Consider the following 42,166-nt stretch of genomic DNA (forward strand, 5'->3'; position numbering starts at 1 on the left):
TGGCCAGGTACGACTCGTGCGCCGCAACATAGGCCTGTGCCAGCTGCGGGTCTTCGCCCAGGTTCTCATTCATCTCGTTCATCAAGCCCGCTGCTTCCAAACGAGAAACAGCGGCAGTGATTACCGGGTGAGTCAGGTAGTAAGTGGTGGGGAAAGGAATTCCCGAAGACAAGCGTGGAGCTGTGGTTGCTACCAGCGGGTTGCCGCAAACACAGCGCGCACCGATTTCAACTACGTCGCGCACTGGGCGGTTCAGCTGGCGCGAGAGGGTATCCAGATCGGCTTCGCTAGGTACTCGTCCGGCGGCGTCAAGGGCTTCGCGGATTGGCTGTTCAGTCACGGTTATAAGTCTCTTCGGGTTTAAAAGTAGTTAGTCAGTGGCAGAACGTCGGACAGAGTCGAGCAGTGCATCAACCCATGGAAGTTCCTGGCGCACCTCGAAGGTGCTCCCGTTGCCTTCGGTGGAAGTCTCTTCATCCTGTGGGCGTTCGCCGACCACCATGTAGAGCTTTTCACCGGGCATTACCAAGTTTATCCGCTCGCGTGCTTGCTGCTTGATGTACAAGGGATCATCCCAGCGCGCAATCTCGGCTTTGAGCTCGTCGCGTTGGGTCTCCAGCGCTTCAATCGACGCATGCAATTCGTTCAGCTCAGCCATTTGCGTGCGGTAGAAGTTCACGGTAGGCACAAGCATCACGGCGAAGAACGCGAGAACCACGATCAGCGCTGCGATCCGACCGGAAAAACGGTGCGCAGCAATGGGTTCGCCTTCGGGAACCTGTTTGTTGTCAACCGGCTTCTGCCCCGGTTTGCGGCGTACCGCGGCGGAGAATTTGACCCGGTCATCGCGTCGGCGTTCGTTCTGTTTTTCCTTGGCCCTTTCACGCAGCGGAGCCTTGGGCTTCTGCGCGTAATTGCCTTCAAACTTTTTCGGTCCGCGTGACGCATCTGACGTTGAGCGTGTCGTGGTTTTCGGCTTCACGCTGGCACTTCGTGGCTTCGGCGCACCAGCAGCAGGAGTCTCTGGACGTGCTGTTCTCGGAGCTTTCTTTACCGGTTTCTGCGGATCAACAATATGCAGGGCATCGGTAGCCGGTTCAGCTTCATTCCCTGCGTTAACAGGTTTCGCCTGATCAACCGGGGTTACTGCGCTTTGTTCTGCCGGATCCGGAGTATTACGGCGAGGCATTCGCGGTGGACGCTGAGCCATACTCCCCCAATTCCCGTGGTGCTTCTCGTGCGGTGTTGCCGTGGATTAGGCAAGATAATTCCATTAAATAACGAAAAGCTCGCCGGTATCCACTACCGACGAGCTTATTCGCTACAACTGAAAATTAGCTGTTGAAACGCGGGAAAGCGCTACGGCCAGCGTAGAGTGCCGAAGCACCCAGGTCTTCTTCGATGCGCAGCAGCTGGTTGTACTTGGCTACGCGCTCGGAGCGAGCTGGTGCACCGGTCTTGATCTGGCCGGCGTTGGTTGCCACGCAGATGTCAGCGATGGTCACATCTTCGGTTTCACCCGAACGATGCGAGGTGATGGTGGTGTAACCGGCGCGCTGCGCCATGGTCACTGCATCGATGGTCTCGGTCAGGGTACCGATCTGGTTGACCTTCACCAGCAGCGAGTTAGCGGTGCCCTTGGCGATGCCGTCGGCCAGACGCTGCGGGTTGGTGACGAACAGGTCGTCGCCCACCAGCTGCACCTTGTCGCCGATGGCGTCGGTCAGGGTCTTCCAGCCATCCCAGTCGTCTTCATCCAGTGGATCCTCGATGGAAACCAATGGGAAGTCAGCGACCAGGCCTGCGTAGTAGTCGCTCATTTCCTGAGCGGACAGCGCCTTGCCTTCGAACTGGTAAGCGCCGTTCTCGTAGAACTCGGAAGAAGCAACGTCCAAGGCAAGAGCAATGTCTTCACCCGGGGTGTAGCCGGCGCGCTTGATGGCCTCGGTGATCAGTTCCAGTGCCGCACGGTTGCTTGGCAGGTTCGGAGCGAAACCGCCCTCATCGCCCAGGCCGGTGGACAGGTTCTTTTCCTTCAGTACGGACTTGAGGTTGTGGTAAACCTCAACGCCCCAGCGCAGGCCCTCGGAGAAGGACGGTGCGCCGATAGGGGCGATCATGAATTCCTGGATGTCCACGTCGGAGTCGGCGTGGGAACCGCCGTTGAGGATGTTCATCAGTGGCACTGGCAGTACGTGTGCGTTCGGGCCGCCCAGGTACTTGTACAGTGGCAGGTTGGCGCTCACAGCGGCAGCATTTGCTACTGCCAGGGAGACGCCGAGGATGGCGTTGGCGCCCAGCTTGGACTTGTTGGCGGTGCCGTCCAGTTCAATCATGGCGGCGTCGATGGCGCGCTGGTCAGTGGCGTCAAGGCCCTCCAGCTCATCAGCGATTTCCTCAATCACGGACTCTACAGCGCCCAAAACGCCCTTGCCGAGGTAACGGTCCTGGTCGCCGTCGCGACGCTCAGCGGCTTCGAATGCACCGGTGGATGCACCCGAAGGAACAGCTGCGCGGCCGTGCGAGCCGTCAGATAGCAGGACCTCGACCTCAACGGTCGGATTGCCGCGGGAATCGAGGATTTCGCGCGCGTGAATGGCGTCAATCAATGCCATGAGTATGGACTCCTTGTAGAAAAGGGGTGGTCTAAGGGCTGGTCAACCAGCGGTCGCTGATAAGACCGTCGGCGCCATTGCCTGTCTCTAGCCTAGCGCTTCAAAGGTGATTTGCGCGATGTTGTTGCGTCGGTTTCCGCGCCGTACTGCTGGCCCAGGGCTGCACGAAGCACCGATTCAGCGTCCAATCCCAGTTCTTCAGCCCTCGCCGACAGGGCCATGAGTTCGGCCGCAAGCGAGCGTTCATCGGTAACCCGCTCGCGCAGCTGCTGGCTAACCAGCCCCGTTGCAGTCTGCTCGGATCCCGCTCTGGCATGGCGATCGAGCAGTTTCTGCGCCAGTGCCAGGGCCGGCAACCCTGCAGGCAGACCGGCATTCTTCCGCTTGCGCGGCTGGCCGGCGCGTTCGGCCTGCTTGGCAGCATCCCATACGCGGATAATCTCATCTACATCCGTAATGATCTCTTGGCGGACCTGTCCCTGCTCATCAAAAATATGCCGGTTGCGGCGCAATAATTTCGCATTCAGCGTTTCGGCCACATCTTCCAAGCCGAATTGGCCGTGTTCTTCGGCGATCAGGGAGTGCAACAGGATCTGGAAGTACAGGTCGCCCAGTTCTTCCTTCAAGAGGGAAGGATTCTGTTCAGCGATGGCGTCAAGAACCTCATAGCTTTCCTCAATGAGATAGGTGCGCAGCGACTCATGGGTCAGTGCATTGGTCCAGGCGCATTTGTTGCGAAGCGTCCGTACGGTGGCGTTGAGCTGCTCTAGCTGCGTTCTGTTCTCCTGCATAGGAACATGCTACCGAAACAAGGTATTCAGCCAGCGGCCGATTAGTCCCCACCACCGATCCTTTCGGGCTAGCATTGCCGTAATTCATCCCGACGAAGTGAGGAATGCCAATGACTGTCCAAAGCACCGCCAAACTCCGGTTCCTAGAGCAGCTTCCGGCCACGCTCTTCATTGGCGGCCAGTGGGTTGAAGGCCGCTCTGATGCCACGCTGCGCACCACCAACCCTTTCGATGATTCGCTTTTAGCCGAGATCCGCCAAGCCTCAACCGAGGATGTCGATGCGGCCTACCAAGCGGCCGCCACGTCCCAGCCCGGGTGGGCCTCGCTCTCCCCCGCCAAGCGTTCCAAGGTCCTGAATCAGGCTGCCGATTACCTGCAGGGCAACTTCGATGGCATCCTCGCGCTGCTGATCGCCGAGTCCGGTTCTACCCACTTGAAGGCGAATATTGAACTGGGCGGCACCATCGCGGCGATTCGCGAAGCGGCCACCTTCCCCACCCGCGTCCACGGAAAGATCCTGCCCTCGAATGCCGAAGGCAAGGAGAACCGGGTCTACCGCGAACCGGTCGGTGTCGTGGCGGTGATCAGCCCGTGGAACTTCCCGATGCTGCTTTCAGCTCGGTCCGTGGCACCAGCTTTGGCCCTGGGCAATGCGGTCGTGCTCAAACCGGCTTCGGATACCCCGTTGGTCGGCGCCCTGGTCTTGGCCAAGGCCTTCGCCGAGGCTGGCCTGCCCGAAGGCGTGCTCAACGCGCTGGTTGGCTCCGGTTCGGAGATCGGCGATTACTTCGTTGCCCATCAGACCCCGTCGCTGGTCTCTTTCACCGGCTCCACCCCGGTGGGCAAGAACGTCGGAAAAATTGCTGTCAGTGGCGAGCACATGAAGCGTGTGGCCTTGGAGCTTGGCGGCAATGCACCATTTGTCGTTCTGGAAGATGCCGATCTGGAGGAAGCTGCCAAGGCCGCGACTCTGGGAAAGTTCCTGCATCAAGGACAGATCTGCATGGCTATCAACCGCATCATCGTCCAGGCACCTGTCTACGAGGAATTCATCGAGAAGTTCATCGAGCAGGTCAATAAGCTCGGCTATGGCGATGCCGCAGATCCAGCAAACCTTGTGGGTCCCATCATCAACGACGCCCAGTTGGAATCGGTCAGCACCAAGATCAAAACGGCCCGCAGCCAGGGCGCACGAGAAGTGCTTGCTGGGTCCATCAACGGCCGCGTGGTCTCGCCGCATGTCTTCGCAGATGTCACCAGCCAGATGGAGCTCTTCCGCGAGGAGATCTTCGGACCGGTGGTGGGCATTGCCAAGGCCGAGAGCCAGGCACATGCCTTGGAACTGGCCAACGACACCGAGTTCGGCTTGTCCTCCGCGGTGTTCACCCAGAATCTGGAACAAGGCGTTGCCTTTGCCCGTGGCATCAAGGCAGGAATGACCCATATCAACGACATCACGGTCAACGATGAACCGCACGTGATGTTCGGCGGGGAGAAGAATTCGGGTCTGGGCCGTTTCAACGGCGAATGGGCCATCGAGGAGTTCACCACCGACCACTGGATCGGTGTGCAGTCCACCAAGAAGCAGTACCCGTTCTAGGATTCGCGTTCGAAAAATAGCGAAGCCGCCTCTTGCCATTGCATGGCAAGAGGCGGCTTCGCTAGTTTTTACAGCAACTGGGAACTAGTCGGCGACGTTTTCGTATTCGTCCTCGTCGTAGTCCTCGTCATCAAGCAAGTTGTCGTAGTAGTCGTTGATGTACTCGACGAGCAGTTCACGCATTTCCAGCGGGACAAATGCAGCTTCAGCAGCGTTCAAGGTCAGATCCAGCAGATCTTCCAAGTCGTAGTCGAAAGCTTCGACGAGCAACTCGAATTCATCCGAGATCGTGGTCTGCGACATCAGGCGGTTATCCGGCGAGATGGTGACGTTGAAACCGGTCTGCACCAGCAGGTCGATCGGGTGGTTCGTAATGCCCTCGCCGAACTTGGCGGTGGCACCGGTCTGCAGATTGGAGGAAGGGCAGACTTCCAATGGGATGCCGCGTTCGCGGACCCAGTTGGCCACCGGGCCAAGCGATACCAGGCCGGTGTCGTCGCTGAGCTCTTCGCCGTTCTCGTCGATGGCACCGAATTCAATTTCGATGTCCTCGGCAACCCGAACGCCGTGGCCCAGGCGCTGGGCGCGGCCGATCAGGATGGCTTCCTTGATGGATTCCAGGCCTGCTGCTTCGCCAGCGTGCACGGTGGTCGGGAAGAGGTTTTCAGCCAGCAGGTCGAAGGCTTCCTTCATTTTCGATGGCGGGAAGCCATCTTCGGCACCGGCGATGTCAAAACCGACGACGCCGCGGCCGCGGTGGCGCAAGGCCAGCTTCGCGATTTCCACGCTCTGGTCGCTGTGGCGCATGGCGGACACAATCTGGCCGATCTGCATTGGATGGCCCTCGGCATTGAGCTTCTCGCAGGCCTGGTCCAGGCCCTCCTGGATGGCGTCAACGACGTCGTCCAGGCTCAGGCCTTCGCGGCGGTGCTGTTCAGGTGCGTAGCGCACTTCACCGTAGATCACGCCGTCTTCGGCAAGATCTTCAACGAATTCGCGTGCAACGCGGATCAGCGCATCGCGGGTCTGCATGACCGCTACGGTGTGCTCGAAGGTTTCCAGGTAGCGTGTTAGCGACCCGGAGTCGGCCGATTCACGGAACCATTCACCCAAAGCTTCAGCTTCGGTCTCTGGTAACTCATGGCCAATCTCAGCGGCCAAATCAATGATCGTCTGAGGGCGCAGGCCACCGTCAAGGTGGTCGTGTAGCGAAACTTTAGGCAGATCCCGGAAGTCGAATTCGGGATCGTAGGCAGTATGAATCATTTCTTCAGTCACACCACTGAGCCTAGTCGCATTTCCGCTGAACTGACAGCTCCCACAGGTAAAGATCTGCCGGCTGTGGTGTGAGCCTGATCAACACGGCAGGTTAACGCTCTTGCGGGGCCGGTGGCACCGTCTGCCGAAGCAGTTCTCCGGTGTGTTCCTTGCGCGCATCGGCATGGCGATGCATGCGTCCAAGCACCCAGCTGACGATCCGGTCGATGATGAATCCCAGCACCACAGCGATGACGATGGAGACGATGATTCCCAGCAGCTTGTTGTCGTGCATCCAGTTTCCAGCCATCGCGCCGATGCTGATGGAATAGGCCGCCCAGGTGAGCACACCAATGGTGTCGAAGATGGTGAAGCGCTTGTGGCTGAAACCGGTGGCGCCTGCCGTCAGGTTCACGGCAACACGGCCAATAGGGATATACCGGGCGGTGAAAATGAGCAGTGCTCCGGAGGTTGCAAGTTTTTTCTCAGCGTATTTGAGCACCCGCTGCGCACGTTTACCGCGCATCCACTTGAATCCCCGGGAACCGATCTTGCGACCGATCGCGAAGGTGATCTGGTCGCCGAGCAAGGCACCACCGGCTCCCAGCAAGCCAATGAGAACCAGGTTGGGAACTCCGGTGTGAACCCCTACTGCAGCGAGGGAAACCAAGAATGATTCGCTCGGTACGACAGGGAATATCGCATCGATCATGCAAAACAGAAACAACAGCGGCAAGATCCACCATGCGCTGGCGGCCTGCGTAATTGCTTCATTGACTAATTCCATGCGTGCTTACATCTACTTTCCCGAAGCGTCCGTTGCGCTCAGTGTTCATCCATCTTCGCTCGAGAACTACCTCACGCGCATCCTACTTTCGTAGCCATGTGGACAGTTCTCATCCACGACCGCAGTAGGAGATAACTAACTAACGATTGACTACGGCATTATGGTTCCCGGGAACTTGCTGTGAACTTCTAGTTCCGGCAGCGGCCTCGGTGGCATGCGGGCAAAAAGAAACTGGGAGACACAACGAAGTGTCTCCCAGCTCCAAAATTCAAGCAGCAATTGCCTACTTGGCCGCGATGCGCTCCAAGATCAGGCGGGTGTCCGGACGGTCATCGGCCGAACCGACCATGATGGCTCGCTGGACCAGTTCAATGGCGCGCTCCATCTTTTCCGGGGTATCGGTCAGCAACGTGGCAATAGGCTCGCCACGGCGCACCAAGGCTCCTGGCTTCACATGCATGCGCACGCCCGCGCCCGCCTGGACGCTGTCTTCCTTGCGGGCACGGCCCGCGCCCAAGGTCCAGGCGGCCAAGCCGATGTCCATGGCATCCAGCTTGAGCAGCACACCCTCGGCAGGTGCCACCACGGTGTGCGATTCCTTGGCCACCGGCAACTTGGCATTCGGGTCGCCGCCCTGGGCAGCGATCATCTTGCGCCACACGTCCATGGCCTGGCCGTTCTTCAGCGCAGCGGCAACATCGACATCCTTGATTCCGGCACCAGCCAGCATCTCGGTAGCCAGCGCCACGGTCAGCTCGATGACGTCCTGCGGCCCGCCGCCGGCCAGGACCTCGACGGATTCCTCGACCTCGATCGCGTTGCCTGCGGTTAGGCCCAGCGGGGTTTCCATGTTGGTCAGCAGCGCCACGGTGTTCACCCCGGCATCGGTGCCCAGGTTCACCATGGTCTCGGCCAGCTCGCGGGCCATGGCCTCGTCCTTCATGAACGCGCCGGAACCGACCTTCACATCCAGCACCAGGGTGCCGGTGCCTTCGGCGATCTTCTTGCTCATGATCGAGGAGGCGATCAGCGGGATCGCTTCCACGGTGGCGGTGACATCGCGCAGCGCGTACAGCTTCTTATCCGCCGGGGCCAGTCCGGTGCCAGCTGCGCAAATGACCGCGCCGACGGTGGAGAGCTGGTCGAACAGCGCTTCGTTGGACAGATCAGCCTTCCAGCCCGGGATGGCTTCGAGCTTGTCCAAAGTGCCGCCGGTGTGGCCCAGTCCGCGGCCCGAGAGCTGCGGGACGGCCACGCCGAAGCTGGCGACCAGCGGTGCCAGCGGCAAGGTGATCTTGTCCCCCACGCCACCGGTGGAGTGCTTGTCGGTGGTGGCCAGGTGCTTGCCCGAAGGGTCTGCAAGGGTGGAGAAGTCCATGCGTTCTCCGGAGTTGATCATCGCGTTGGTCCAGCGCGAGATCTCGCTGCGGTTCATGCCCTGGAAGTAGATGGCCATGTTCAAGGCGGACATCTGCTCTTCGGCGATGGCCCCGCGGGTGTAGGCGTCGATGGTCCAGTCGATCATCTCGTTGCCCAGTACTTGGCCATCGCGCTTGGCGCGGATGACCTCGACGGCACTGAATTGCTCGGTAGCCATGTGCGGCACCTTCCGTTCTGCTGTTGGCCGGTGTGCTCCGGCGCTAGGCGTTGAGGTTCTGCGGCCCGAAAGCATCGGGAAGCAAGTCGTTGATGCCCACGATCCCGCGGGCGGTCTTGATCTGCAGGGCTGCACCACGGTGCTCGAAGAGCAGCTGGCGGCAGCGGCCGCACGGGGTGATCAGCTCCAGTGCCCCGTCTTCAAGCTGGCCGAAGCACACGAAGTTCTCCAAGGTGCCCCCGCCGGTGGCGAACAGCTGGCCGATCATGGCGCATTCGGCGCACAGGGTGACCCCGTAGGCGGCGTTTTCTACATTGCAGCCGGATATCAGGCGGCCGTCGCTGGTCAGTGCCGCGGACCCCACCCGGAACTTCGAGTAGGGCGCGTAGGCCTGAGACAGCGCGGCCGCAGCCGCAGCTTCAAGCTGTGGCCACGGCGCGTTGTTGGCATTCATCGTTTTACGCTATTCCTTCACATACGGTTCGCCCGCAGCCGCTGGTCCGCGTGAGCGTCCCACCAGGCCGGCCACCGCGAAGATCGTGACGAGGTAAGGCATCATCGCCATGAACTGGCTTGGCACCGGGGTGCCGATGATGGTGAGGATGACCTGCAGGTTATCTGCAAAGCCGAAGAGCAGGGCAGCCAAGAAGGCGCCGATCGGGTTCCAGCGTCCGAAGATCACCGCGGCCAGCGCGATGAAGCCGCGTCCGCCGGAGATCTCCTTGGTGAAGGAATCGATGGCCACCAGGGTGAAGAAGGACCCGCCGATACCGGCCACGATGCCGCCGAGAGTCACATTCCAGAAGCGGATTGAGTTGACCTTGATGCCCAGGGTGTCCGCTGCCTTCGGGTGCTCGCCCACGGCGCGTACGCGCAGGCCCCACTTGGTCTTGAACAATCCGAACCAGACCAGGAAGACGGCCAGGTACATCAGGTAGCCGATGACCGACTGCTTGAAGAGGATCGGGCCGATGACCGGGATCGAGGAGAGCAGCGGGATGTCAATCACTGGCAGGTGCGCTGGCGAGTTGAACCGCTCCGGGTCTTCCTGCATCACGGTGGTGAACAGGAAGCCGGTGATGCCCGATACCAGCACGTTCAAGACCACGCCGACGATGATCTGGTTGACCAGGTACTTGATCGAGAAGATCGCCAGCACCAGCGAGACCAGCGCACCGGCCAGGCCAGCGGCGATCAGCCCTGCGAAGGCGTTCTTGGTCAGCGAGGCCACCAGGGCGGCAGTGAAGGCGCCGCCAAGCAGCTGTCCTTCGATGGCGATGTTGACCACGCCAGCACGTTCGCACAGCACGCCCGAAAGCGAACCGAAGACCAGCGGCACTGCCAGCACCACGCCACCGGCCAGCAAGCTGGCCAGCGAGATGCTGTTGATGTTCGCCCCGGAGACTACCCAGATCAGGAAGCCCAGCACGAACAGGACTGCGGCTACGGCCACCATCCAGGTGGCCAGCATCTTGCCCTGCTTGCGCTGCATCCATGAGTAGGCGGCCAAGGCCAGCAGCAGTACGCCGAACACGATGTTGGTGATGCGGCCTGGGAAGACCAGTTCCGGCAACGTGAAGGCGTCGCCGGCGCTATCCAGCGTGAAGTGCGCGCTCTGGTCGTTGCCCAGCAAGCCGAAGCTGAAGAAGACGATGACTGCGATCACCGAAAGGATGATCGGGGTCTTCTTGGACGGCAAGACGTTAATTGCCGGTTGCAAGGTCGAAGTGGTCACTTGGCACCTGCCTTAGTTGGTTCGATCTTGGAGCTGCGCTTCTTCTTGCGATTCATGCCAAAGAGGGCCTTGACCAATGGCGGTGCGGCGATGAACAGCACGATCAGCGACTGCACCACCGAAACAATGTCGATCGGCGTGCCCGTGGTGATCTGCATGTTCACGGCACCGGCCTGGAATGCACCGAAGAGCAAGCCGGCGAAGAAGGTGCCCCATGGGGTGGAGCGGCCCAGCAGGGCTACGGTGATCGCATCGAAGCCCAGCGAACCGGCGATGCCGGCGGTGAGCACCTTTTCGGTACCGGCAACCTGCGCCACACCGGCGGCGCCAGCCAGCGCGCCGGCCAGGGCCATCGCGAGGATGGTGGTGCGGGCGACGTTGATGCCGGCGGTTTGCGCGGCTTCAGGGTTATGCCCCACTGCGCGGAATTCGAAGCCGACGGTGGAGCGCTTGAACATCCAGGAAATCAGGATGACCAGCAGCACTGCCATGACGAAGCCCAGGTGCAGGCGCGAGCCCGGGATGGCCGGGAACACTGCCGAGGGGTCCAGGATCGGGGAGATCGGGTTGGTTTCCCCTGGGCGGCGGAATGCCTGGGTGTTCATCAAGAAGTCGATGAGGTACACGGCCACGTAGTTGAACATGATCGTCAGGATCACTTCGTGGGCGCCGGTCTTGGCCTTGAGCAGGCCTACCAGGCCGCCCCAGATCGCACCGCCAAGCAGGCCGAAGACGATCACCAGCAGCAGGTGCAGGACCAGCGGCAGGTGCCAGGCGAAGCCGATGTAGGCGGCCAGTACCGAGCCGATGATGATCTGGCCCTGGGCACCGATGTTGAACAGGCCGGCACGGAAGGCCACGGCCACGCCCAGGCCGGCGCAAATCAGCGGGGTGGAAACGGTCAGGGTCTCCAAGAACGGCTTGAAGCCCTGGGAGGAGTTGTAGATCGAGCCGTTGAACAGGGCCACGTAGCTTTCGGTGGCCGCACGCCAGAACTCGCTGAAGAAGGCCGAAGGCTGGGCGAAGAGGTAGCCGGCGGTTTCGCCGACCTTCTCATCGGTCACTGCAATCAGCAGGCCGCCGATGACCAGGGCGACGATGACGCCGAGGATCGAGACCAGGCCCGGTCCCTGGGTGATCTGGCGCAGCAGGTCATTGCCCTGCTTGCCGGATTCGGGAACCACAGGTGCTTTCTCGCTCACTGCGCTTCTCCTTCCTGGTTGTCCTGCTCGCTAACTGGCTTGGCTTCAACCGGCTCATTGTCCGCCTTGGTGAAGTCGGCCTGGGCCAGAGCTTCTTCCTGCGAAACGCCGGCCATCATCAGGCCCAATACTTCACGGGAGGTATCCCCCGGCACAATGCCGTTGATCTTGCCCTTGTAGAGCACCGCGATGCGGTCGGCCAGTTCCATGACTTCGTCCAGCTCGGTGGACACGATCATCACCGGGGTGCCCTTGTCGCGTTCGGCGACAATGCGGCGGTGCAGGAATTCGATGGATCCCACATCCACGCCACGGGTTGGCTGCGAAGCGATGAACAGCTTCAAATCACGGCTCAGCTCGCGGGCCATGACGACCTTCTGCTGGTTGCCGCCCGAGAGGCTGGAAGCCGGGTTCAAGGGGTTGTCCGTACGCACGTCGAAGCCCTCGATCTGCTGCGTGGCGTTCTTCTTGATCGCCGCCAGGTTCATCGAGATGCCCTTGCCGAAGGGCGGGCGGTCGTAGAGGTCCAGCACCAGGTTCTCCTCAATGGAGAACTGGGTGACCAGTCCGTGCACCGAACGGTCTTCGGGAACGAAGCCGAGGCCCGAACGCAGGATCTGCTTGACCGACTTGCCGACCAGTTCCTTGCCAGCGAGCTTGACCGAACCACCGGTTACCGGCTGGGTGCCCAGAATGGCTTCGGTCAATTCGGTCTGGCCGTTGCCCTGCACGCCTGCCACGGCAAGGATTTCGCTTTCGTGGATGGTGAAGGAAACCGAGTCCAAGGTGGTGGATCCCGCTGCGTTGACCACGCTGAGGTTGCTGACCTCAAGTGCGGCGGCGCCCGGGGTCGCCGCTTCCTTGTGCAGGTTCAGCTCCACCGCGCGGCCCACCATCAGGTTGGCCAGCTCGGTGGTGGAAGATTCCGGGGAAACCGAGTCGATGACTTCGCCGCGGCGGATCACGGTAATCACATCGGAGACGGCTCGCACTTCGCGCAGCTTGTGCGAAATGAAGACGATGGAGGTGCCGTTGGCCTTGAGCTGGCGCATGATGTCCAGCAGCTCGTCGGTTTCCTGCGGGGTCAGCACCGCAGTTGGCTCATCCAGGATCAGGATGCGCGCATCGCGCACCAGGGCCTTGATGATTTCCACGCGCTGCTGCACGCCGACGGGCAAATCTTCAACTACTGCGTCGGGGTCTACGTCAAAGCCGTAGCGATCCGAGATTTCGCGGATCTTCTTGCGCGTGACCTGCAAATCCAGCATGCCGCCGGCTTTGGTGGTCTCTGCGCCCAAGGCAATGTTCTCGGCCACGGTGAATACCGGAACCAGCATGAAGTGCTGGTGCACCATGCCGATGCCAGCGGCCATGGCGTCGCCTGGTCCGGAGAACTCGACGGGCTTGCCGTCCAGCAGAATTTGGCCCTCGGTCGGTTGGTACAGACCGTAGAGCACGTTCATAAGCGTGGACTTTCCAGCACCGTTTTCGCCGAGCAGACAGTGAATCTGGGCGTCATCGACTACGAGGTCGATATCTTTATTGGCGTAGAAAGAACCGAAGGCTTTCGAGATTCCTCGTAGTTCGAGTTTCACGATTCCACCATCTTCATTGTTCGTTTGGCGAGGTTCTTGCGTGCAGGTTTGGCCCTCAGGCAGGCATAAAGCGCGTCACCTGCCCACCGCTGTAGTGCGGCGAGCGGTGACGCGCTCCATGGCTAGTTTGCCTAGACCTACTTAGGGCTGGAAGCCGAATCGATCTTCAGCTCGCCGGAGACGATCTGCTGCTTCAAAGCTTCGATCTCACTCTTGGTTTCTTCGCCGATTTCCTCGTCGAAGTTGTGGAACGGTGCCAGTGCAACGCCCTCATTTTCCAAGGTGCCTACGTATGGGGTCGAGTCGAAGTTGCCTTCGGCGTCGGTGCGGAGAACGTCCTCAACCGCGGTGTCCATGGTCTTGATGACCGAAGTCAGCATGACGTCCTTGTAGTCAGGAGCGGTCAGGAAGCCATCAGAGTCAACCCAAACAAGCTTGGCTTCCTTGCCGGACTTGTTGGCTTCAACTACTGCAGCGCCAGCGCCCTTGCCCACTGGGCCGGCTACAGGCATGATCACGTCAGCGCCGGAAGCGATGAAGTTCTTGGTGATCTGCTTGCCCTTATCCTGCTTCTCGAAGTCGCCGGAGAAGGTACCGTTCTGCTTGTCCTTGTTCCAACCCAGCAGCTTGACGTCTTCGCCCTTGTCTTCGTTGAACTTGTCAACGCCGTCTGCAAAGCCGTCCATGAAGATGGTCACGGTTGGGATCTGGATGCCGCCGAAGGTCGCAACAGTGCCGGTCTTCGAGGCAGCAGCTGCTGCGTAGCCTGCCAGGTAAGCAGCCTGAGCCGTGTCATAGATGATCGGCTTGACGTTTTCGATGGACTTCTCGTACTGGAAGTCGACGATCGCGAAGTTCTTGTCCGGGTTGGCAGCGGCCGCTTCAGCAGTCGCGTCACCGAGCAGGAAGCCGATGGTTACGGTCAGGTCGCAGCCTGCGGTGACCATGCCGTTGAGGTTGGTCGTGAAGTCCGCGTTGGACTTGGATTCTGCGGTCTTGACCTGGATGCCCAGATCTTCCTTGGCGTTCATCAGGCCGCGGTGCGAGGACTCGTTGAAGGACTGGTCATCGAAGCCGCCGGAGTCCGAAACGATGCAGCCGACGAAGTCCTTGAACTGGCCATCAGAGCTGGACTCTTCCGGTGCAGCGCCGCAGGCGCTCAAAGCCAATGCTGAGATGCCGAGCATGGCAGCTGCCACGCCGGTCTTGCGCGATACGAAGCGCATCTGTTCCTCCAAAAAATCGTGCGAGATAATGCGGGAGGCAAGACACCTGACTCCCGTGCAAGGCTTCATTGCCTAGGCCTCACGCGAGCACACCAAAAGTCATAGCATTCCCATCGTTTCCATAGCCTATCGGAGATATCTCACAGGTAAAGACGATACAGATTACAAACAGATAACTAAGCGGTCGCAAAACGGCAAGCGCTTAACGCCAATGCCCAAGTCACTGCCCGAATCGTTAAAGCGTCAAAGAAATGTTAAAATATTTTGAGTTTCATGTGGCCAACGCCCTATTTGGCGTTCGCCTCACTCACAGCCTGCAGCGCTGCCGCGGTCATGATTCGAACTCCCACGCCAATGCATGATTCGTCGGGGATGTAATCCCCCCGATGCAGGTCGTAGGTCTTGCCGCCGGGGGTGCGCGTTCCCAGCCGAAGCATGGCCCCTGAAACCTTCTGCGTCATCCAGGCGAAGTCCTCCCCGCCCATCGACTGCGGGGTCAGCTCGATGGCTTCGGCACCGAATTCACGACGTGCCGCATCTTCGATCAGCGCAGTTTCAGCCGGGGCATTGACGACCGGCGGCACTCCGCGGGTGTGCTGAAGCTTGATTTCCACGCCGTACGGAGCGGCAATCTGGCGCACCGCGCTATCCAGTAATTCGCCTGCCTCATACCAGATGTCCCCGTCCAGGCAGCGCATGGTGCCTGCGAGGTAGCCGGTGGCAGGAATGGCATTGGGCACGCTGCCAGCGTGGATCTGCCCCCACACGACCGAGACGGCCGAACGCACATCGACCTTGCGTCCCAGCACGGCAGGGACCTGGGTGGCGATCTGGCTCATGGCGAAAACGATGTCCTCGGTCAAATGCGGACGGGAGGTATGCCCGCCGCGGCCGTTGACCTCGATGCGGATGGTATCGCTGGCCGAGGTGATCGCACCAATGCGGGTACCGATGTGCCCGGCGTCGATCCGCGGGTCGCAGTGCAGCGCCAGCACGCGCGGCACGCCATCAAGCAATCCCTGCTCGATCACCGACAGCGCTCCGCCAGGAAGCTTTTCTTCGGCAGGCTGGAAGATCACCCGCACGCGCCCTTCGAGCTTGCCAGCGGCATCCAGCTGGCCCAAGGCCAGGGCCACGCCGAGCATGACGGTGGTGTGGATGTCGTGGCCGCAGGCGTGCGCTACGCCCGGAGTCATCGAGACGAATTCCAGGTTTGTTTCTTCCACCACCGGCAACGCGTCGATGTCGGCGCGGAAAGCAATGCGGATTGGCCCTTGGCCGATATCCACGAAGGCTCCGGTCTCCGCCATCTTCTGCGGGGACAGGCCCGCGGCGCGCAAAGTTTCAAGAATGCGCTCGGTGGTTTGGTGCTCCGCAAAGGACAGTTCCGGGTTGCGGTGCAGTTCCCGGCGGAAGCCGATAAGTTGCTCGGCTAGCGGCTCGGTGACCTCGGCGACGGAAGCGACATTGCCATTTTCATTCACGGTAGACACCTTTTGAAGATACTCGGCACGGTGCGGAGAATGACAGTTTTCCGTAATGATTCGGGCGAATTGCGCAACACTCGGGGATGCAAAACGGGGCGCGCCGGCCCGTTACCAGCCAACCCGCCCCGTTCGCAATCCAGCTGCGCTAGAGCACCTCTGTCGCGCCGTCTGCTTTCAGCGCCTCCACCGTCTGCTTCACCTTCTGCGCATGCTCCTTGGTGGTCACCAGCAACGCATCAGCGGTATCCACCACCACCACGTCTTCGATACCCACCAGGGCCACCACGCGTGGGCGGTCCGAATAGACCACACCGGTCGCGCTGTCCGCGTACACGCGCACCGATTCGCCACCCAGGTTGATGATGCCCTCTTCGGCACTGGCCTTGTTCAAGCGGCCGATCGCAGCGAAATCGCCCACGTCATCCCAGTTGAACACCCCTGGAATCACCGCGACATCTCCAGCTTCAGCAGCCGGCTCGGCCACCGCATAGTCAATGGCGATCTTCGGCAGATCGGCCCAGACTTCGCGCATCACGGTTTCGCGCTGATCGGTTTCCCAGGCATCGGCGATCTTCATCAGGCCGGCGTACAGTGCCGGCTCATTGGCTTCCAGGTGCTTGAGCATCAGGCTCACCGGCGCGACGAACATGCCGGCATTCCACAGGAACCCGCCCGAGGCCAGGTACTTGCGCGCGGTGTCCTCATCGGGCTTCTCCACGAACTGCACCACCCCGCGCGCCGAAGGCGCATTGGGCACATCCAGCGGCTGGCCGGTCTGGATGTAGCCGAAACCGGTCGACGGGTGGGTGGGGTGGATGCCGATGGTCACGATCTTGCCGGTCGCAGCGGTGTGGATCGCTTCGCTCAGCGCGGCCTGGAAAACCTCGACCGGCTCGATGACCTGGTCAGCGGCAAAAGAACCCATGATGATATTCGGGTCGCGGCGGTACAGGATCGCGGCGGCCAGGCCGATCGCGGCGGCCGAATCGCGCGGCTCCGGCTCAAGGACCAGATCCTCGTCGCACAGCTCGGGCAGCTGCGAAACAACTGCTCCGCGGTGCGCGCGACCGGTGACCACCATGATGCGTTCACCGGCCAGCGGCACCAGGCGATCATAGGTGGCACGGATCAGCGTGGATCCGGAACCGGTCAGATCGTGCAAAAACTTCGGAGCGGAAGCCCGCGAGAGGGGCCACAATCGGGTACCGACACCACCGGCGGGGATCACGCCGTGGAATCGGGCTAATAGGTCTGCATTCACGCCTTCCAGACTAATTCATTCGGTGGATAATCCGGTCCATTGAAACCTGTGCAACAAATTAAATACGAAAACATCTCATGCGGTATTACCTCCGGATTTTCGGCCTTTTAGCGCATAATTAGTGCTTTTCGGTGAACATGCTCACAGGAACGAGACACGAAATAGATTGGAGCTGGCTTAGTGGTTTAGACTCGCACAAGGAACGCTCGCACAAGTGCGTCAAATCTCATTGTGTGCAATATACACATGCGCCGTTGCGAGCCTTGGAGGTTTAGTTCAGTGTCGAAGACTTCGTCAGGCACCCTATACCGCGGCCATGAAGGCATGTGGTCCTGGGTGGGACACCGAGTCACCGGTGTCGTTATTTTTCTTTATTTGCTGGTGCACGTGCTTGATACGGCCATGGTCCGTGTCGATGCCGGCGCCTACGACGCAATCATTAGCACCTATCAGACCCCGTGGATGGCACTTGGTGAAACCGGTCTGGTTGCAGCAATCCTCTTCCACGCATTCAACGGCCTGCGCTTGATCCTGGTCGACTTCTGGAAGCAGGGCACCAAGTACCAGCGCCAGATGCTCTGGGGCGTTCTGATCCTCTGGGTCATCGTCTTCGCAGGCTTCGCTATCCGTCACCTGTCGATCGCATTCGGAGGCCACTAAGCCATGAGCGTTTCTATTCCTGCTCCCCGCAGCCAGCGCATTGATCCAAAGTACAAGCGTGGACCGAAATCCCGCGGCAGCTTCGAGATGCTGGCATGGCTGTTCATGCGCCTCTCCGGCGTAGTACTGGTCATCTTGATCTTCGGCCACCTGTTCTCCAACCTGATGGTCGGCGAAGGCATCTCCGGCATCGGCTTCGGCTTCGTCGCTGGCAAGTGGGCTTCGCCGCTGTGGCAGTTCTGGGACCTGGCCATGCTGTGGCTTGCAATGCTGCACGGCACCAACGGCGTGCGCACCATCATCAACGACTACGCAGAGAAGCACGCAACCCGTGCTTGGCTCAAGGGCATCCTGTACGTCGCAACGATCTTCATCATCGTTCTTGGTTCCCTGGTGATCTTCACCTTCGACCCATGCGTCGCCGGCAGCACCCTGCCGCAGTGCTAATTGGAACTCCCCAGTTCACCAGCCACAAAGATTTTTGTAGAAAAGAGAGCATCTAGAATGCAGGTACATAAGTACGACGTAGTCATCGTCGGTGCCGGCGGCGCAGGCATGCGCGCAGCGATCGAATCCGGTCAGCGCGCACGCACCGCAGTGCTAACCAAGCTTTACCCGACCCGCTCGCACACCGGTGCAGCCCAGGGCGGCATGTGCGCAGCACTTGCCAACGTCGAGGAAGACAACTGGGAATGGCACACCTTCGACACCATCAAGGGTGGCGACTACCTGGTTGACCAGGACGCAGCCGAGGTCATGGCCAAGGAAGCCATCGACGCCGTGCTCGACCTGGAAAAGATGGGTCTACCATTCAACCGCACCCCAGAGGGCAAGATCGACCAGCGTCGTTTCGGTGGCCACACCCGCGACCACGGCAAGGCTGCCGTGCGCCGCGCCTGCTACGCAGCTGACCGTACCGGCCACATGATCTTGCAGACCCTGTACCAAAACTGCGTCAAGCACAACGTCGAGTTCTACAACGAGTACTACGTGCTGGACCTGCTGATGGTCGAAGAGGATGCCTACCGCGAGGACGGCACCGCCTACAAGCAGAAGCGCGTTGCCGGCGTCGTGTCCTACGACCTGGCTACCGGCGAACTGCACGTCTTCCAGGCCAAGTCGGTCATCTTCGCTTCGGGCGGCGCGGGCAAGGTCTTCAAGACCACCTCGAACGCTCACACCCTGACCGGTGACGGCATGTCCATCGCTTTCCGCTCGGGTCTGCCACTGGAAGACATGGAGTTCTTCCAGTTCCACCCAACAGGCCTTGCCGGCTTGGGCATCCTGCTCACCGAGGGTGCACGTGGCGAAGGCGCAATTCTGCGTAACTCGGATGGCGAACGCTTCATGGAGCGCTACGCACCGACCATCAAGGACCTGGCACCACGTGACATCGTGGCCCGCGCCATGGCCAACGAAGTGCGCGAAGGCCGCGGCTGCGGTCCTAACAAGGACTACGTGCTGCTGGATTTGACCCACTTGGAACCAGAGCACATCGAATCCAAGCTGCCTGACATCACCGAATTCGCCCGCACCTACCTGGGTGTCGAGCCATTCACCGATCCAGTGCCTGTGTACCCAACCGCGCACTACGCCATGGGCGGCGTGCCAACCAACATCAACACCGAAGTGCTGCAGGACAATGACACCGTCATTCCCGGCCTGTACGCTGCCGGCGAGGTCGCTTGTGTATCGGTCCACGGTTCGAACCGCCTGGGCACCAACTCGCTGCTGGACATCAACGTGTTCGGCAAGCGCGCCGGCGTGGCCGCTGCCGAGTACTCCAAGACCGCCGACTTCGTCGAGCTGCCTCAGAACCCGGAAGCATTCGTCACCGCACAGATCGAAGGCGTGCTCTCGGGCAACGGCACCGAGCGCGTCTCGGACCTGCGTTCGACCCTGCAGGAGACCATGGACGCCAACGTCCAGGTATTCCGCGACGAGCGTTCGCTGAAGGAAGCGCGCGACGTGATCGAAGATCTGCGCATCCGCTACAAGAACATCAGCATCCAGGACAAGGGCAAGCGCTTCAACCTGGATCTGCTCGAAGCCATCGAGCTGGGCTTCCTGCTCGACTTGGCCGAGGTCATCACCGTTGCTGCATTGCACCGCAAGGAATCCCGCGGCGGCCACTACCGCGAGGACTTCCCAGACCGCGACGATGAGAACTTCATGAAGCACTCGATGTCCTACCGTGACGCAGACGCTGTCACCGAGGACATCAAGGGCATCCGCATGGAGACCAAGCCTGTGGTCTTTACCCGTTACCAGCCAATGGAGCGTAAGTACTAATGAGCACCGAACTGCCAGAACCACCGTCAAAGATCGAGCTGAAGCCAGGCGTTGGCGGCGGCGGAGAAATCCCTAGCTTCGACATCACCCTGCGCGTTCGTCGTTACCTCCCAGAGGCCACTGCGGATGCTTACTGGGAAGACTTCAAGCTGACCATGTACGGCACCGACCGTGTGCTGGACGCCCTGCACAAGGTCAAGTGGGAGCAGGACGGCACCCTGTCGTTCCGCCGCTCCTGCGCCCACGGCGTGTGCGGTTCCGATGCCATGCGCATCAACGGCCGCAACCGCCTGGCTTGCAAGACCCTGCTCAAGGACCTGGACACCTCCAAGCCGATCACCGTTGAAGCCATCAAGGGCCTGCCCCTTGAGAAGGACCTCATCGTCGACATGGAACCGTTCTTCCAGTCCTACCGCGAGATCATGCCATTCCTGATCTCCAAGGGCCACGAGCCAACCAAGGAACGCTACCAGTCCGCCGAGGATCGCGAGATCTTCGACGACACCACCAAGTGCATCCTGTGTGCTGCTTGCACCAGCTCCTGCCCGGTGTTCTGGACCGATGGCCAGTACTTCGGCCCGGCCGCGATCGTCAACGCCCACCGCTTCATCTTCGACTCGCGCGATGATGCAGGCGACATGCGCTTGGAGATCCTGAACGACAAGGAAGGCGTGTGGCGCTGCCGCACCACCTTCAACTGCACCGAAGCATGCCCACGCGGCATCCAGGTGACCAAGGCTATCGCCGAGGTCAAGCAGGCAATTCTGGCGCGCACCGTCTAAGGACGCGCCAAGAGGCCCGAACCATTGATGGTTCGGGCCTTTTTGCATCCCTTCAACTCCTCCGCCTCGCGTGGCATGATGGGCAGTACTCGCCCTTTTCCCAATGCACCACAGAACTGAGGAGCAAACATGGCCAGTGAAGAACCCACCTCGACAACCCAAGCAGGAATCCCGGTAGCCAGCGACCGCAACTCGCTGACGGTGGGTGCCAACGGCCCCATCGTGCTGCACGATCATCATCTGGTCGAGACCCTGCAGCATTTCAACCGGATGAATGTTCCCGAGCGCCGCCCGCATGCCAAGGGCTCCGGAGCCTTCGGCGAATTCGAAACCACCGAGGACGTATCCCGGTACACCAAGGCGGCCCTGTTCCAGCCTGGCGTGAAAACCGAAACGCTGATGCGTTTCTCCACCGTTGCCGGCGAGCTAGGCTCTCCCGACACCTGGCGCGATGTGCGCGGCTTCTCGATGAAGTTCTACACTTCCGAGGGCAATTTCGATCTGGTTGGGAACAACACGCCGGTGTTCTTCGTGCGCGACCCGATGAAGTTCCCGCACTTCATCCGCTCCCAGAAGCGGCTGCCCGATTCGGGGCTGCGCGATGGCACCATGCAGTGGGACTTCTGGACGCAGAATCCGGAATCCGCCCACCAGGTCACCTACATCATGGGCCAGCGCGGCCTGCCCAAGACCTGGCGCGAGATGAACGGCTACGGCTCGCACACCTACATGTGGGTCAATGCGGCCGGGGAGAAATTCTGGGTCAAGTACCATTTCTTGAACAAGCAGTCCGAGAAGTTCGAGACCATCCGCGGGGCGCAGGCCGAGGCACTGGCCGGATCCGACGCCGACTTCCACCGTCGCGACCTGTTCGAAGCCATCAGGGCCGGCAATTTCCCCCAGTGGGACCTGTACGTGCAGATCATGCCCTACGAGGAAGCCAAGACCTACCGGTTCAACCCCTTCGACCTGACCAAGGTCTGGTCCAAGAAGGACTATCCGCGCATCAAGGTCGGCACCATGACGCTGAACCGGAACCCGGAGAACTTCTTCGCGCAAATCGAGCAGGCCGCATTCTCCCCCGGGAACATGGTCCCGGGCATGGGGATGAGTCCGGACAAGATGCTGCTGGGACGCAATTTCGCGTACGCGGACGCGCAACGTTATCGCATCGGCACCAACTTCCAGCAGCTGCCGGTGAACAAGCCCAAGTGCCCGGTGAACTCGTATAACTTCGAGGGGAGCATGACCTACGATCACACCGGTGATCGCAGCGTCTACGCGCCGAACTCCTTCGGGGATTCATGGAGCGATGAAACCGGACCGGCGGAGAATTCCTTCGAGTCCGACGGCGAACTGGTCCGCGAGGCCTACACCCTGCGCAAGGACGACGGGGACTTCGTCCAGCCCGGCATCCTGGTCCGAGAGGTGATGGATGATGCCCAGCGCGCCGAACTGGTGGACACCGTCACCGGGGCGCTGGATGGCGTCATCGAGCCGGTGCTGTCCAACGCGATCGCGTACTGGAAGAACATCGATGCCGATACCGGAGCGAAGATCGAGGCCAACGTCCGCCAAAAGTAATTCGCTAGCCGACACGGAAAACGCCAGCCGCGAGGCTGGCGTTTTCTGCAGGGCGAACCAGGCAAGCTAGGAACCCAGCGGGATCTGCTCGCTGAAGTTCCAATCCCCGCCACGGGTATCGAACAAATGGATATGATCCGCTGCGAAGGACAGGTGCGCCTCGCCCAATGCTGCCTGCGCGGCGTCCAGTTGCCGCGCAGGCACGTTCTGCGCGATGGTCAGGTGCGGATGGTAGGCGAAAGCCGATTCGTGCCTCAGTGCGTCGCCGAGCAGCGCGCGGTGCAGCTGCCAGCATTCATCGGCGCCGGTTTCCAGCGGCAGGAAAACCACGTCACTGGCTGGCCGGAAGGTTCGAGCCGGACCCAGCTGGATGCTGAAGGGCTCCACCGTGGCTGCCACCCGGCGCACCTGCGCGGCGGCCTTCTCCCAGGAATTCAGGTACGATCCGGACACCAAGGTGATATGCGGGGCAATTGGCCCGGTGGCCTCTCCCCCGTATTCCTGGCGCCACGCGCGCAGGGTCTCCCGGTGCGGCTGCGGCACCGGGATCACTACGCCCAGGGTGTACTCGAAAGCCATCAGATTCCCAGCGGTGGCAGGAAGCCGACCTTCTGGTAGACATCGGCAACGGTCTTCGATGCGACCTCGCGCGCCTTGGTCGCTCCAACCAGCAGCAGGCGATCCAGCTCGGCGGGATCATCCAGCAGTTCCAAGGTGCGGGTACGGATCGGGGTCAGGCGCTCCACGACAGCTTCTGCCACAGCCACCTTCAAATGCCCGTACATCTTGCCCTCGAACTCGTTGACCAGCTCCGGAACATGCTTGCCGGTCACGGCGGCCAGGATATCCAGCAGGTTCGAAACCCCTGGCTTCTCGGCCTTGTCGTAGGCCACGACGGACCCGGCATCGGTCACGGCGGACTTGATGCGCTTGGCGATCAGCTTCGGCTCATCGAGCACGTTGATCAGGCCAGCCGGGGACTCGGCGGACTTGGACATCTTGGAGGTCGGGTTCTGCAGGTCGTAGATGCGCGCGCCCTCCTTCGGGATGAACGCCTCCGGGACGGTGAAGGTCTGCCCAAAACGGTGGTTGAAGCGCTTGGCCAGGTCGCGGGCCAGCTCCACGTGCTGGCGCTGGTCATCGCCCACTGGAACGCCTTCCGGCTGGTAGAGCAGGATGTCTGCAGCCATCAGGACCGGGTAGGTGAACAACCCGACGCTGGCGGCATCCGCGCCGCCCTTGGAGGACTTGTCCTTGAACTGGGTCATGCGGCTGGCTTCGCCAAAACCGGTGATGCAGTTGAAGACCCACGCCAGCTGAGCGTGCTCGGGAACCTGCGACTGGACGAACAGGGTGGACTTGTCCAGGTCGATGCCGCCGGCGATGAACTGCGCGGCGGTCTTGCGGGTGCGGGCCCGCAGCTCGGCCGGTGCCTGCGGCGTGGTAATCGCGTGCATATCCGGGATGAAGAAGAATGCTTCGTGGTCATCCTGGGTCTTGACCCAGTTGACCAATGCGCCCAGATAGTTGCCAAGATGCAGCGAATCTCCCGAAGGCTGCATTCCTGAAAGTACGCGGGGACGGGTTGTTTCCATGGTTTTCCTTAGAACTGGTAGTCGACGACCAGCGGTGCATGGTCGGAGAAGCGCAAATCGTAGGCCGAGGCACGGTCTACGTGGGACTTGATGGCTTTGGCGGCGAGTGCCGGGGTGGCCATGTGGTAGTCGATACGCCAACCGGCATCGTTGTCGAAGGCCTGTCCGCGGAAAGACCACCAGGTGTACGGTCCCTGCACGTCGCCGGCCAGCTCGCGAGCCACATCCTTGTAGCCGATTTCCGGGCCGAAGAATCCGTCGAAGTAGGCGATTTCCTCGTCCATGACGCCGGCGCGCTTGTTATGGTTCGGCTTCCAGTTCTTGATGTCCTTCTGCGTGTGCACGACGTTCAAATCGCCCACCACCAGGACGTGGTCCTTCTCGTTCTTCAGTTCGACCAGGCGCACGTTCATGCGCTGCAGGAAGCGGTACTTGTCCTCCTGCTTCTGGGTGCCCAGCTCGCCGGAGTGGACGTAGGCCGAGACGACGGTGAAGACCTCGCCGTTGACTTCGAAGTCCGCTTCGACCCAGCGGCCGGATTCGGCGAAGTAGTCCTCGCCGATGTGCTCGCGCACGGCTACCGGCTCGGTCCGCGAGAGGACGGCGACCCCTGCGCGGCCCTTGTCCTTGGCCTCGGCATGCAGAATATGCCAACCCTCGCCAATCAGGTCGCGCAGGATCTTATCCGGTGCGCGTACTTCCTGCAGGCACAGGATGTCCACGTCACGGGCGGCGATCCAGTCCGCCATGTTGCGCTTGTAGGCCGCGCGAATGCCGTTGACGTTGACCGACGCGACGCGCAGCGCGCCGGCGTCCTTGTTGAGAATTTCCACACTGGTAGGTATCACTGTTCCAGCTTACAAAATTAAGCGTTCGATTACGCGCTGATCTGGCCTGCGCCCAAACACGGGCAACGAAAAAGGGCAACGCTTTCGCGTTGCCCTGGTCAGTTAGTCGATGATTTCGCCATCCATCGGCTTGGCCGGCTTGATCATGTCCCGCGCATTCGTCGCGGTCATCTGTATTGTCTCCAGCGCCCGGTCGATCATGCCCTCGTAGTCCTCGCCCTTCGCCTCGCGCTGCTCGGCAATCACGCGGGCCTGGACCTGGACGATCTTGAACGAGTGGTCCAGCTTCATGTCGCGCTGGCTGGTGGACTCGTCAACCACCACGGTGCCTGGCTGGGCGCGCGGGGTAGCCGCCGCGGTGGCTTCGCGCAGCGAGTTGTTGATCTTGTCCGCGCCTCGCTTGAGGCCGAACATCATGAATGCGGCCAGCAGCAGCCAACCGGCGGAGATGACGACAACGAACCAGCCGACGATCTCATTGGAGTTGGCAGCGAATACCACTGCCACCAGAAGGACGATGACCATGACGGACATTGCCAAAGTTGATGCGTTCAGGGTGACTTTCCTGCCCTGCTTCGCGCTGCTGCCTAGAGGTTCCATGCCGTCAATTCTCGCATCATTACCCCGCTTCAAGCCAATTGGAACCGTGCCCTTTCGCCCACAGCGTGGCTAGCTGAGCAAGCTGTGCAGATCCTGCCCAGAAAGGCATGCGCGAATCAGCAGGTATCCACCGATGCCCACCACCCAACCAAGGGTTTCCTGGGCGTAGGCCGAGGCTTTGGCCCCCATCTTCTGCATCCAGGCTTCGATGCGCGGGCCGGCGAGCGCAAGGGCGCCAACCAGCACCAACGCCGGGACGATCATCACCAGGCAGTAGCCGATCAGCGCGAGCAGCTGCAAACCGGTGCCCCAGCCGGCGCCCTGCATGACGCCTACGGCGGCGAGGTAGGGAAGCATCGTGGGAAGTTCCAAGAGGCCCGCGAACAGGGCCAGGGCAATCAGCCCGGTGCGGGTATCCAGCGCAGCGCCCAGGCGGCTGCGCAAGCGCCGCGGCACCTGTTCGGTTGCGTCCGCCGGGCTCGGTGCCGGTGTTCCGGGTGCCGCGCCGCTATGCGCGATGGCTTTCTTCCGTGCGCTGGCTTCCTTCTGCGCATCGGTGCGGTAGGTGAGCGCCCAGATGATCATCAGCGCCCCGACCGCCATTCCGGCCAGCCGGAAGAACCGGTGCTCGAAGATGCCGGGATCGATGAGCAGCAACCCGCTGCGCAGCAGCACCCCGATGACCCAGTAGAATCCGGCGATCACCAGCAGGTAGGCCAGGACCTTGGCAATGGCTTCGCGGCGCCCCCTAAGCAGCAGCCACAGCGGAATGACCAGGGTGCCGATGCTGGTCGAGTCGATCAGCGCCAGGATGAGAAGGGATAGTTCGGGATTGCTCGTCATGATGTCCATGGCTTCCACTGTTCCGCGGCCTGCCGATTCGCGGTATCGGCCAGTGGGCTGCGCCTTCTCCTCCTTAAGGGGGATACCGGCGGGCAGCCAGTTCGGGGATGCTGGAAGCATGAACTTCATTCGGCGGATGGGCAGCGGAGACAAGGAACCCGAGGTCGTCGGCACCTATCTGGTGCTCACCGCCATCTTGCATCTTTCGGGACTGGCCAATCCCCCATGGTTCGCGATCCGCGGATACGAGTGGATCCCCCTGCTGCTCATCGGCTTGGCCGCCGTGCTGGTCCGTCGCCGTTTTCTCGTAGCCAGCTCCGTGGCCATGCTGCTCGCCGGCGCCGGCCTGCTGGCCGTGGGCAGCATCGGCGGATACTTCCTGGTCTTCGAGTGCGTCTTCGGGTTGTTCCTGCTCGGTTCGGTGCGCATGCGGACGGTGGCACTGGCGCTGCTGTGCCTGGCCGCCATCTCGCTGGCCATCGCCACCTGGCTGGTCACCGGGAATCCGCAGGAGGTGGTGCTGGCCTTGTTCATGGCCGGCTTCATCCTGTTCACCCCGATGCTCTGGGCGGAGAATGTGCGCACCGCCAAGGAGCTGGCCAAGGCCGAAGCCCAGCGGGCAGAGGCGGTCCAGTCGGCGGCCGATGCCCGCGAGGACCAACTTGTCGCCGAGCACGACTTTTCTCGCGTCCAGGAGCGCACTGCGTTGGCCCGCGAGATGCATGACGTGCTCTCGGCCCGGTTCTCGTCGATCGCTCTGCTCTCCGGCGCCCTGCTTCCGGCCGCACCCCAGGAGGTGCGGGCTCCGTTGCAGAGCATCCGCGATGAGTCGGTGTCCGGCTTGGAAGACATGGCCGCAATGGTGCGGATGCTGCATGCCGGCGGCCCTGCGCTGCAGGCCCGGATCGAGGATCTGCCCGAGCTGGTGGCCGGATTCGGCAGCCCGGTGCGCTGGGAGTACCGGGTGGCGCATCCGCAGCGCTTCGGCCCGGCGGTGCATACCGCCGCGCACCGCACGGTCTGCGAGCTGCTGGTCAACCACGCCAAGCATGCCCCGGGCACTACCCTGGAACTGAGCGTGATCCAGGACAAGGGCCTGGCGATCACGGCGAGCAATGGCCTGCGGTCGAATGCCAGCCGCGCCCCCGGAGCGGGGACCGGGCTGGAGAATATCCGGACCCGAGTCGCCGCGCTCGATGGGCGGTTCGAGGTGCGCACCGGCACGGATTTCGAAGTGCACGTCGAATTCCCGGGCCCAGCCGAAGCAACGGAGAAGCCATGAAAGTCCTGATCGTCGATGACCATGCCACCGTGCGGATGGGGATCCGGCTGGTATTGCAGGCCGCGGAAGACCTGGAAGTGGTGGGCGAAGCGGCCGACGGGCGATCGGCCATTTCCATGGCCCGTGCCCTATCCCCCGATGTCATCCTGATGGACCTGCGCATGCCGGTGCTCGATGGCATCGAGGCCACCAAGGCGCTGCATGGCAGCTGCCGCGTCGTGGTGCTCACGACCTTCGATGACGACCAGTACCTTTTTGGCGCGCTGCAGGCCGGGGCGCACGGGTTCCTGCTCAAGAGCGTCGAACCGCAGGCGATCATCATGGGCGTGCGTGCCGCCGGCCGCGGCGAATCCGTGCTGGATCCGCAGGTGACCTCGCGGATTCTGGCCCGGGCGCTGGCGCCGGAGCCCGGCACCGCGAAGCTGCCTGATGGCTTGACCGGCAGGGAACGCGAGGTGCTCGACGGGCTGGCCGAAGGGCTGAGCAACCCGCAATTGGCGCAGCGGCTGGGCATCGGGCAGAGCACCGTGAAGACGCATGTCTCCCAGGTGCTGGCCAAGCTCGGGGTCTCGACCCGGCTGCAGGCGGCGAAGATCGCCTACGCGGCTACCAGCTCACCAGGCAGAACGGGTGGTCCTGCGGGTCCAGATAGACCCTGAAGGTCTTCGACCCTTCCCCGGTCCAGCGCGCACCAAGGTGCAGCACCTGTTCTTCGGCCAGGTCCAAATCCTTGACCTTCACATCGATGTGCGCCTGCTGCGGGTGCACATGCCCGGGCCACTGCGGGGCCACATACGGGCTGACCGCCTGGAAGGCGAGCGCAGGATGGTCCGGTGCATCGCCAATGGAAACCCAGTCGGGCTCGTTGTCGATGCGCACCATCCCGAGGAGCTGTTCATAGAATCCGGCCAGTGCATCGGGGTCCTCGCAGTCGATGACCATGGCCTGCCACGTGCCAATCATGTGGCCATTATGCGCGCTGCAGGTGTTCGCGTCTACCAGGACTCAGCCATTGCGCAGGTGCAGTGGTCGATCAACGCCTGGACGCGCGCGGGAATGCGCACCCCGCGCGGGGTGATGGCCACAACCGCATTCGGGTAGTTGGGAGCCTTGAGCTCGCGGAAGGCCAGCGGGCGGCCCTCGATGGAGACCTCGGCATTGTTCGGGCGGCGCATGAGCAGCCCGTAGCCCAGGCCGCGGCCCACCATCGCGGAGACCAAGATCATCTGCGGGACCGAGGCGGCGATCCTGGGCTGCAGGCCCTGGGAGGCGAAGAGCTGCTTCTGGTGCTCGGTACTCGGGTCGGACTCGTAGATGATCAGCGATTCGTCGACCAGGTCGGCCAGTTCCAGCGGCCGGGCGAGCTTGGCCAGCCGGTGCTCGGGATGCAGCACCACCTGCATCTCGGTCTGGTAGATCTGCTGCTTGTCAATATCGGCGGGCAGCTGCAGGTCGTAGACGAAAGCAACGTCGATCTCGCCCTCGCGCAGGGCCGGCAGCAAGTCCTCGTGGGTGCCCACGCGCACATCGAGCTGCACCTCGGGGTGGTCGAACCCTTCCAGCGTGGCCGGGATCAGGTGCGGCGAGAGCGAAGCGAAGCAGCCGAAGCGCACCGGTCCGCGCAATGTTCCTTCGGTTTGCGGGAATGTTGCACGCAATTCACCGACATCGGAAAGGATCTTCCGGGCCATGGCGGCGAAGTGCTGCCCCGAGGCGGTGAGCCGGATCCCGTGGGCCTTGCGCCGCAGGCACAAGGTCTCCCCGGCATGCTTCTCGATGGCGGTAATTGCCTGCGACAAGGCCGATTCCGAGATCCTCAATTCGCTGGCCGCCGAACCGAGCGTGCTGTGGACGGGCAGTTCAGCCATGATTTCCAGATGGCGCATCGAATACATAAGCCGACCTTCAGAAGTATTGCAGACATTTGAAGTTTACCTTACTTGTGCTTGGTGCCACACTGGAGTGACCCAAAACTCAGGTGCCAGTGATTGACGCCTCGGTACCACTCGCAAGGGAAGCACTATGACACAACCCAAGGCCGCCAAGGCCAACCAGCGCCGCGTAGCTTTCGCGACGGTCATCGGAACCACCGTGGAGTGGTACGACTTCTTCATCTACGCCACCGCAGCAGGCCTGGTCTTCAGCCAGCTGTTCTTCGAACCAGCAGGCCAGGAGATCGCGCTGCTGATCTCCTTCGCCTCGGTCGGCCTGTCCTTCCTCTTCCGCCCGCTGGGCGCATTCCTGGCCGGGCACTTCGGCGACAAGATCGGCCGCCGCGCGATGCTGGTCCTGACCCTGGCGCTGATGGGTGCAGCCACCACGCTGATCGGCGTGCTGCCGACCTACGAGACCGCGGGCATCTGGGCACCGATCCTGCTGTTGCTGCTGCGCATCCTGCAGGGCATCTCCGCCGGCGGCGAATGGGGCGGCGCGGTGCTGATGGCCGTGGAGCACGCACCCGAAGGCGGCCGCGGCCGTGCCGGGTCCTACCCGCAGGTCGGCGTGCCACTGGGCATGCTGCTGGCTTCGGGCACCATGGCGCTGATGACCGGGGTGATCTCCCCCGGCGATGCGTTCCTCGAATGGGGCTGGCGCGTTCCGTTCCTGGTGTCGATTATCCTGATCGCCGTCGGCTACTTCGTGCGCCGTTCGGTGGACGAGTCCCCGGTCTTCGAGGAAATCAACGAGCACAAGGCGCAGACCGCTGTGCCGATCCTGGTGCTGTTCAAGAAGCACTGGCCACTGGTGCTCATTGCCGCGCTGGTCTTCGCCGGCAACAACGCCGCAGGCTACATGACCACCGGCGGCTTCTTCCAGGCCTACACCACGAACCCCGAGGGGCCGGTCGGGCTGGAGCGCACCGACGTGCTCATCGCAGTGGCCTTCGGCGCCGCCGTCTGGCTGGTCATGACCCTGGTGGCCGGATACCTCGCCGACAGGATCGGGCGCAAGCGCACCTACCAGCTGGGCTTCATCATCCTTGCCGCTTCCCTTTTCCCGGTCTTCGCGCTGGTGAACTCGGGCTCGCTGGTCCTGCTGTATGCGGCCTTCGGCCTGTTCTCCATCGGGCTGGGGCTGACCTACGGCCCGCAGGCGGCACTGTACTCGGAGCTGTTCCCGGCTTCGGTACGCTTCTCCGGCGTATCGATCTCCTACGCGATCGGCGCGATCGTCGGCGGCGCGTTCGCCCCGACCATCGCCCAGGCGCTGGTGCAGGCGACCGGAGGAACCACCGCGGTGGCGATCTACCTGCTGGTTGTCGTCACAATTTCCTTCACCGCGGTCAGCATGATCCGCGACCGCTCGGGCATCGACCTGTCCTTCCGCAACCAAGCGGAGCAGGAAGTCGGCGCGCTGGTCTTCGACAAGCGCCGTGCTGATGCGGTGAAGGCGACCCAAGACGCCTAGAAGCCAAGCCTCTAGGGGTGGTCCGTTCCCTCTGGGGACGGGCCACCGCTCTTTTCCAGAAGCGCGAATGCCCTCCCCGATGCAAATGGCCTGTTCCCAAAGTGGGAACAGGCCATTTCTCATGCCCAATGGGCTGTTTTACTTGGCGTTGCGCTCGGCGGCCTCGACCACGTTGTTCAGCAGCATGGCGCGGGTCATCGGGCCCACGCCGCCCGGGTTGGGCGAAATCCACGAGGCAACCTCGGCAGCAGCCGGATCCACGTCGCCGGTGACCTTGCCATCCACGCGGGAAACGCCCACGTCCAGCACGATCGCGCCTTCCTTGATGGCGTCGGCCTTGATGATGTGCGGCACGCCGGCGGCGGCGATGACGACATCGGCCTGGGCCAGCAGCTCGGGAAGATTGGTGGTGCCGGTGTGCGCCAGGGTCACGGTCGCGTTCACGTCGCGGCGGGTCAGCAGCAGGCCGACCGGGCGGCCGATGGTCACGCCGCGGCCCAGGACCAGCACGTGCTTGCCGTTCAGGTCGATATCGTGGCGGGCCAGCAGCTCCACGCAGCCCAGCGGGGTGCATGGCAGCGGGGAGGCCATCGGGCGGTTGACGTTGGCGACCAGGCGGCCCAGGTTCATCGGGTGCAGGCCGTCGGCATCCTTGGCCGGATCCATGGCTTCGAGGATCACGTCCGTATCAATGTGCTTGGGCAGCGGCAGCTGCACGATGTAGCCGGTGCAAGCAGGGTTCTCGTTCAGCTCGCGCACCTTGGCCAGCAGCTCATCTTGGGTGGTTTCCTCGGGCAGGTCCACGCGGATCGACTCGATGCCCACTTCGGCGCAGTCCTTGTGCTTGCCGCCGACGTACCAGGCAGAGCCCGGATCGTTGCCGACCAGGATGGTGCCCAATCCGGTGGTGTGCCCGGCAGCCTTGAGCTTGGCCACGCGTTCGGCCAGTTCCTGCTTGATGGCGGCGGCGGTGGCCTTGCCGTCGAGAATGCGTGCGCTCACGCTGTTCCTTCCGTAGGTGCCCTGTTCCCAAGGCGGGTGGTGTGCAAACCCAGGCGCGCGGCTCACACGATTAGCTCCCTGGTGGTTACCCACCTAACGCCAGTCACGCGTTCCAGTGTAGCGAAAATGGTCTCGGGAATGTCTTTGAAGTGTGCAGGGTTACCTTAGAGGTGTACTCGACAATCGTGATCGGCGCAGGGCAAGCCGGGCTTGCCGCCGCCTACCATCTGGCCAAGCGCGGCATCGACTTCTTGGTGCTCGATGCGAACCCAGCACCAGGCGGGGCCTGGCAGCACCGTTGGGATACCCTCACGTTGGGCGATGCGCATCATATCCACCCCTTGCCCGATTTCCCGCTTGAGGTGCAGGATTCCACCCGACCTGCCTCGCAGGTGGTGTCCGAATACTATGCGGAATACGAACAGCGCTTCGCGTTGCCGGTACGCCACGGCGCCCCGGTGACCTCGGTCCAGCAGGACGGCGAGCACTTCGTGGTGCACGCCGATGCGGATTACCGGGCGCGCACCATCATCAACGCCACCGGCACCTGGTCCAATCCGTTCGGGCCGGTCTACCCCGGGCATTTCGATGGTCCGCAGGTACACACAAATGGCTTCGTCTCCCCGCAGCAATTCGCCGGGCAGCGCGTTTTGGTGGTCGGGGCCGGCGCCAGTGCGACCCAGTTCATCGTGCAGTTGCGCGCTGCCGGCGTGGATACCCTGTGGTCCACGCGCAGCGCACCGGACTGGCGCAACGTTCCCACCGGTGCCGAATGGGGCCAGGAAGTGGAGCGCCAAGTCAACGAGCGCACCAGTGCGGGACTGCCTCCGAAGTCGGTGGTGGGCACCACCGGGTTGCTGCTCACCGAGAAGATGCGTGCCGGGATCGCCTCTGGGGAGCTGGTTTCGCGGGGGAAGATCGACCATCTGGAATCCGACGCCGTCGTCTTCTCCGACGGGTCACGCGAAAAGATCGATGCGATCCTATGGGCGACCGGTTTCCGGCATGCCCACCGGCATTTGCGCGATCTGAAACTGCACACGGCTCAAGGCGGCATCCTGATGGAGGACGGGGTGGCCGCCGTGGCGGTGCCCGGGCTGTTCTTCGTCGGCTATGGCGCGTCGGCTTCGACTTTGGGTGCTACCCGGGCCGGGAGGAAGGCCGCGCTGGCGGCGGCGCACTCCGTTCAGCGGCTCGCGGCAAGCGCAACGTAGCTCACGGAATTGGCAGAACATCGCTGGCGGGCGCTACCTTAGAATCCATGAACCAGTACATCGTCACCCTATCTTGCATCGACCGCCCCGGCATCGTCCACGCCATTTCCGGAGGTCTGCTGGGTGCCGGTTGCAATATCACCGAGTCCCAGCAGTTCCTCTCGCCTGAAACCGGCACCTTCTTCATGCGCATCGAGGTAGCCACCGAGCAGTCCCTGGAGCAGATCCGCGCGGGGCTCGCGCCCATCCGCGACGATTTCCACATGTCCCTCCGTGTGGACGATGGCGCCAAGCGCACCCGCACCATGATCATGTGTTCCAAGGCCGGGCATGCGCTCAACGACCTGCTGTTCGCCCAGCGTGCTGGCACCTTGCCCATCGATGTGCCGGTGATCGTCTCCAACCACCTGGATCTGAAGCCGATGGCCGATTTCTACGGGGTGGACTTCGTGCACCTGCCGGTGACCAAGGAGAACAAGTCCCAGGCCGAGGCTGAGCTGCTCAAGCTCGCCGAGGACTACGGCATCGAACTGGTGGTGCTTGCCCGCTACATGCAGATCCTTTCGGATTCGCTCTGCGAGCGCATGGAAGGCCGAGTCATCAACATCCACCATTCCTTCCTGCCTTCCTTCAAGGGTGCCAAGCCCTACCACCAGGCCTACGCCCGCGGCGTGAAGCTGATCGGTGCCACCGCGCACTACGTCACCGCGGACCTGGATGAAGGTCCGATCATCGACCAGGAAGTCACCCACGTCTCGCACACCCGCACCGCCGAACAGCTTGTTGAGCTGGGCCGCAGCGTGGAAGGACGGACGCTGACCCGCGCCGTGCAGTGGCATGCTGAGCACCGGGTGATGCTCGACGGCCAGCGCACCATCGTCTTCTCCTAGGCATGGACTACGCAGCGCTGGCCGTCGTCACCCTGCTGGTTGCCGCCTCGGCGTGCTGGCCATTGCTCAGGGCGTCAAGCAAGCGCCGCAAGGCGTTGAAGGCCCAGGCGCCGCAGCTGCCGGAGCACCATCGGCCGCGCTACTGGCAATCTCTCGCCGGAGATCCGCTGGCTTTCCCTCTGGCCATGAGCAGCGGCTATGCACTGTGCCGAGGGGCGAACCTCGATGCCTTCCTCTTCCCTGACCCGGAAGAAGAACGGATTATCCTGGCCGAAGCGTGGGGGATCTTCGATGCCGGGGATGCCGTCCAGGAGCTCTGGTCCTTGCTGTCCCAAGGGCATCGCTCTGGCTGGCAACAGTCCCGAAAGCTGGTTAATGCCGGCGGAGCTGCTCTGGCCCAGCAGCGCAAGATGCTTGGCAGCCGGGCGCGGACGTCTGCGGAGGCGCGCGAAGAATTGCTGTCGCTGCGCCGGTTGCAGCGCAATGAGCGCGGCGTGCAGGAACTGGACTTCCTGGCGTGGGATCTTTCACGCGCCGTCATGGTCGCCCGCTCCGCGGCCACCTGCGGCTTCTTGGATCAACGCGTAGCCCAGGACGTCGCCTTGCAGGCAGCGTCGTATGCCCAGCAAACTTATGGTTCGTGGGATGAATTCGCGAAAGCATTCGATACCGCGCGCTGGTTCTGGCGCGCGCAGCAGGATAGCGCGCTGGATGATGCTCACGACGTGCATCGGACGCAGGTGCTCACCAGCCCTGAGGGCCCTTTCGTACAAGTGGATTTCAACGCACCGGTACCGACCAGCCAGCTGCTGCTCCTCGATGCAGCGCAGGAACTGGGACTATCGTTGCGCGCGGGCGAGGAGGATCGGGACTGGCTGCGTGCACTGGTGGCCGCAGCCCGCTCGCGGACTTGAGATCTTCGGTAGTGAACTCGCCGTAGCAATGCTTGGCCATTACAGTAGGTGAAATGACGCACATCATTACCATTGACGGCGCGACCCCGAAGGTCGGCCAGGACGTTTTCGTAGCCCCTACCGCCACCTTGAGCGGCGATGTCGAACTGGCTGACCGTGCCAGCGCCTTCTACGGTGTTTCCGTGCGCGGCGATTCGGCGCCGATTCGCGTAGGCGAAGGCACCAACTTGCAGGACAATGTCGTGCTGCACGCCGATGAAGGTTTTCCTTGCACCCTGGGTGCTGGCATCTCGGTAGGCCACTCGGCAGTGGTGCACGGCGCCAGCGTAGGTGATGGCTGCCTAATCGGCATGAGCGCCACCGTCATGAACGGTGCCGTCATCGGCGAGCAGTCGCTGGTTGCTGCTGGTGCACTGGTGCTGGAAGGCACGCAGGTTCCACCGCGTTCGCTGGTTGCCGGTGTCCCTGCCAAGGTCCGCCGCGAGCTGAGCGATGAAGAAGTCGCCGGCTTGAAGACCAACGCTGACCACTATCTCGTGCTGGCTGCCAAACATCTGGAAGCCAACGCCTAGAGTTTTCAAGGTCCTGGAAGCGCACTGTTTCCAGGACCTTTTCGCATTACGCATGGGGCGCGGTGGTCAGGGCTGGGCGATTTCTACGTCCAGCAACCCCGCACGCCACCGCGCAGTGGTCTCCTCCGCCAACGCCTCAGCCTCCAACGCCTCGGCCGGAGTCATGAAATACGTATTGACCCGCAACTTCTGCTCCGGATCCAACTCCCGCGGCAACAGCACCATCGGCCGACTCCCAAGGATCTTCACTGCCTGGAACAAGCCGCAATGCCGCGCCGTATGATGAATCAAGCAATTGAGCACCGCAGACTTGATATCAGTGCGCCCGCCCTTCTCCCACGGATCCAAATGATCCGCCTCGCACCGCTGCGCCGGCATGCTGCACCCAGGATATGAACACCCCGATAAACCGCCCGCAAAGCACGGACTTGCGCCTTGGAGAACAGTCGTTGGGTCCGCCCCAGATCCAAGGGCAGGCTCTTGCCATTGAGCACCACCGGCAAAATCCCCGCAGTGCACAGCGCTGTCCTGGCCTCGCCCGGGGACAGCAGGATCCCCGAGGACGTCACCGCGAAATCCTCCATTTTCTGTTGCAGCTTCTCCCAATCCAAAATGATGCTCACCTGCGAACTGGCAAACCCCGCCTGCTGGTCCGGCGGGCTCCCATTCGGTTTCCGTTCGCTCATCAGCAAAGCCATGAAACCAACGAGCCGCCGCCGCTCAGGTTTCAAATCCTCCCATTTACCGCTTGCCAGCTCCGGTTCGGAACTATCACCTTCTTGTTGATGACCATCATCTTCTGGTTGGTGATCCTCGTCTTCCCCTTCTGGCCGATGACCGTCCCCTTGGGAACGGGGATCCTCTGCGTCTGGATTGAGTCCTTCTCCCGGCGGGTCATCCTCGATGCCCTCGACGTCCTCGTCATCGGGTCTGCCTTTCGCCCAATCCGGTTTGCTGTCCTCATCATCCCAGCCACTAGTTTCCTCACCGGTGAACTGGGCATCCACGCCTTTCAACCCCTGCCGGTTCCCGGCAACGGTGGAAGGATTATCCAGATTCGCGAAATACGCCTCGATATATGCGGATTGCGAAGGGAGAACACGGATGAGGTATTCGACAACCCCTTTGCGCATCCCGCGCTTGAAGATCCCGATACCATCCAGCAGTGCTTTGAGCGGGCGCTTGCCGGCCTTCACCTGCGCGACCAGGTCGTTGATGTGCTTGCGCGCCGATTTCGGCTCCGACCGCAGGAACGCCGCGGACTCGGCCTGCAGCTGCTGCTTCTTCGCTTCAGCGGCTTTCCCTTCGCCCAGGTCCTTGCGCACCGAATGCAGCTTCATCGCCGCCGAGGCGACCAGCCGCGGATCAATGTTCGAGTCCTGGAACTGTGCAGCGAGCTCGGGCAACCACGGGGCAGTTGGTTCTCCTGCTTCGTCCACGCCACTGAGCAGGCAGTCGGCCTGCACCAACCGGGCGGCAGCGGTGCTGCGCGGGATATCCAGCCATCCGGTCATCAACCCTTTGGCATCCTTGAAATGCGTGCGCCCCGTGGTGGTGCGCCCCTTCGCCGCATCGATCTCCTCGATGGTGGGGTCGGGCCCGAGGTCCGTGATGGCCTGGAAGGATTCCTGGTCCAGCTTGTGCGCGCCGGTGCTCCGCAGTGCGGCAGCCGCGTGGACCTGGGTGCGGGTGAGTTCTTGGGCCATGTCTTCGGTGAGCAGCGCGAAATAAGCGGCCTGGCCTGCCGTGAGATCCGCTTGGGCCAGGCGCCGGGTCGCTGAAGCGGCCAACGCTTTGGCGTCGGCCAGGTCCTTCAGTGCTTGCGCGATGTCTGTGCTCATGGGAACCAGCATGCGCCGCAGATAAGGATCTGCGGGGCATGACTGTGCGGACTGTGGGCAAACCTTGGTTATCGACATCCGTTGGAACTCATAGGACGCCGTTCGCGCTCCTAGAGTCCGCGTTCCACCTGTAGCCACAACTCGCAGGTAGCGGTGCTGAAATCTTCGGCTCGTTCCAGCACCGCCACCATGGACGGGCCCTCGCGTAGCACCCACGGATTCGATGGGAACCACTGCTTTGCGGTGGAAGCCCAGACCTCCTGCAAAGCCGCTGGATACGGACCGGAGGTACGGAACACCGCCCATGTACCGGCAGGCACCGTGATGGCATACAAGTCTTCCGGCACCGATCCGTCCAGCACCCCGACACCGTGCAGGTAAGTCAGCTCGGATCCTTCCGTATAATCGGTCTCTAGATTGGAGGCGATCTGGAGCAGGTCGGCAGGTTCGGTGTTGCCCAATTCATTGAGCCTGTCATGCTCGCTGATCGGAAGCGAAGCAATATGCGCCTGGATCTTTGGGTTGGCTCCTTCATGGACCAACGGCACACGGGCTGGGTGGCCCACCAGTTTGAATTCCGGGCGTTCAACAATTCGGGCATCCGTGGCGACGATCCCCTCGACGGTCAGGCTGAACCTGAGTATTGTTTGGCTTCGAAGGGGTCGACCTGCACAGCGGGCTTCGCCCGGGCTGGCATCATGCGGCGCACGTTGCACACGGTGGTACCCGAGCCCTCCAGCAATTGGCCAAAATCTATTTCCGCATCAAGCTCCTGTTCGATCTGATCCATGAGCCGATTCAGAATTCCGATCATGTTCCCACCCTTCGCCATCAACTATCCCGAGGGGAGGCATCGTGGCGCCCGACTTTCGCGGTTCGTTCCGATCAGCTAGTCCGATGACGCCAGCTTGCGACAGTAGCCAATACGGGCGCATCGCTGCAAGAACTACTGTGCACCGTTTCCTGCCTTTCCTCGCCAGTCGGCTCCCGCAAGACAAAGTATCCCGGTTCTAGGCGACGTCGGCGCTGTTGCCGGTGGCTGGATCTGCTCAGCCGTCTTCGGTGAAGGAGTGGATCAGTTCTGGTCCTTATCCAGTTGGCTTCTGGCCATCAGCGGTTCGTTGATCGTACTGGTCATTTGGGGAGTGCTCACGCGCAAGCATGCCTAACTGCACCTGCAGAGCAACGGTCCACCACGGAATCGCGGTGGACCGCTGCTCTGCGAGGAAGCGCATCTGGCATGCCTGCGCCGGATGTTCATTGACGAGAATCAGACTCGAAGTCCCGATCCCGAGCCGAATCGACCCCGGGGCCAGCGTCCGCTTCTTTGGCGGAAGACTCGCCCTGTTCGAGCTCGTCAGTACTGTGCTCGTGAATCGTCTCCCGCAGACCCTCGACCTCCTTGGCTCGCCGCTCCCAGTATTCCGGCTCCAAACCGAAGCCATTGGCCGCCTCTTCGGCCATCCTCTTGAAACCATCTCGATGGTCCTCTAGAGCGTTATTCAGATCTTCGAACTCGTCATGGCTGACACTGACGTCAAGGTGCTTTCGTCGCATTTGCATCATCCTAACTTGTTAGACAGGCTAAATAATTTTGATGCTCCCACCCTACGGCCCCGGGTTATCCATGGCAGTAGCCATAAGCCTTTCCCCAGAAACCCGGAAATGGGCTCTTTCGCACATCTGGCACTCACCCGACAAATGCCCTAGCCGACCAGCCAGGGTCGCCCCCCGCGGCAAGACTAGCAGTCAAGCCGTCAGCCAGGTCACGCGCCGTGGGCGAATCACATGCCCTGCGCCTTGCGCCTACCGCGAAGGCAGGGCACTCTCCCTCACCGCGCCCTTCCCCGCGGATGGCCGGCTTGGCTCGTCATCGCTCTCGACACTGCGGATCATAGCCTCCAGGAACTTGGCTGCCGCGCCCCGCTCGTCCTCGGAGAGCGTGCCCACGGCATCCCTCATCTGCTCATGCATCCGATGCAGCGTTCCTCGAACTTCCGTATCGCTGTAATCCGTGGGCACAATTCCCACAGACCGCCGATCCGCAGGATGCACGACACGCTCGGCATACCCATCGCGGCATAACCGGTCGATCAATACCGACACCGAAGCATTGGAGATCCCCAGTTCCTCAGCAAAATCCCGCTGGCGGGGAGTCACCCCTTTGCGGTGCGCGGCGAGCAGGAATCGCAGCGCGGACATATCGGTCTCGTTCATCCCCATCGAGCCGCGGGTCGCAGCTCGCATCCTGCGCTCGGCCTCACGGTACCTGCGCATCAGATTCAGCAAATCCACTGCCTCGGGCACCGAACCGCCCTCGCCATACCAGTACCCGCTGGCTTGATAGCTGCTCATGAGAAGAACTCCTTCCGCCGGATACGAACGCCATGCCCGCAACCCCGGGGGCTTCCAATGCCCCTTTTTCCGCGAGGTCCAGCTTGCCTAACATCGAAAAATTAATGTAACCTAGCTAATAGTTAGCCTGTCTAAAGATATTCTACTACGAAACAGCTATCAGTACCGGAGTGAAAGATGAGAGAATCCTTAGCAGTTCCCGTAGAAACCTCCCCGCAGCAAGGCAGCGCGTGGAGCACGCGAATCCAGAAGATCGCCACCTTCGCCTCTGAACAGTGCCGGAGCCGGGATACCGTGCATTCAGCAATGTGCACTATTACCGGCTCCCCGGAGCAGCTGGTCATCAACTTGGCATGCACGGCAAAAAGCGAAGACCAGGTGCCCGAGTTGATGCAGTACGTCAACGACACCCTCATGCCGCAGATGGAAAGCGCGCTCGGTGTCCGATTCGAGGTGAAGAATCTGCAGTTCGCCGTCGCGGGCAAGGAGAGCCTGCTCGCAGCACCAGAGCACGCACCCGAGGCCGAACTCCCCGCGCATTGGCTCGATCAGCCTTTCACCGCACCGAAGCAGACCCCCACCCCCGGGTCAGGGCTCGAACCTGCCAGTTCGGGAAGTCAATCAGATGCATCCCCTGCAGATTTGAGCATGGCCTAGGACCTGCAACGCCCGCCGCCCGCCAAGAGCGGCAGCACCAAAACGAAAGGACCTTTCCAAAGCGCATCCCGCTGCGGAGCCTTACGTCAATATCGCTATTTTCATGAGCAGTGCAAGAAAGGGAAGTATCTAAAATGCCAGGTCGAATCGTACGAACCCGAACCGCAGTCAGAGTCGCTGATTTTCTCGCCACCCGTGAAGGCAAAGCCCACCTGTCCGGCTACGGCTGGGCGCAGGGAATGCCGATCGTCATGACCCAGCCGGCCGAAACGCTCAACGATGCCATGGGAATGGCATCGATCCATGGCCGCGCAGTGCTGGTGGCCATGCTCGATCCGCAGACCGAGGAACTTCACATGATGCATGTCACCGTCCCCCAAGCAGCACTGAAAGTCACCAAAGCCTGCGCTGATCGACTCACCATGGGAGAGTTCTTCGAACGCCTGTCGACCGATCTCATTGCTGAGTTCCGTGTGAAATTCTGGAAGAACACCGCCGTCGCCCACAAGATCCCGGCCTGCCCCGCGATGCAATCGCGAACCACCCCAGCGGCTCGATACCCGATGCCAGCACACCAGCCTGGAGCCGAGCCCGTCTCGGCGGGCACTAGCAGGTAAACACCTTAGCCCCGGTTCTGGCTCACTCCCCTGGCCAGCCACCCAATACCCCCGTGGAACGGCTGGCGAGCCAGAACCGGGCTCCGTCTGGGGCTAGTTGTTGGCCTCGGTCCTCTATCCAGGTTTGCGGATACCAGGACCCGTCACAACTCAGCGGCCAGAAACAGGTCCCGAAACCGTGTTGGCATCACCCATGAAGCGAGGACGTTCCCATTTCGTAGCCTTCGAACCGGACTCTTCTGCCTGCCAGTCCCCTTTCAATGACGCCTTCTCGTGAAAGGCGTCAAGAAATGCTCACCATCAGCACGGAAAGTTACCTGGGACACAGCATCCGCTTCAATCAACTGCCGACTTTCATCGGAAGGTCGGCAATTGAGCATTTCAGGACGGATTCGATGAGCTCAGCGAAAAATTTATCCCCTACCGAGTTGTGCTCGATATTGACCGCGAAGACGACAGCTGCTGCCTCTTCGAGGCGCTCCAGCATTACCGTCGATACCTTTCAGCACAGGAGCACCAACAGCCCGACCTGCACAGCATGCGCCGGCTACTCGACATGGTTGACGCAGCCTGGCTGAACTCCGCGAACGTGACCGATAGAAACTAGCAGCACGAGCCTTGCTCGATTCTTCTCCGCGAAGGAATCTCAGAACAAGCTGATCATTCTTTGGGCTATCACCCGCGAACTAGCTCTTCATTTAGAGCAACACTCAACTGTCGGGTATCCATATGAGGGAATTGCGCGTACCGTCGAAAGAACACTCCGCGATAGTACCCGTGGCAAACCCGGCACCTGCACCATCCACGACAACGCATCGCGGCAGGGCTCTAACTGGAAATACCGCACGAGCCGCAAGAGCGGAGGCCCGCCATGTCCATCCACAGCCTAAGATCCCACACCGCTGAGCACGTCAAGCATATCCTTGGCTCCCGCCAAGCCCGCATCCATCTGGCCTCCTACGGCTGAAGGGAAGGGATGCCCATCGTCCTGGCACAACCCCACGAACGACTCGATGACGTCATGGGACTGGTCTCCATCCACGGACGATCCGCAGT

The 42,166-nt window shown here is 61.8% G+C and carries 42 protein-coding genes, 2 pseudogenes and 1 riboswitch (1 of these 45 running past the window's edge); of the genes and pseudogenes, 17 read left to right on the forward strand and 27 right to left on the reverse strand.

Translation table 11 applies throughout. The features are described 5' to 3' along the window. The 4 genes from AB4Y71_RS07240 to AB4Y71_RS07255 all read right to left on the reverse strand — a co-directional run. A protein-coding gene (locus AB4Y71_RS07240; protein WP_441719134.1) for a DUF501 domain-containing protein crosses the window boundary here: on the reverse strand, positions 1 to 340 show its start. Its footprint begins 362 nt before the window's first position; only the first 340 of its 702 coding nucleotides appear in the window; the start codon lies at positions 338 to 340; its stop codon lies off the left edge, out of view. Between the two features lie 30 nt (positions 341 to 370). Then, entirely contained in the window at positions 371 to 1,189 is an 819-nt protein-coding gene (locus AB4Y71_RS07245; RefSeq protein WP_134780753.1) for an FtsB family cell division protein, read from the reverse strand. Between the two features lie 145 nt (positions 1,190 to 1,334). After that, positions 1,335 to 2,615 (reverse strand): phosphopyruvate hydratase, encoded by a 1,281-nt coding sequence (gene eno, locus AB4Y71_RS07250; protein WP_013348110.1) that lies wholly within the window; start codon positions 2,613 to 2,615, stop codon positions 1,335 to 1,337. A 92-nt stretch (positions 2,616 to 2,707) separates the two neighbouring features. Further along, entirely contained in the window at positions 2,708 to 3,406 is a 699-nt protein-coding gene (locus tag AB4Y71_RS07255) for a MazG nucleotide pyrophosphohydrolase domain-containing protein (protein WP_441719137.1), read from the reverse strand. Positions 3,407 to 3,516: 110 nt separating this feature from the next. On the opposite strand from AB4Y71_RS07255, the gene AB4Y71_RS07260 reads away from it, so the two are divergent. Further along, entirely contained in the window at positions 3,517 to 5,007 is a 1,491-nt protein-coding gene (locus AB4Y71_RS07260; protein ID WP_441719139.1) for an aldehyde dehydrogenase family protein, read from the forward strand. Positions 5,008 to 5,091: 84 nt separating this feature from the next. Here the strand turns inward: AB4Y71_RS07260 and AB4Y71_RS07265 are convergent, their stop codons facing one another. From AB4Y71_RS07265 to AB4Y71_RS07310, 10 genes are all read right to left on the reverse strand, one after another. Continuing rightward, the gene (locus AB4Y71_RS07265) at positions 5,092 to 6,285 is read right to left on the reverse strand and encodes an adenosine deaminase (RefSeq protein ID WP_013348107.1); all 1,194 of its coding nucleotides are present in this window, start codon (positions 6,283 to 6,285) and stop codon (positions 5,092 to 5,094) included. 91 nt (positions 6,286 to 6,376) lie between these two features. Next, positions 6,377 to 7,051, reverse strand: a complete 675-nt coding sequence (locus AB4Y71_RS07270) for a DedA family protein (protein WP_013348106.1) — start codon at positions 7,049 to 7,051, stop codon at positions 6,377 to 6,379. Positions 7,052 to 7,334: 283 nt separating this feature from the next. Next, complete coding sequence (locus AB4Y71_RS07275) at positions 7,335 to 8,648, reverse strand: thymidine phosphorylase (protein WP_441719142.1); 1,314 nt, start codon at positions 8,646 to 8,648, stop codon at positions 7,335 to 7,337. A 43-nt stretch (positions 8,649 to 8,691) separates the two neighbouring features. Continuing rightward, positions 8,692 to 9,102 carry a cytidine deaminase gene (locus AB4Y71_RS07280; protein WP_441719144.1) on the reverse strand — a complete coding sequence of 137 codons (411 nt, stop codon included), beginning with the start codon at positions 9,100 to 9,102 and terminating at the stop codon, positions 8,692 to 8,694. Positions 9,103 to 9,111: 9 nt separating this feature from the next. Next, positions 9,112 to 10,383, reverse strand: a complete 1,272-nt coding sequence (locus AB4Y71_RS07285) for an ABC transporter permease (RefSeq protein WP_102598268.1) — start codon at positions 10,381 to 10,383, stop codon at positions 9,112 to 9,114. Next, complete coding sequence (locus tag AB4Y71_RS07290) at positions 10,380 to 11,585, reverse strand: ABC transporter permease (protein WP_441719147.1); 1,206 nt, start codon at positions 11,583 to 11,585, stop codon at positions 10,380 to 10,382. The genes AB4Y71_RS07285 and AB4Y71_RS07290 overlap by 4 nt, the downstream gene beginning before the upstream one ends. Then, a complete protein-coding gene (locus tag AB4Y71_RS07295) occupies positions 11,582 to 13,180 on the reverse strand; it encodes an ABC transporter ATP-binding protein (protein WP_441719150.1) in 1,599 nt (532 codons plus the stop codon). The genes AB4Y71_RS07290 and AB4Y71_RS07295 overlap by 4 nt, the downstream gene beginning before the upstream one ends. A 137-nt stretch (positions 13,181 to 13,317) precedes the next feature. Then, complete coding sequence (locus AB4Y71_RS07300) at positions 13,318 to 14,406, reverse strand: BMP family lipoprotein (protein WP_441719153.1); 1,089 nt, start codon at positions 14,404 to 14,406, stop codon at positions 13,318 to 13,320. 287 nt (positions 14,407 to 14,693) lie between these two features. Further along, entirely contained in the window at positions 14,694 to 15,890 is a 1,197-nt protein-coding gene (locus AB4Y71_RS07305; RefSeq protein WP_441719156.1) for an amidohydrolase, read from the reverse strand. A gap of 148 nt (positions 15,891 to 16,038) precedes the next feature. Beyond that, positions 16,039 to 17,154, reverse strand: coding sequence for a mannose-1-phosphate guanylyltransferase (locus AB4Y71_RS07310; protein ID WP_441719159.1), 1,116 nt, complete (start codon positions 17,152 to 17,154; stop codon positions 16,039 to 16,041). Positions 17,155 to 17,400: 246 nt separating this feature from the next. Between AB4Y71_RS07310 and sdhC the strand changes: the two genes are divergently transcribed. From sdhC to AB4Y71_RS07335, 5 genes are all read left to right on the forward strand, one after another. After that, a complete protein-coding gene (sdhC, locus tag AB4Y71_RS07315) occupies positions 17,401 to 17,814 on the forward strand; it encodes a succinate dehydrogenase, cytochrome b556 subunit (protein WP_102598273.1) in 414 nt (137 codons plus the stop codon). A gap of 3 nt (positions 17,815 to 17,817) precedes the next feature. After that, complete coding sequence (locus tag AB4Y71_RS07320; RefSeq protein WP_013348093.1) at positions 17,818 to 18,261, forward strand: succinate dehydrogenase hydrophobic membrane anchor subunit; 444 nt, start codon at positions 17,818 to 17,820, stop codon at positions 18,259 to 18,261. A gap of 57 nt (positions 18,262 to 18,318) precedes the next feature. Then, positions 18,319 to 20,106: a succinate dehydrogenase flavoprotein subunit gene (sdhA, locus tag AB4Y71_RS07325; RefSeq protein WP_102598274.1), complete on the forward strand. Its 1,788-nt coding sequence runs from the start codon at positions 18,319 to 18,321 to the stop codon at positions 20,104 to 20,106. After that, complete coding sequence (locus AB4Y71_RS07330; protein WP_134780744.1) at positions 20,106 to 20,888, forward strand: succinate dehydrogenase iron-sulfur subunit; 783 nt, start codon at positions 20,106 to 20,108, stop codon at positions 20,886 to 20,888. Before sdhA ends, AB4Y71_RS07330 begins: the two co-directional genes overlap by 1 nt. Before the next feature lie 129 nt (positions 20,889 to 21,017). Further along, complete coding sequence (locus AB4Y71_RS07335; protein ID WP_441719162.1) at positions 21,018 to 22,472, forward strand: catalase; 1,455 nt, start codon at positions 21,018 to 21,020, stop codon at positions 22,470 to 22,472. Positions 22,473 to 22,538: 66 nt separating this feature from the next. On the opposite strand, the gene AB4Y71_RS07340 is transcribed toward AB4Y71_RS07335, so the two are convergent. The 5 genes from AB4Y71_RS07340 to AB4Y71_RS07360 all read right to left on the reverse strand — a co-directional run bounded on the left by AB4Y71_RS07340 (position 22,539) and on the right by AB4Y71_RS07360 (position 26,478). After that, complete coding sequence (locus AB4Y71_RS07340; protein WP_134780742.1) at positions 22,539 to 23,051, reverse strand: 2'-5' RNA ligase family protein; 513 nt, start codon at positions 23,049 to 23,051, stop codon at positions 22,539 to 22,541. Next, the gene (gene trpS, locus AB4Y71_RS07345; RefSeq protein WP_441719165.1) at positions 23,051 to 24,067 is read right to left on the reverse strand and encodes a tryptophan--tRNA ligase; all 1,017 of its coding nucleotides are present in this window, start codon (positions 24,065 to 24,067) and stop codon (positions 23,051 to 23,053) included. The genes AB4Y71_RS07340 and trpS overlap by 1 nt, the downstream gene beginning before the upstream one ends. A gap of 8 nt (positions 24,068 to 24,075) precedes the next feature. Beyond that, on the reverse strand, positions 24,076 to 24,915 hold the full coding sequence (locus AB4Y71_RS07350; RefSeq protein WP_441719167.1) for an exodeoxyribonuclease III: 840 nt from the start codon (positions 24,913 to 24,915) through the stop codon (positions 24,076 to 24,078). Between the two features lie 102 nt (positions 24,916 to 25,017). Then, positions 25,018 to 25,515 carry a hypothetical protein gene (locus AB4Y71_RS07355; protein ID WP_013348085.1) on the reverse strand — a complete coding sequence of 166 codons (498 nt, stop codon included), beginning with the start codon at positions 25,513 to 25,515 and terminating at the stop codon, positions 25,018 to 25,020. Positions 25,516 to 25,584: 69 nt separating this feature from the next. Then, positions 25,585 to 26,478, reverse strand: coding sequence for a GAP family protein (locus tag AB4Y71_RS07360; RefSeq protein WP_441719170.1), 894 nt, complete (start codon positions 26,476 to 26,478; stop codon positions 25,585 to 25,587). Here AB4Y71_RS07360 and AB4Y71_RS07365 point away from each other — a divergent pair. Both AB4Y71_RS07365 and AB4Y71_RS07370 read left to right on the forward strand, forming a co-directional pair. After that, positions 26,477 to 27,640, forward strand: a complete 1,164-nt coding sequence (locus AB4Y71_RS07365; RefSeq protein WP_441719173.1) for a sensor histidine kinase — start codon at positions 26,477 to 26,479, stop codon at positions 27,638 to 27,640. The two genes, AB4Y71_RS07360 and AB4Y71_RS07365, sit on opposite strands and share 2 nt — an antisense overlap. Further along, positions 27,637 to 28,299, forward strand: coding sequence for a response regulator (locus AB4Y71_RS07370; protein WP_441719176.1), 663 nt, complete (start codon positions 27,637 to 27,639; stop codon positions 28,297 to 28,299). Before AB4Y71_RS07365 ends, AB4Y71_RS07370 begins: the two co-directional genes overlap by 4 nt. On the opposite strand, the gene AB4Y71_RS07375 is transcribed toward AB4Y71_RS07370, so the two are convergent. Continuing rightward, a complete protein-coding gene (locus AB4Y71_RS07375) occupies positions 28,247 to 28,603 on the reverse strand; it encodes a VOC family protein (RefSeq protein WP_013348081.1) in 357 nt (118 codons plus the stop codon). The two genes, AB4Y71_RS07370 and AB4Y71_RS07375, sit on opposite strands and share 53 nt — an antisense overlap. A 32-nt stretch (positions 28,604 to 28,635) precedes the next feature. Next, on the reverse strand, positions 28,636 to 29,535 hold the full coding sequence (locus AB4Y71_RS07380; protein WP_417367257.1) for a LysR family transcriptional regulator: 900 nt from the start codon (positions 29,533 to 29,535) through the stop codon (positions 28,636 to 28,638). 127 nt (positions 29,536 to 29,662) lie between these two features. Between AB4Y71_RS07380 and AB4Y71_RS07385 the strand changes: the two genes are divergently transcribed. Continuing rightward, entirely contained in the window at positions 29,663 to 31,048 is a 1,386-nt protein-coding gene (locus AB4Y71_RS07385; RefSeq protein ID WP_441719179.1) for an MFS transporter, read from the forward strand. 138 nt (positions 31,049 to 31,186) lie between these two features. Here AB4Y71_RS07385 and AB4Y71_RS07390 read toward each other — a convergent pair whose 3' ends face one another. Beyond that, positions 31,187 to 32,050, reverse strand: a complete 864-nt coding sequence (locus tag AB4Y71_RS07390; RefSeq protein WP_441719182.1) for a bifunctional methylenetetrahydrofolate dehydrogenase/methenyltetrahydrofolate cyclohydrolase — start codon at positions 32,048 to 32,050, stop codon at positions 31,187 to 31,189. A gap of 40 nt (positions 32,051 to 32,090) precedes the next feature. Continuing rightward, positions 32,091 to 32,167: riboswitch (ZMP/ZTP riboswitch) on the reverse strand. Positions 32,168 to 32,220: 53 nt separating this feature from the next. On the opposite strand from AB4Y71_RS07390, the gene AB4Y71_RS07395 reads away from it, so the two are divergent. Genes AB4Y71_RS07395 through AB4Y71_RS07415 form a run of 5 tightly spaced genes read left to right on the forward strand, consistent with a single transcriptional unit; the run spans position 32,221 to position 35,923 of the window. After that, entirely contained in the window at positions 32,221 to 33,264 is a 1,044-nt protein-coding gene (locus tag AB4Y71_RS07395) for a flavin-containing monooxygenase (protein WP_441719184.1), read from the forward strand. Between the two features lie 47 nt (positions 33,265 to 33,311). Next, positions 33,312 to 34,154, forward strand: coding sequence for a formyltetrahydrofolate deformylase (gene purU / locus AB4Y71_RS07400; RefSeq protein ID WP_441719186.1), 843 nt, complete (start codon positions 33,312 to 33,314; stop codon positions 34,152 to 34,154). Positions 34,155 to 34,156: 2 nt separating this feature from the next. Then, positions 34,157 to 35,068 (forward strand): DUF1266 domain-containing protein, encoded by a 912-nt coding sequence (locus AB4Y71_RS07405; RefSeq protein ID WP_441719188.1) that lies wholly within the window; start codon positions 34,157 to 34,159, stop codon positions 35,066 to 35,068. Between the two features lie 53 nt (positions 35,069 to 35,121). After that, on the forward strand, positions 35,122 to 35,640 hold the full coding sequence (locus tag AB4Y71_RS07410) for a gamma carbonic anhydrase family protein (protein WP_440101439.1): 519 nt from the start codon (positions 35,122 to 35,124) through the stop codon (positions 35,638 to 35,640). A 52-nt stretch (positions 35,641 to 35,692) separates the two neighbouring features. Further along, complete coding sequence (locus AB4Y71_RS07415) at positions 35,693 to 35,923, forward strand: hypothetical protein (RefSeq protein ID WP_441719191.1); 231 nt, start codon at positions 35,693 to 35,695, stop codon at positions 35,921 to 35,923. Positions 35,924 to 35,927: 4 nt separating this feature from the next. Here AB4Y71_RS07415 and AB4Y71_RS07420 read toward each other — a convergent pair whose 3' ends face one another. Together AB4Y71_RS07420 and AB4Y71_RS07425 are read right to left on the reverse strand one after the other, a co-directional pair. Next, positions 35,928 to 37,493, reverse strand: coding sequence for a DUF222 domain-containing protein (locus AB4Y71_RS07420; RefSeq protein WP_441719193.1), 1,566 nt, complete (start codon positions 37,491 to 37,493; stop codon positions 35,928 to 35,930). Positions 37,494 to 37,591: 98 nt separating this feature from the next. Further along, positions 37,592 to 38,206: pseudogene (locus tag AB4Y71_RS07425) on the reverse strand (GyrI-like domain-containing protein); the annotation flags it as partial. A gap of 282 nt (positions 38,207 to 38,488) precedes the next feature. Here AB4Y71_RS07425 and AB4Y71_RS07430 point away from each other — a divergent pair. Further along, positions 38,489 to 38,650: pseudogene (locus tag AB4Y71_RS07430) on the forward strand (GlsB/YeaQ/YmgE family stress response membrane protein); the annotation flags it as partial. A gap of 88 nt (positions 38,651 to 38,738) precedes the next feature. Here AB4Y71_RS07430 and AB4Y71_RS07435 read toward each other — a convergent pair. Further along, positions 38,739 to 39,038, reverse strand: coding sequence for a hypothetical protein (locus tag AB4Y71_RS07435; RefSeq protein ID WP_400291312.1), 300 nt, complete (start codon positions 39,036 to 39,038; stop codon positions 38,739 to 38,741). Positions 39,039 to 39,287: 249 nt separating this feature from the next. Then, a complete protein-coding gene (locus AB4Y71_RS07440; RefSeq protein ID WP_441719196.1) occupies positions 39,288 to 39,836 on the reverse strand; it encodes a MarR family winged helix-turn-helix transcriptional regulator in 549 nt (182 codons plus the stop codon). Between the two features lie 177 nt (positions 39,837 to 40,013). On the opposite strand from AB4Y71_RS07440, the gene AB4Y71_RS07445 reads away from it, so the two are divergent. Together AB4Y71_RS07445 and AB4Y71_RS07450 are read left to right on the forward strand one after the other, a co-directional pair. Further along, entirely contained in the window at positions 40,014 to 40,493 is a 480-nt protein-coding gene (locus AB4Y71_RS07445; RefSeq protein WP_441719198.1) for a hypothetical protein, read from the forward strand. Between the two features lie 134 nt (positions 40,494 to 40,627). Next, the gene (locus AB4Y71_RS07450; RefSeq protein WP_441719201.1) at positions 40,628 to 41,110 is read left to right on the forward strand and encodes a hypothetical protein; all 483 of its coding nucleotides are present in this window, start codon (positions 40,628 to 40,630) and stop codon (positions 41,108 to 41,110) included. A gap of 340 nt (positions 41,111 to 41,450) precedes the next feature. On the opposite strand, the gene AB4Y71_RS07455 is transcribed toward AB4Y71_RS07450, so the two are convergent. Then, positions 41,451 to 41,597: a hypothetical protein gene (locus tag AB4Y71_RS07455; RefSeq protein WP_441719203.1), complete on the reverse strand. Its 147-nt coding sequence runs from the start codon at positions 41,595 to 41,597 to the stop codon at positions 41,451 to 41,453. Positions 41,598 to 42,166 lie beyond the last annotated feature (569 nt).

The organism is Glutamicibacter sp. MCAF14 (assembly GCF_052114325.1).
Lineage (GTDB): Bacteria > Actinomycetota > Actinomycetes > Actinomycetales > Micrococcaceae > Glutamicibacter > Glutamicibacter arilaitensis.

Bases quoted from the DNA above. Each gene is read 5' to 3' on its own strand.
- AB4Y71_RS07440 (WP_441719196.1), bottom strand. From the start codon at position 39,836: ATGAGCAGCTATCAAGCCAGCGGGTACTGGTATGGCGAGGGCGGTTCG.
- AB4Y71_RS07270 (WP_013348106.1), bottom strand. From the start codon at position 7,051: ATGGAATTAGTCAATGAAGCAATTACGCAGGCCGCCAGCGCATGGTGG.
- AB4Y71_RS07355 (WP_013348085.1), bottom strand. From the start codon at position 25,515: ATGGAACCTCTAGGCAGCAGCGCGAAGCAGGGCAGGAAAGTCACCCTG.
- AB4Y71_RS07330 (WP_134780744.1), top strand. From the start codon at position 20,106: ATGAGCACCGAACTGCCAGAACCACCGTCAAAGATCGAGCTGAAGCCA.
- AB4Y71_RS07435 (WP_400291312.1), bottom strand. From the start codon at position 39,038: ATGCGACGAAAGCACCTTGACGTCAGTGTCAGCCATGACGAGTTCGAA.
- purU (WP_441719186.1), top strand. From the start codon at position 33,312: ATGAACCAGTACATCGTCACCCTATCTTGCATCGACCGCCCCGGCATC.
- AB4Y71_RS07365 (WP_441719173.1), top strand. From the start codon at position 26,477: ATGAACTTCATTCGGCGGATGGGCAGCGGAGACAAGGAACCCGAGGTC.
- AB4Y71_RS07445 (WP_441719198.1), top strand. From the start codon at position 40,014: ATGAGAGAATCCTTAGCAGTTCCCGTAGAAACCTCCCCGCAGCAAGGC.
- AB4Y71_RS07260 (WP_441719139.1), top strand. From the start codon at position 3,517: ATGACTGTCCAAAGCACCGCCAAACTCCGGTTCCTAGAGCAGCTTCCG.
- eno (WP_013348110.1), bottom strand. From the start codon at position 2,615: ATGGCATTGATTGACGCCATTCACGCGCGCGAAATCCTCGATTCCCGC.
- AB4Y71_RS07255 (WP_441719137.1), bottom strand. From the start codon at position 3,406: ATGCAGGAGAACAGAACGCAGCTAGAGCAGCTCAACGCCACCGTACGG.
- sdhA (WP_102598274.1), top strand. From the start codon at position 18,319: ATGCAGGTACATAAGTACGACGTAGTCATCGTCGGTGCCGGCGGCGCA.
- AB4Y71_RS07420 (WP_441719193.1), bottom strand. From the start codon at position 37,493: ATGCTGGTTCCCATGAGCACAGACATCGCGCAAGCACTGAAGGACCTG.
- AB4Y71_RS07380 (WP_417367257.1), bottom strand. From the start codon at position 29,535: ATGTATTCGATGCGCCATCTGGAAATCATGGCTGAACTGCCCGTCCAC.
- AB4Y71_RS07450 (WP_441719201.1), top strand. From the start codon at position 40,628: ATGCCAGGTCGAATCGTACGAACCCGAACCGCAGTCAGAGTCGCTGAT.
- AB4Y71_RS07320 (WP_013348093.1), top strand. From the start codon at position 17,818: ATGAGCGTTTCTATTCCTGCTCCCCGCAGCCAGCGCATTGATCCAAAG.
- AB4Y71_RS07455 (WP_441719203.1), bottom strand. From the start codon at position 41,597: ATGCTGGAGCGCCTCGAAGAGGCAGCAGCTGTCGTCTTCGCGGTCAAT.
- AB4Y71_RS07410 (WP_440101439.1), top strand. From the start codon at position 35,122: ATGACGCACATCATTACCATTGACGGCGCGACCCCGAAGGTCGGCCAG.
- AB4Y71_RS07385 (WP_441719179.1), top strand. From the start codon at position 29,663: ATGACACAACCCAAGGCCGCCAAGGCCAACCAGCGCCGCGTAGCTTTC.
- AB4Y71_RS07375 (WP_013348081.1), bottom strand. From the start codon at position 28,603: ATGATTGGCACGTGGCAGGCCATGGTCATCGACTGCGAGGACCCCGAT.
- AB4Y71_RS07360 (WP_441719170.1), bottom strand. From the start codon at position 26,478: ATGCTTCCAGCATCCCCGAACTGGCTGCCCGCCGGTATCCCCCTTAAG.
- AB4Y71_RS07280 (WP_441719144.1), bottom strand. From the start codon at position 9,102: ATGAATGCCAACAACGCGCCGTGGCCACAGCTTGAAGCTGCGGCTGCG.
- AB4Y71_RS07245 (WP_134780753.1), bottom strand. From the start codon at position 1,189: ATGCCTCGCCGTAATACTCCGGATCCGGCAGAACAAAGCGCAGTAACC.
- AB4Y71_RS07415 (WP_441719191.1), top strand. From the start codon at position 35,693: ATGGGGCGCGGTGGTCAGGGCTGGGCGATTTCTACGTCCAGCAACCCC.
- trpS (WP_441719165.1), bottom strand. From the start codon at position 24,067: ATGGAAACAACCCGTCCCCGCGTACTTTCAGGAATGCAGCCTTCGGGA.
- AB4Y71_RS07275 (WP_441719142.1), bottom strand. From the start codon at position 8,648: ATGGCTACCGAGCAATTCAGTGCCGTCGAGGTCATCCGCGCCAAGCGC.
- AB4Y71_RS07335 (WP_441719162.1), top strand. From the start codon at position 21,018: ATGGCCAGTGAAGAACCCACCTCGACAACCCAAGCAGGAATCCCGGTA.
- AB4Y71_RS07300 (WP_441719153.1), bottom strand. From the start codon at position 14,406: ATGCGCTTCGTATCGCGCAAGACCGGCGTGGCAGCTGCCATGCTCGGC.
- AB4Y71_RS07405 (WP_441719188.1), top strand. From the start codon at position 34,157: ATGGACTACGCAGCGCTGGCCGTCGTCACCCTGCTGGTTGCCGCCTCG.
- AB4Y71_RS07370 (WP_441719176.1), top strand. From the start codon at position 27,637: ATGAAAGTCCTGATCGTCGATGACCATGCCACCGTGCGGATGGGGATC.
- sdhC (WP_102598273.1), top strand. From the start codon at position 17,401: ATGCGCCGTTGCGAGCCTTGGAGGTTTAGTTCAGTGTCGAAGACTTCG.
- AB4Y71_RS07340 (WP_134780742.1), bottom strand. From the start codon at position 23,051: ATGGCTTTCGAGTACACCCTGGGCGTAGTGATCCCGGTGCCGCAGCCG.